General features: G+C 70.8%; 45 protein-coding genes, 3 tRNA genes and 1 pseudogene (1 of these 49 cut by a window edge). 29 read left to right on the top strand and 20 right to left on the bottom strand.

What is annotated here, in order from left to right:
• The 3 genes in view from ACZ7L9_RS05230 to ACZ7L9_RS05240 are tightly spaced (each overlapping or abutting the next) and all read left to right on the top strand, a layout consistent with a single transcriptional unit that may run on beyond the window.
• Positions 1-491, top strand: the final stretch of a protein-coding gene (locus ACZ7L9_RS05230) for a lysine N(6)-hydroxylase/L-ornithine N(5)-oxygenase family protein (protein ID WP_471412612.1). 805 nt of this gene lie to the left of the window's left edge; the window shows 491 of its 1296 coding nt (coding positions 806-1296); its start codon lies beyond the left edge, outside the window; the stop codon is at positions 489-491.
• Positions 488-1072 carry a GNAT family N-acetyltransferase gene (locus ACZ7L9_RS05235; protein ID WP_471412613.1) on the top strand — a complete coding sequence of 195 codons (585 nt, stop codon included), beginning with the start codon at positions 488-490 and terminating at the stop codon, positions 1070-1072. The genes ACZ7L9_RS05230 and ACZ7L9_RS05235 overlap by 4 nt, the downstream gene beginning before the upstream one ends.
• Positions 1072-2853 carry an IucA/IucC family protein gene (locus tag ACZ7L9_RS05240; RefSeq protein WP_471412614.1) on the top strand — a complete coding sequence of 594 codons (1782 nt, stop codon included), beginning with the start codon at positions 1072-1074 and terminating at the stop codon, positions 2851-2853. The genes ACZ7L9_RS05235 and ACZ7L9_RS05240 overlap by 1 nt, the downstream gene beginning before the upstream one ends.
• Positions 2854-2956: 103 nt before the next feature.
• On the opposite strand, the gene ACZ7L9_RS05245 is transcribed toward ACZ7L9_RS05240, so the two are convergent.
• From ACZ7L9_RS05245 to ACZ7L9_RS05255, 3 genes are all read right to left on the bottom strand, one after another.
• A complete protein-coding gene (locus tag ACZ7L9_RS05245) occupies positions 2957-4630 on the bottom strand; it encodes an FAD-binding dehydrogenase (RefSeq protein WP_471412616.1) in 1674 nt (557 codons plus the stop codon).
• Between the two features lie 102 nt (positions 4631-4732).
• Positions 4733-7210 carry a glycoside hydrolase family 3 protein gene (locus ACZ7L9_RS05250; RefSeq protein ID WP_471412617.1) on the bottom strand — a complete coding sequence of 826 codons (2478 nt, stop codon included), beginning with the start codon at positions 7208-7210 and terminating at the stop codon, positions 4733-4735.
• A 65-nt stretch (positions 7211-7275) separates the two neighbouring features.
• Entirely contained in the window at positions 7276-9045 is a 1770-nt protein-coding gene (locus ACZ7L9_RS05255) for a sulfatase (protein ID WP_471412619.1), read from the bottom strand.
• A 117-nt stretch (positions 9046-9162) separates the two neighbouring features.
• Here ACZ7L9_RS05255 and ACZ7L9_RS05260 point away from each other — a divergent pair, with 117 nt between their 5' ends.
• The 4 genes from ACZ7L9_RS05260 to ACZ7L9_RS05275 all read left to right on the top strand — a co-directional run bounded on the left by ACZ7L9_RS05260 (position 9163) and on the right by ACZ7L9_RS05275 (position 13833).
• On the top strand, positions 9163-10119 hold the full coding sequence (locus ACZ7L9_RS05260; RefSeq protein ID WP_471412620.1) for a formylglycine-generating enzyme family protein: 957 nt from the start codon (positions 9163-9165) through the stop codon (positions 10117-10119).
• A gap of 73 nt (positions 10120-10192) precedes the next feature.
• A complete protein-coding gene (locus ACZ7L9_RS05265) occupies positions 10193-10759 on the top strand; it encodes a PadR family transcriptional regulator (protein ID WP_471412622.1) in 567 nt (188 codons plus the stop codon).
• 204 nt (positions 10760-10963) lie between these two features.
• Positions 10964-12328 carry an MFS transporter gene (locus ACZ7L9_RS05270; RefSeq protein WP_471412624.1) on the top strand — a complete coding sequence of 455 codons (1365 nt, stop codon included), beginning with the start codon at positions 10964-10966 and terminating at the stop codon, positions 12326-12328.
• Between the two features lie 59 nt (positions 12329-12387).
• A complete protein-coding gene (locus ACZ7L9_RS05275) occupies positions 12388-13833 on the top strand; it encodes a sulfatase-like hydrolase/transferase (RefSeq protein WP_471412625.1) in 1446 nt (481 codons plus the stop codon).
• A 57-nt stretch (positions 13834-13890) separates the two neighbouring features.
• Here ACZ7L9_RS05275 and ACZ7L9_RS05280 read toward each other — a convergent pair whose 3' ends face one another.
• Positions 13891-15528, bottom strand: coding sequence for a beta-N-acetylhexosaminidase (locus ACZ7L9_RS05280; RefSeq protein ID WP_471412627.1), 1638 nt, complete (start codon positions 15526-15528; stop codon positions 13891-13893).
• A 316-nt stretch (positions 15529-15844) separates the two neighbouring features.
• Here ACZ7L9_RS05280 and ACZ7L9_RS05285 point away from each other — a divergent pair, with 316 nt between their 5' ends.
• Both ACZ7L9_RS05285 and glmS read left to right on the top strand, forming a co-directional pair.
• Positions 15845-16120, top strand: a complete 276-nt coding sequence (locus ACZ7L9_RS05285; protein WP_072489218.1) for a hypothetical protein — start codon at positions 15845-15847, stop codon at positions 16118-16120.
• 43 nt (positions 16121-16163) lie between these two features.
• A complete protein-coding gene (gene glmS / locus ACZ7L9_RS05290; RefSeq protein WP_471412628.1) occupies positions 16164-17993 on the top strand; it encodes a glutamine--fructose-6-phosphate transaminase (isomerizing) in 1830 nt (609 codons plus the stop codon).
• A 116-nt stretch (positions 17994-18109) separates the two neighbouring features.
• Here the strand turns inward: glmS and ACZ7L9_RS05295 are convergent, their stop codons facing one another.
• The gene (locus tag ACZ7L9_RS05295; protein WP_471412630.1) at positions 18110-18682 is read right to left on the bottom strand and encodes an acetate uptake transporter; all 573 of its coding nucleotides are present in this window, start codon (positions 18680-18682) and stop codon (positions 18110-18112) included.
• Between the two features lie 186 nt (positions 18683-18868).
• Positions 18869-19390, bottom strand: a complete 522-nt coding sequence (locus ACZ7L9_RS05300) for a universal stress protein (protein ID WP_093900388.1) — start codon at positions 19388-19390, stop codon at positions 18869-18871.
• A 932-nt stretch (positions 19391-20322) separates the two neighbouring features.
• On the opposite strand from ACZ7L9_RS05300, the gene ACZ7L9_RS05305 reads away from it, so the two are divergent.
• The 3 genes from ACZ7L9_RS05305 (at position 20323) to ACZ7L9_RS05315 (ending at position 22370) form a co-directional block, all read left to right on the top strand.
• Entirely contained in the window at positions 20323-21558 is a 1236-nt protein-coding gene (locus ACZ7L9_RS05305) for a helix-turn-helix domain-containing protein (RefSeq protein ID WP_471412631.1), read from the top strand.
• A gap of 10 nt (positions 21559-21568) precedes the next feature.
• Positions 21569-22171 carry an oligoribonuclease gene (gene orn, locus ACZ7L9_RS05310; RefSeq protein ID WP_471412632.1) on the top strand — a complete coding sequence of 201 codons (603 nt, stop codon included), beginning with the start codon at positions 21569-21571 and terminating at the stop codon, positions 22169-22171.
• 126 nt (positions 22172-22297) lie between these two features.
• A tRNA-His gene (locus ACZ7L9_RS05315) sits at positions 22298-22370 on the top strand.
• Positions 22371-22450: 80 nt separating this feature from the next.
• On the opposite strand, the gene ACZ7L9_RS05320 is transcribed toward ACZ7L9_RS05315, so the two are convergent.
• From ACZ7L9_RS05320 to ACZ7L9_RS05350, 7 genes are all read right to left on the bottom strand, one after another.
• Positions 22451-23482: a LacI family DNA-binding transcriptional regulator gene (locus tag ACZ7L9_RS05320; RefSeq protein WP_471412633.1), complete on the bottom strand. Its 1032-nt coding sequence runs from the start codon at positions 23480-23482 to the stop codon at positions 22451-22453.
• Positions 23483-23741: 259 nt separating this feature from the next.
• Positions 23742-25205, bottom strand: a complete 1464-nt coding sequence (locus tag ACZ7L9_RS05325) for a GH1 family beta-glucosidase (RefSeq protein WP_471412634.1) — start codon at positions 25203-25205, stop codon at positions 23742-23744.
• Between the two features lie 124 nt (positions 25206-25329).
• Complete coding sequence (locus ACZ7L9_RS05330; RefSeq protein WP_471412635.1) at positions 25330-26247, bottom strand: carbohydrate ABC transporter permease; 918 nt, start codon at positions 26245-26247, stop codon at positions 25330-25332.
• A 15-nt stretch (positions 26248-26262) separates the two neighbouring features.
• The gene (locus ACZ7L9_RS05335; protein ID WP_471412636.1) at positions 26263-27261 is read right to left on the bottom strand and encodes a carbohydrate ABC transporter permease; all 999 of its coding nucleotides are present in this window, start codon (positions 27259-27261) and stop codon (positions 26263-26265) included.
• A 139-nt stretch (positions 27262-27400) separates the two neighbouring features.
• Positions 27401-28732 carry an ABC transporter substrate-binding protein gene (locus tag ACZ7L9_RS05340; RefSeq protein ID WP_471412637.1) on the bottom strand — a complete coding sequence of 444 codons (1332 nt, stop codon included), beginning with the start codon at positions 28730-28732 and terminating at the stop codon, positions 27401-27403.
• 694 nt (positions 28733-29426) lie between these two features.
• Positions 29427-30368: a spermidine synthase gene (locus tag ACZ7L9_RS05345; protein ID WP_471412797.1), complete on the bottom strand. Its 942-nt coding sequence runs from the start codon at positions 30366-30368 to the stop codon at positions 29427-29429.
• Between the two features lie 110 nt (positions 30369-30478).
• Positions 30479-30931 carry a hypothetical protein gene (locus ACZ7L9_RS05350; protein ID WP_471412639.1) on the bottom strand — a complete coding sequence of 151 codons (453 nt, stop codon included), beginning with the start codon at positions 30929-30931 and terminating at the stop codon, positions 30479-30481.
• A gap of 436 nt (positions 30932-31367) precedes the next feature.
• Here ACZ7L9_RS05350 and ACZ7L9_RS05355 point away from each other — a divergent pair, with 436 nt between their 5' ends.
• The gene (locus ACZ7L9_RS05355) at positions 31368-32717 is read left to right on the top strand and encodes a tetratricopeptide repeat protein (protein ID WP_471412640.1); all 1350 of its coding nucleotides are present in this window, start codon (positions 31368-31370) and stop codon (positions 32715-32717) included.
• A gap of 76 nt (positions 32718-32793) precedes the next feature.
• Here the strand turns inward: ACZ7L9_RS05355 and ACZ7L9_RS05360 are convergent, their stop codons facing one another.
• A complete protein-coding gene (locus tag ACZ7L9_RS05360; protein ID WP_471412642.1) occupies positions 32794-33390 on the bottom strand; it encodes a histidine phosphatase family protein in 597 nt (198 codons plus the stop codon).
• Between the two features lie 255 nt (positions 33391-33645).
• Between ACZ7L9_RS05360 and ACZ7L9_RS05365 the strand changes: the two genes are divergently transcribed.
• The 7 genes from ACZ7L9_RS05365 to ACZ7L9_RS05395 all read left to right on the top strand — a co-directional run bounded on the left by ACZ7L9_RS05365 (position 33646) and on the right by ACZ7L9_RS05395 (position 40040).
• On the top strand, positions 33646-34638 hold the full coding sequence (locus ACZ7L9_RS05365) for a phosphatase PAP2 family protein (protein WP_471412643.1): 993 nt from the start codon (positions 33646-33648) through the stop codon (positions 34636-34638).
• A complete protein-coding gene (locus ACZ7L9_RS05370; RefSeq protein WP_471412645.1) occupies positions 34523-35710 on the top strand; it encodes a hypothetical protein in 1188 nt (395 codons plus the stop codon). Before ACZ7L9_RS05365 ends, ACZ7L9_RS05370 begins: the two co-directional genes overlap by 116 nt.
• A complete protein-coding gene (locus ACZ7L9_RS05375; protein WP_471412646.1) occupies positions 35701-37314 on the top strand; it encodes a hypothetical protein in 1614 nt (537 codons plus the stop codon). Before ACZ7L9_RS05370 ends, ACZ7L9_RS05375 begins: the two co-directional genes overlap by 10 nt.
• Positions 37311-38645 (top strand): AAA domain-containing protein, encoded by a 1335-nt coding sequence (locus ACZ7L9_RS05380; RefSeq protein ID WP_471412648.1) that lies wholly within the window; start codon positions 37311-37313, stop codon positions 38643-38645. The genes ACZ7L9_RS05375 and ACZ7L9_RS05380 overlap by 4 nt, the downstream gene beginning before the upstream one ends.
• A gap of 92 nt (positions 38646-38737) precedes the next feature.
• Positions 38738-39079 carry a hypothetical protein gene (locus tag ACZ7L9_RS05385; RefSeq protein ID WP_471412649.1) on the top strand — a complete coding sequence of 114 codons (342 nt, stop codon included), beginning with the start codon at positions 38738-38740 and terminating at the stop codon, positions 39077-39079.
• 189 nt (positions 39080-39268) lie between these two features.
• On the top strand, positions 39269-39976 hold the full coding sequence (locus ACZ7L9_RS05390; protein WP_471412651.1) for a bifunctional DNA primase/polymerase: 708 nt from the start codon (positions 39269-39271) through the stop codon (positions 39974-39976).
• Positions 39967-40040: transfer RNA gene (locus ACZ7L9_RS05395), tRNA-Lys, on the top strand. Before ACZ7L9_RS05390 ends, ACZ7L9_RS05395 begins: the two co-directional genes overlap by 10 nt.
• Positions 40041-40122: 82 nt before the next feature.
• On the opposite strand, the gene ACZ7L9_RS05400 is transcribed toward ACZ7L9_RS05395, so the two are convergent.
• Positions 40123-41313 carry a M6 family metalloprotease domain-containing protein gene (locus ACZ7L9_RS05400; protein WP_471412653.1) on the bottom strand — a complete coding sequence of 397 codons (1191 nt, stop codon included), beginning with the start codon at positions 41311-41313 and terminating at the stop codon, positions 40123-40125.
• A 433-nt stretch (positions 41314-41746) separates the two neighbouring features.
• Here ACZ7L9_RS05400 and ACZ7L9_RS05405 point away from each other — a divergent pair, with 433 nt between their 5' ends.
• Positions 41747-43624: a putative bifunctional diguanylate cyclase/phosphodiesterase gene (locus ACZ7L9_RS05405; protein WP_471412655.1), complete on the top strand. Its 1878-nt coding sequence runs from the start codon at positions 41747-41749 to the stop codon at positions 43622-43624.
• Positions 43625-43666: 42 nt separating this feature from the next.
• Here ACZ7L9_RS05405 and ACZ7L9_RS05410 read toward each other — a convergent pair whose 3' ends face one another.
• Together ACZ7L9_RS05410 and ACZ7L9_RS05415 are read right to left on the bottom strand one after the other, a co-directional pair.
• The gene (locus tag ACZ7L9_RS05410; protein WP_471412798.1) at positions 43667-44818 is read right to left on the bottom strand and encodes an LLM class flavin-dependent oxidoreductase; all 1152 of its coding nucleotides are present in this window, start codon (positions 44816-44818) and stop codon (positions 43667-43669) included.
• Positions 44819-44897: 79 nt separating this feature from the next.
• Positions 44898-45701 (bottom strand): maleate cis-trans isomerase family protein, encoded by an 804-nt coding sequence (locus ACZ7L9_RS05415; RefSeq protein ID WP_471412657.1) that lies wholly within the window; start codon positions 45699-45701, stop codon positions 44898-44900.
• Between the two features lie 159 nt (positions 45702-45860).
• Here ACZ7L9_RS05415 and ACZ7L9_RS05420 point away from each other — a divergent pair, with 159 nt between their 5' ends.
• From ACZ7L9_RS05420 to ACZ7L9_RS05455, 8 genes are all read left to right on the top strand, one after another.
• On the top strand, positions 45861-46820 hold the full coding sequence (locus tag ACZ7L9_RS05420; protein WP_471412659.1) for a D-2-hydroxyacid dehydrogenase: 960 nt from the start codon (positions 45861-45863) through the stop codon (positions 46818-46820).
• A gap of 267 nt (positions 46821-47087) precedes the next feature.
• A complete protein-coding gene (gene ehuB, locus ACZ7L9_RS05425; protein ID WP_471412660.1) occupies positions 47088-47990 on the top strand; it encodes an ectoine/hydroxyectoine ABC transporter substrate-binding protein EhuB in 903 nt (300 codons plus the stop codon).
• Positions 47991-48009: 19 nt separating this feature from the next.
• On the top strand, positions 48010-48753 hold the full coding sequence (ehuC, locus tag ACZ7L9_RS05430; RefSeq protein WP_471412661.1) for an ectoine/hydroxyectoine ABC transporter permease subunit EhuC: 744 nt from the start codon (positions 48010-48012) through the stop codon (positions 48751-48753).
• Positions 48750-49391 carry an ectoine/hydroxyectoine ABC transporter permease subunit EhuD gene (gene ehuD, locus ACZ7L9_RS05435; RefSeq protein WP_471412663.1) on the top strand — a complete coding sequence of 214 codons (642 nt, stop codon included), beginning with the start codon at positions 48750-48752 and terminating at the stop codon, positions 49389-49391. Before ehuC ends, ehuD begins: the two co-directional genes overlap by 4 nt.
• The gene (gene ehuA / locus ACZ7L9_RS05440; protein ID WP_471412664.1) at positions 49381-50229 is read left to right on the top strand and encodes an ectoine/hydroxyectoine ABC transporter ATP-binding protein EhuA; all 849 of its coding nucleotides are present in this window, start codon (positions 49381-49383) and stop codon (positions 50227-50229) included. The genes ehuD and ehuA overlap by 11 nt, the downstream gene beginning before the upstream one ends.
• 166 nt (positions 50230-50395) lie before the next feature.
• Positions 50396-51154 carry an IclR family transcriptional regulator gene (locus ACZ7L9_RS05445; RefSeq protein ID WP_471412666.1) on the top strand — a complete coding sequence of 253 codons (759 nt, stop codon included), beginning with the start codon at positions 50396-50398 and terminating at the stop codon, positions 51152-51154.
• Positions 51155-51308: 154 nt separating this feature from the next.
• Positions 51309-51382 (top strand) — tRNA-Lys (locus ACZ7L9_RS05450).
• Positions 51383-51526: 144 nt separating this feature from the next.
• Positions 51527-53074, top strand: a complete 1548-nt coding sequence (locus tag ACZ7L9_RS05455) for an MFS transporter (RefSeq protein WP_471412667.1) — start codon at positions 51527-51529, stop codon at positions 53072-53074.
• Between the two features lie 34 nt (positions 53075-53108).
• On the opposite strand, the gene ACZ7L9_RS05460 is transcribed toward ACZ7L9_RS05455, so the two are convergent.
• The 3 genes and pseudogenes from ACZ7L9_RS05460 to ACZ7L9_RS05470 all read right to left on the bottom strand — a co-directional run bounded on the left by ACZ7L9_RS05460 (position 53109) and on the right by ACZ7L9_RS05470 (position 56814).
• Entirely contained in the window at positions 53109-53699 is a 591-nt protein-coding gene (locus tag ACZ7L9_RS05460; protein WP_471412668.1) for a lytic polysaccharide monooxygenase auxiliary activity family 9 protein, read from the bottom strand.
• A 158-nt stretch (positions 53700-53857) separates the two neighbouring features.
• Positions 53858-55333: pseudogene (locus ACZ7L9_RS05465) on the bottom strand (SPFH domain-containing protein); the annotation flags it as partial.
• 53 nt (positions 55334-55386) lie between these two features.
• Positions 55387-56814, bottom strand: coding sequence for a peptidoglycan-binding protein (locus ACZ7L9_RS05470; RefSeq protein ID WP_471412670.1), 1428 nt, complete (start codon positions 56812-56814; stop codon positions 55387-55389).
• Positions 56815-56938: the final 124 nt, after the last annotated feature.

Consider the following 56938-nt stretch of genomic DNA (forward strand, 5'->3'; position numbering starts at 1 on the left):
GCCTCTTCAAGGGCATCGACGGCGCACTGATCGACGCGATCTACGACCTGCTCTACCGGAAGAACCTGCCCGGCCCCGTACCGACCCGGCTCCTCACCAACTCCTCGCTGACCAGCGCCCGTTACGAGGAGAGCAGTGGTACGTACACGCTGGGGCTGCGCCAGGACGAACAGGGCGAGGACTACAGCCTCACCACCGAGGGCCTGATCCTCGCCACCGGTTACCGGTACACCGCGCCCGCCTTTCTGGAGCCGATCGCTGACCGGCTGCGCCACGACGGCCGGGGACGCTTCGACGTGGCCCGCAACTACTCCATCGACACCACCGGGCACGGCGTCTTCCTGCAGAACGCGGGCACGCACACCCACTCGGTCACCTCGCCCGACCTCGGCATGGGTGCCTACCGCAACGCGTACATCATCGGCGAGCTGCTCGGCCGTGAGTACTACCCCGTCGAGAAGTCCATCGCCTTCCAGGAGTTCGCCGTATGACCGCCGCCCTCGGCACCTTCACCATCCGTCCGCTGGACCCTTCCCCAAGCTCTCGACTCCGTTCGAGCAGGGGAGGCCCCATTTCCGACGCCGAGCTGGTGCACGGCTGGGTCACCCACCCCAGGGCCGCCTTCTGGCTGATGGGCGACGCGGAACTCCAGGACGTCGAGCGGGAGTACCTGGCGATCGCCGCCCACCCGCACCACGACGCCTTCATCGGACTGCACGACGGGGAGCCGGCCTTCCTGATGGAGCGGTACGAACCCGCCGAGGTCGAGCTCAAGGGGCTGTACGAGGCCGAGCCCGGCGACATCGGGATGCATTTCCTGGTCGCCCCGGCCGACACCCCGCTGCACGGCTTCACGCTCGCCGTGATCACCACCGTGCTGGAGGCACTGTTCGCCGACCCGTCCGTACGCCGGGTCGTCGTCGAACCCGATGTGCGCAACACCGCGGTGCACGCGCTCAACAAGGCGGTCGGCTTCGAGGTGCTGGGCGAGATATCCAAACCGGAGAAGAACGCCCTGCTCAGCGCCTGCACACGAGAACAGTTCGCCGCAGCGACCGGGGGGAGTGCCTGATGTCCGCCACCATCGACAGCGCCGCCCACCTCACCCCCGAGCACTGGGCCACCGCCAACCGGCTGCTGATCCGCAAGGCGCTCGCCGAGTTCAGCCACGAGCGGCTCCTGGCCCCGGTGCCGCTCGGCGACGACCGCTACTCGGTACGCGGCGACGACGCGTCGACCGAATACCGCTTCACCGCACGGCTCTTCGCCCTCGACCACTGGCAGGTCGAGGCCGACACGATCACCCGCCACCGGAACGGCTGCGAACTCCCGCTGGACGCAGCCGAGCTCTTCGTCGAAATGCGCTCCGCGCTGGGCCTCTCGGCGGAGATCCTGCCCGTCTACCTGGAGGAGATCTCCGCCACGCTGGCCGGTACCGCGTTCAAGCTGACCAAGCCGCCCGTCACCTCCGCCGAGCTGGTCCGGGCCGGGTTCCAGGCGATCGAGACCGGCATGACCGAGGGCCACCCCTGCTTCGTCGCCAACAACGGGCGGCTCGGCTTCGGCATGGACGAGTACCGGGCGTACGCCCCGGAGGCCGCGGTCGGCATCCGGCTGGTCTGGCTCGCCGCCCGCCGCGACCGCGCCACCTTCACCGCGGGCGCCGGGCTCGACTACGAGACCTTGATGGACGGCGAGTTGGCCGAGGAGACCCGGGCCCGGTTCGCGGCCACGATGAGCGGACTCGGGCTCGACCTCGACGACTACCTGTTGATCCCCGTCCACCCCTGGCAGTGGTGGAACAAGCTGGCCGTCACCTTCGCCGGGGAGCTCGCGCGGCGGCATCTGGTCTGTCTCGGCGAGGGCGAGGACACGTACCTCGCGCAGCAGTCCATCCGTACGTTCTTCAACACCAGTGCCCCGGACCGGCATTACGTCAAGACGGCACTGTCCGTCCTCAACATGGGTTTCATGCGCGGGCTCTCCGCCGCGTACATGGAGGCCACGCCCGCGATCAACGACTGGCTGGCCGGGCTGATCGAGCGCGACGAGGTGCTGCGCACGGCCCGCTTCTCGATCATCCGGGAGCGGGCGGCCGTCGGCTACCACCACCGGACGTACGAGGCGGCCACCGCCAAGGGCTCCCCGTACCTGAAGATGCTCGCGGCGCTGTGGCGGGAGAGCCCCGTCCCGGGCCTGGCTCCCGGCGAGCGGGTCGCGACCATGGCCTCGCTGCTCCACACCGACCACGAGGGCGGCTCCGTCGCCGCGGCGCTGATCGCCGAGTCGGGGCTGGCTCCCGCGGTGTGGCTGCGCCACTACCTGGACGCGTACCTGGTGCCGGTGCTGCACAGCTTCTACGCGTACGACCTGGTGTTCATGCCGCACGGCGAGAACGTCATCCTGGTCGTCGAGGACGGGGTCGTACGCCGCGCCGTCTTCAAGGACATCGCCGAGGAGATCGCGGTCATGGACCCGGACGCGGTGCTGCCGCCGCAGGTCGAGCGGATCCGGGCCGAGGTCCCCGAGGACATGAAGCTGCTCTCGGTCCTCACCGATGTCTTCGACTGCTTCCTGCGCTTCCTGGGCGCCGGTCTGGCGAGCGAGGGCGTCCTCGACGAGGAGACGTTCTGGCGGACCGTCGCGGACTGTGTCACCGGGTACCAGGACTCGGTGCCGTACCTCTCCGGGAAGTTCAAGGAGTACGACATGTTCACGGAGGAGTTCGCGCTGTCCTGCCTGAACCGGCTGCAGCTGCGGAACAACGAGCAGATGGTCGATCTCACCGATCCGTCGGGGGCGCTGCAGCTGGTCGGCAGGCTGAAGAACCCGATCGCACGGTTCTACCAGTAGTGCTTGGTCAGGTGTGGGTGAGTGCTGGTATGCCGCTGTGGCGGTGGGGCGGGCGCCGGTCCAGGCCGATGCGTACATCCTGTCATCCATGGGTGAGCAGACGTCACGCCGTGCACTGTGCGGCGGCGCGCCCGGCCTGTCGGCCGCTGAAGAGACAGCCGCCGAGGAAGGTGCCTTCCAGGGCGTTGTAGCCATGGACTCCGCCGCCGCCGAAGCCGGCGACCTCTCCGGCGGCGTACAGGCCGTCGATGGGTCGCCCGTCGTGGCCGAGGGCGCGGGAGTCGAGGTCGGTCTGGATACCGCCGAGTGTCTTGCGGGTGAGGGTGTGGAGTCTGACGGCGATGAGCGGGCCGCTTGCCGGGTCGAGGATGCGGTGCGGAGCTGCCGTGCGGCCGAGCCGGTCGCCCAGGTAGCGGCGCGCGTTGCGGATGCCCTGGACCTGGGAGTCCTTGCTGAAGGGGTTGGCGATCTGCCGGTCGCGGGCCTCGACCTGGTGGCGGATGGCGGAGGCGTCGAGCAGGGGCTTGTCGGTGAGCCGGTTCATCCCGGTGACGAGCTCGTCGAGGGTGGCGGCGACGACGAAGTCCTCGCCGCGCCGCTGGAAGGCGTCGACCGGCAAAGGAGCCCCCGTGCCGAACAGCCGGGTACGGAGGAACGCGGCACGTTCCTTGCTGGTGATGTCCGGGTTCTGCTCGGAGCCGGAGAGCGCGAACTCCTTCTCGATGATCTTCTGGGTGAGGAGGAACCAGGAGTGGTCGTAGGCGGCGATGTCCGGTGTGGTGCGCAGGTGCCGGAGTGTGGCGAGGGTGTCGTAGCCGGGAAGGCAGGGGTCGGGCAGGCGGCGGCCGAGAGCGTCGAACCACATGGGGGAGGGACCGGACAGGATACGGATGCCGTGGCCGGGCCAGATCGGGTCCCAGTTGGTCAGGCCCTCGGTGTAGTGCCACATGCGGTCGCGGTTGACGAGACGCACTCCGGCCGCGGCGCTGATGTCGAGCATCCGGCCGTCGACGTAGGCGGGTACACCGGTGACCATGTGCGACGGCGGGGTGCCCAAGCGCTGGGGCCAGTGCCGGCGGACGAGGCCGTGGTTGGCGCCGATACCGCCGGTGGTGACGATGACGGCCTGCGCGGTGAGCGCGAACTCACCGGTGCTCTCCCGGCTGGTGGCGACCCCGCGGGGGGAGGGATCCTCGGCCAGCACGACGCCGCGTACGCCCTGGACCGCGCCGGACTCGACGATCAGTTCGTCCACCCGGTGGCGGTGATGGAAGGTGAGGAGGCCGGCGGCGGCTGCCTGCCGGGCATGGCGTACGAAGGGCTCGACGACGCCCGGCCCGGTGCCCCAGGTGACATGAAAGCGGGGTACGGAGTTGCCGTGCCCGTCCGCACGCATGCCCCCGCGCTCGGCCCAGCCCACCGTGGGCAGGAAGGAGAGCCCGTGGCCCGCCAGCCACGCCCGTTTCTCTCCGGCGGCGAACTCGACGTAGGCGCGGGCCCACCGCACCGCCCAGGAGTCCTCGTCGTCGAGACGGTCGAACTGGGCGCTGCCCTGCCAGTCGCTCCAGGCCAGCTCGAAGGAGTCCTTGACGCGCATGCGGCGTTGTTCGGGCGAGTCGATGAGGAAGAGCCCGCCGAAGGACCAGTACGCCTGCCCGCCGAGATCGGCCGGGCCCTCCTGGTCGACGAGGGCGACGCGCCGGCCGCGTGAGGTCAGCTCGTGCGCGGCGACGAGCCCGGAAAGCCCTGCTCCGACGACAACGGCATCGGCGTCCATGGTTCACGTCTCTTTCCTGTAGCCGCCATGGGGCGGGCGGGGTGGGGTGCGGGAGGATCAGGTGTCAGGTTCCGATCCCCCCGCAGTCGGGGACCGGAGTGGTCAGCCGGTGATGTGCAACTCGGTGCCGAGCGTGGGCGACATGGCGTGGTGCGCGGCCTGGATCACGTACCGGCCAGGTCGCGTGACCCAGGTGCCCGCAGCGGTGTCCCAGGTCTGGAAGGCGCGCTCCGGCAGGGCGATGTCGGTCTCGATGCTCCGGCCGGGGGCCGCCGTGACGGAGGCGAAGCCGGCCAGCCGGGGCTGTGGGTGGTCTGCCGGGGAGATGTACACCTGGACGACGTCGCGGCCGGGGCGGTCGCCGGTGTTGCGTGTGCGGACGCGGACCGTGCGAGCGCCGACGAGCGCGAGGTGCTCGTGCTCCCAGGTGGTGTAGCCGAGCCCGTACCCGAACGGGTGGGCGGGTGCGGCGTCGTGGCCTTGCCAGGCGCGGTATCCGATGCGGGCGTCCTCGTCGTAACGCAGCACGCCGCCTCGCGGGGCGACCTCGCGGACAGGGGCGTCTGCCAGGCACGCGGGCCAGGACGTGGGGAGCCGGCCGCCCGGTTCGGCGTGGCCGAGCAGGACGTCGGCGAGGGCGGCGCCGCCCTGTTCCCCGGGGAACCAGGTCAGCAGGACCGCCGCGACGTCCTCGCGCCATGGCATCTCGACCGGTGCGCCCGAGTTGACCACGACGATCGTGCGGGGGTTGGCGGCGGCGACACGGGCGACCAGCTCGTCCTGGCGTCCCGGCAGGCGCAGGCCGGTGCGGTCGAAGCCTTCGCTCTCCACTGTCTCGGTGGTGGCCACGACCACGATCGCGGTGTCGGCGGTGCCGGCGGCGGCGACGGCCTCCTCGATCAACTGGTCCTCCGCACCGACGGGTTCGCGGTGGGCGAGTCCGAAGGTGACGCCCCGCAGGGAGCCGTAGCTCATCCTGGGCGTTCCGGCCAGCAGACTGACCTCGACCGGGCGTCCGGCCACCAGGTCCACGGCACCGCGCGGCACCGGCCGTCCGGTGATGGCTTCGAGCGGGTCGGCGTCGGCGGGCTGGTGGACGCCGTCGAAGAGGGTGGTGCCGTCCACGGTGAGCCGGAAGGCGCCGAGGCCGCGGGTGCCGAACTCGTGCGGGCCGCCGGTGCGCGGGGTGAAGGTGCCGGCCAGTTCGACGGAGTCCAGGGCTTCGAAGTCCACGCCGCCGGGCAGGGTCTCGGCCATCCATCGGATCCGCCCGTCGGGCAGCGGTGCCTCGGCCAGCAGGGTTCCTCGGGCGTCGCGGAGGACGGCGCGCAGCGCGAAGCCGTCGGCAGCGGGGCCGAGGCCCTCGCTGAGGTCGGCGCCCCGGGCCCAGGTGAGGGGGGTGGCGGCGGGCAGGGCGTCGCGCAGCCCGTCGAGGGGGGAGACGACGGGGCCGGGGAAGACGGTCGCGGAGCCGCCGCCGAGGATGCGGGCGTGGCGGGCGGCGTGCCCGATGAGCGCGATGCCCCCGGTCCCGATGCGCTCGGCATTCAGCGGAAGGATCTGTTCCTCGTTGCGGAGCAGGACGAAGGAGCGGGCGGCGGTCTCGCGGGCGACCGATGGCCCGTCCAGCGGGGCGGGCCGCCGGTCGGCGGGGACCGCCGGTTCGGCCCCGTCGAGGAGTCCCAGGCGGGCGGCGAGCAGCAGGACGTGACGGACGGCGTTGTCCACGGCCGCTTCGGCCACCTTGCCCTCGCGGACGGCGTCGGCCAGTGCCGGTCCGAAGACGGTCTGTGGTCCGGGCATGGCCACATCCAGTCCTCCGTCGAGCGCACCCACGGTGTCGCGGGCCGCGAGCCAGTCGGAGACGACGACCCCGTCGAAGCCCCACTCGTCGCGCAGCACGCCGACCTGGAGCGCGCGGTGCTCGGTCATGGTGGTGCCGTTGACCGAGTTGTACGCGGACATGATCAGCCAGGGCCGTGCGGTGGCGATGATCTCCTCGAACGGGGTCAGGTACAGCTCGCGCAGCGCACGCTCGGACACGTGGTTGTCGACGGTGAAGCGCTCGGTCTCGGCGTCGTTGGCGACGAAGTGCTTGGGGGTCGCGGCGATGCCGCTCTCCTGCACCCCGGTGACGAATCCGGCACCGATCCGCGCGGTGAGCAGCGGATCCTCGGAGTATGCCTCGAAGTGCCGCCCGCTCAGGGGGGAGCGGTGCAGATTGACGGTCGGGGCGAGCAGGACGTGCACGCCCTTGCGGTGGGCCTCCTGGGCCAGCACCCGGCCCGCCCGCCGCGCCAGCGCGGGGTCCCAGGACGCGGCGAGCGCGGTGGGGCTGGGCAGCGTCAGGGACGGGTCGCCCGGGCTCCAGGAGGAGCCGCGTACGCCGACCGGCCCGTCGGACATGACCAGCGAGGCGAGCCCGATCTCGGGCAGGGCGGGCAGCGACCACAGGTCCTGGCCGGACAGGAGGCGGGTCTTGGCGTCCAGGTCGAGGCGGGCGAGCGCCGACTCGATCAGACCGTGGTAGGCGGTGTCGTCCTCGTATGCGTCTGCGGGTGAATCGACGCGGGATGCCATGGCGGTGAACTTCCTGTTCGATGCGGTGGGTCGAGGTGAAGGGCTGTGGGCGCCACGGGACCGGCTCACGGGTTGTCGCCGGCGGCGGCGAGTTCCGCGGCGACCTGGTGCAGCACGTCGCCCGGCAGCACGCCGACGGCGGCGGCCGCGATCTGGAGGAGGGACAGGTCGGCGGCCACGCGGGCGAAGGGGCTGTCGAGCAGTGTGGCGAAGTGCCGGCGCAGGACCGCTTCCGCTTCGGGGTGGGCGAGCAGCTCGCGCAGCGGTACGTGCACGCTGAGCGGGCCGGACGGGAAGTCCTGTGCGCGCGGCGGCGGTTGGGCGGCTGCTTCGGCCTGCGGCCGTTGGACGCGGACCAGCAGGTGCTCGTCGGTCACGGGGCCGATGGCGGGCAGCCCGAGGCGCTCGTACTGCCCGGGCGGCGCGTCGGCCAGGCGCAGGTGCTCGGTCAGCAGGGTCGCCATGCGCAGTTCGAGGACGTCGTCGATGAGCGGGTGCTCCTGGTCCGGGTCCGCGTCGAGGTCGAAGAGGAGGGTGCCGAAGGCGTACGGGTTGGACATCGCGTGGCCCGGCACCTTCAGCAGCGGCACCTCCTTGGTGAACGGGAACGGTTCCACCAGCTCGGCACCCTTGAGTTCGGCGGGGCTGAAGAGGCCGCGCATGTGCGTGGGCATGAGGGTGTGTTCGTGCAGGGGCTGATTGGACCGGTCCGCGCAGGCCCGCATGTACACGTAGCGGCCATCGGTGACGCTGACGTGGCCGCCGAACGCGCCGAACAGTCCCGCCTCGCGTACGGGAGTGTCGTCGGCGATGGTCTGCCGCAGCGGTCTGCCCTGCATGTCCGGGGTGCGGTCGACGCCGAAGTACTCCAGGAGCGTGGGCCCGAAGTCGATGGTCTGCACGAGAGACGCGCGCCGCTCGTCCTGGACGCGGCTGCGCGGGTCCCAGACGAACAGCGGGGTGTGGATGGTCTCGTCGTACCAGGGCTGAACGCTCTTGCCCCACCAGCCGTGCTCGCCGAGCAGCAGCCCGTGGTCGGTGCACACGATCAGCATCGTGTCGTCCCACAGGGCGAGTTCGTCCATGGTGTCGAGCACCCGTCCCAGCGAGCGGTCGCACATGGTCAGCAGTGCCGCGTACTCGTAGCGGGCGTGGGCGATCTCGTCGTCCGACTCGATGACCTGCTGGTAGTCGGGCCAGTCGAAGTGCGGGCCGCTGTAGGTGTGGGGGTAGTGCTGCTTGTGCCGGGCGTAGCTGAAGAAGGGCTCGTGCGGGTCGAAGGTCTCGATCTGCAGGAACCAGTTGTCCTCGGCGTGGTTGGTGTGCAGAAACTCCAGGCCCGCCTCGAAGGTGCGGGTCTGCGGATGGTCCGCCTCATCGGCCAGGTACTGCCGGTTGACCCAGTCCTGGCGCCAGGTCTCGCCGCGCCGGGACCGGAGGGCATCGGGGATGCGGGGGTCGGCGACGTGGCCCTTCCACGCGTCGCCCTCCTGGCCGCGGAAGAACTCGAAGGTGCGGTAGCGGCTGTGGTAGGTGGCGCCGCCGTCCTCCCAGTAGTGCTGGTGGTCGGTGACCAGGTGGGTGTACACCCCGTGTTCCGTGAGCAGTTGTGGCATGGAGTCGTCGAACGGCTCCAGGGGGCCCCAGCCGCGGTGCAGGAAGTTGTGGCGGCCGGTGTGGAGTTCGCGGCGGGCCGGCATGCACGGCATCGAGCCCGCGTAGCAGGTGTCGAAGGTCGCCGTACGCCGCGCGAGGCGGGTGAAGTTGGGGGCATGCGTCCAGTCCGCTCCGTACGGCGGCAGGAGGCGGCGGTTGAGTGTGTCGAACATGACCATGACGGCCTTCATAGGGCCCCTCGTACTCGGTCCACTGGCGGATGGCTATGTACGTTAGAACATAGGGGCGGGAGTGCGACAGCCCCTGCCCGAGGAGAAGGAGGAGGAGTGAACGCCATGAGTGACCCCACCGCGCCCGCGCGTTGCTGCATGCCCGGGGCCGGCAGCAGCGCTCTCGCGCGTACCGAGCTCTCACCCGCGCCGTCCGGGCGCGCGGCATCCCTGGAGGGGATGGTGCGGCTGCCCGGCGGCGAGTTCCTGATGGGCACCGAGGACGCGGAGGGGCTGCCGGGCGACGGGGAGGGGCCGGTGCGCGCCGTCCGGCTCGATCCGTTCCGTATCGACGCCTGCGCGGTGACCAATGACCGGTTCGCCGCGTTCGTCGCCGACACCGGGTACCGCACCGACGCCGAGCGCCTCGGCTGGTCGTACGTGTTCGCCGGCTTCCTGCCCGCCGCGCTGCGGCGTGGCGCCCCCCGGCCGCAGCGCGCTCCCTGGTGGTGCGGGGTCGAGGGCGCCACCTGGGACCGGCCCGAGGGGTACGGGAGCTCGGTCGTCGGACGGGGCGGCCACCCGGTGGTCCACGTGTCCTGGAACGACGCGGCCGCCTATGCGAGGTGGGCGGGCATGCGGCTGCCGACCGAAGCCGAATGGGAGTACGCGGCACGCGGCGGCCTGGAGCAGAAGCGCTACCCATGGGGCGACGCGCTGAACCCCGGCGGTGACTACCGCTGCAACATCTGGCGCGGCACCTTCCCCGCCAAGAACACCGCCGCCGACGGCTACCGGGGCACGGCCCCCGTCGACGCCTTCGAACCCAACGGCTTCGGCCTGTACAACATGTCCGGCAACGTCTGGGAATGGTGTGCCGACTGGTGGACCACCGACCACGGAACGGCCCGCCGGCGCACCAACCCGAAGGGCCCTGCCACCGGTACGGACAAGGTGATCCGTGGCGGGTCGCACATGTGCCATGCCTCGTACTGCAACCGCTACCGGGTCGCCGCCCGCACCGCCAATGGTCCTGACAGCTCCAGCGGCCACGCGGGTTTCCGATGTGTCGCGGACGTGTGAAGAGTCTTGACACGCTGCGGACGGGGGGTGAATCTGAGCAGGCATAGATTCCTTAGAACATAGGTAGGCGCGGATGCAGCTCGACTACGTGATCCTGGGCGCGCTGGCCCTGCGGCGGCTGTCCGGCTACGACCTGCGCCGCTGGATGGACGGACCGGGCCGGTACGTCGGCTACGGCGTGCAACTGCCGCAGATCTACCGGCGGCTGGGCAAACTGGTGGAGCGCGGCTGGGTCAGCTTCGACGTCGATCCGCGGGAAGGGCGCCCCGATGCCAAGGTGTACGAGCTGACCGAGGCGGGGCGTGCGGCGCTCCTGGAGTGGGCGCACTCGCCCTTCGAGCCGTCGTCGCGTCCGCTGGAAGCGGACTTCAAGCTGCGCCTGTTCTTCGCCGGCCAGCTCTCCCCGCAGATCGCGCTCGACATCGTCAGCACGGAGCTGGAGTACCGGCTCAAGCACCGCGCCCAGGAGCCCGTCCTGCCTCTTCCTGACCCCTACGAACCGCAGATCCCCGAGCTGGACGCCGACTGGGCCCGCGAGATCCACACCATGGCCCACGAACACGGTTACGCGTCCACGGCCGCGTTCATCGCCTGGCTCGAGCTGACCAAGGCCCGCCTGGAGGCGAGGCTCGGCCGCTGAAGCGGCGCCGCTACCCCAGACGCTCCCGCACGCCGGACCGCCCTGCGGCGACCGGCTGCCGAGTGCCCCCTGTCCTTTTCCCGGCCCGCCTTCAGGCGCCCCCTTGGCCTGCAGTCGCGCCCTGCCCTGGATTCCCGTACGCGCATCAGCGACGTCGACGTCGGCGTCGCTGATGGGCTACGCGCCGCCAAAAGGAGTCGCACCATGCCGGTAGAAACCGGGCCGCAGCCGCCCGCCGCGCAACCCCCCACAGCCGACGTGGCTCCCGCCGGCTCGCGAGCCGGGGCCGGCCGCTGGCGCCAGCTGGGGCTCTACGGCAGCCTGATGAGTGTCGACAACAGCGAGTCGAGCGTCATCTCTGTGCTGTTCCCCGCTCTGCGCAGCGCCTTCGGCCTGCCGCTGTCCGCACTGGGCGTCCTGTCCGCCGTCGGCAAGCTGACCGGCGGGGCGATGGGATCCGTCTGGGTGCTGGTCGCTCAGCGCTATTCCCGCAAGACCGTCCTTGCGGTGTGCTGCGGCTTGTGGGGCGTCTGGTCCCTCGGCGCGGGATGCGCCCAGAACTACGTTCAGCTCCTGATCCTTTATGCCATTGCCTCCGCCGGGGTCGCCGGTGGCGCACCGCTGATCAACGGCATACTCGCCGACCTCTTCGACGACTCGGAACGTGGCCGCGCGACCGGCCTGCTCTACGGCCTCGCGGCGATCGTCATGGGGGTGGCCGGCCCGCTGCTCGGGCTGGTGTCGGACGTGGAGGACGGCTGGCGGTACGGCTTCTTCGCGGTCGGCGGCCTCCAGATCGCCTTGGGCGTCCTGGTGCTGTTGTTCGGCCAGGACCCCGGGATCGGTGCGTCCGAACCCCAGTCCAACGGTCGGGGCACCCCCTCCCCGGCGGCACCCGGGCTCACCTGGTCGAAGGTGCGCGAACTCCTGGGAAACCGCACCCTCGTCCTGATCTGCCTGCAACGCCTGGTCAACAGCCAGCACGTGCTGATCGGCTTCGGGGTGACGTTCCTCGTCGACGTCCGCGGATTCAGCAACGCCCGCGCCGCCCTGGTGACCCTGCCGGTCGCCGTCTGCTACTTCCTCGGCACCGTCGTCGGCGGCATGGTCACCGACCGGATCCACCGCCGTCACCCCCGCGCGGGCCGCGTCGCCATGATGCAGACCGCCGTCGTCGGCTACGCCCTGGTCACCTACGCGGCCACCCAGATCGCCTGGACACCGCTCGCCGCGTACGCCGTGCTCTTCTCGGTGCTCGGCGCGCTCCAGGGATTCAACCCCGGCATCAACCGGCCCATCGTCATGTCGGCCACCGCGCCGGAACTGCGCAGCGCGGCATTCGCGCTGATGCTGGCCGCGGAGTCGGCCGGGTGGGCGGGCGTGACGCTGCTGGTCGGCTTCCTCGGCGACGCCGTCGGCCTCCAGGAGTCGTTCCTGTGGCTGGTCGTGGTCCTGATGCTGGTCAACGGCGCCCTGATCACCTTCCTCTACCGCAGCTATCCCCGTGACGTCGCGGCACTTCAGGCGGAACTGGACCGCCGCGCTTCGAGCCGAGCGGAGCGCCTGTGAACCGTCGTACGACCGAGGCCGTCAGTCCACCCGGATCCGAAAGGGACAGAGAACCGCACATGACCTCCCGCCCCAACTTCGTCGTCTTCATCCCCGACCAGCTGCGCGCCGACGCCGTCGGAGCGTTCGGCAACCCGCATGTCAGCACCCCGCACATGGACGCGCTCGCGGCCCGCGGAACCCGCTTCACCAACGCCTTCGTCCAGCACCCGGTGTGCTCGCCCAGCCGCGCCTCGATCCTCACCGGCTGGTACCCGCACACCGCTGGACACCGGACTCTGACCAACCTGCTCAAACCGCACGAGCCGAATCTGCTGCGGCTCCTCAAGGACGCCGGATACCACGTCACCTGGGCGGGCGCCCGTGGCGACACCTTCGCGCCCGGGGTCACCGAGGAGAGCGTGCACGAGTACGGCTTCTCGACCATGCCGACCATCGGGTACGGCGGGGACTATCCGGACGGCGTCTGGTCCCGCCTGTTCTACCGGGGCCGCGTGCCCGACGACGGCCGGATCGACCCTGACGAGGCCGCGGTCCGCACCGCCGAGCAGTGGCTCGTCGATCCGCCCGAACGTCCCTGGGTGCTGTTCGTGCCGCTGGTGGCGCCGCACTGCCCGTTCCAGGTCGAGGAACCCTGGTTCTCCCGGTTCGACCGCGCCGCCGTACCCGACCCCGCCGCCCCCGGCGACCCTTCCGCCGAACCGCGTTACATGCAGGCCATTCGTGAGCGCTACGGCCTCGGCCGGGTCACACCGCAACAGTGGCGCGAGGTCGTGGCCACCTACTACGGCATGGTCGCCCGCCTCGACGACCACCTGGGCCGGGTGATGCGGGCGGTCGCCGACACGGGCGCCGGGGACGACACGGTGACCCTGTTCTTCGCCGATCACGGTGAATACCTCGGTGACTACGGTCTGATCGAGAAGTGGCCCTCAGGGATGCACGACTGCATCACCCGCGACCCCCTGATCATCAGCGGTGGCGGATTCGGCGGGGGTCAGGTCTGCGACGAGATGGTGGAGATGATCGACATCCTGCCGACCGTCCTGGAAATGGCCGGAGTCGAAGCCCCCCACCGCCACTTCGGGCGCAGCCTGGTGCCGCTGCTGAGCGACCCGGACACCGGGCACCGGACGTACGCCTTCACCGAAGGCGGATTCACCGTGGAGGAGGAACCGCAGATGGAGCGCCCCGGCTTCCCCTACGATCTGAAAGCGGGGCTCCAGCACGAGGACCCCGCACTGGTCGGCAAGGCCGTCGCGGTACGGGACAAGGACTGGACGTACGTATGGCGGCTGTACGAGCAGCCCGAGCTGTACGACCGGACGAAAGGCCCCCACGAGCAGACCAATCTCGCGGGCCGTCCCGAATACGCCGAAGTCGAGCGGCGTATGCACGACGCTGTGCTGCGGTGGATGGTGGAGACCGCCGACATCATCCCCGCCGGACCCGACCCACGCCTCCCGCAGGTGGCGCTGCCGGCGCCCGCCTCTGGGGCCGCCTGAGAACCGGACCCGTCCGGCGACCGCGAACACACCGGTCGCCGGACGGCCCCGGTCAGCTCACTGCGCGGCCCAGGGAACCTGCGGCGCGCGGTAGTAGTTGATGCCGAGTGCGGAGAACCTCGGCCCCTGTGCGCCGAGTCGCACCTTGTACGCGTCCCAGTCGTGCGTGGCCGCGGGCGACCACCCGAGCTCCGCCACACCCGGCAGCCTCGGGAACGTCATCTGTTCGATCTCGTCGCTGTTGGTCAGGGTCTCCGACCAGAGCGGCGCCTCGACGCCGAGGATCGAACTCTCCGGGGAACCGTCCAGGTACGTCGCCGGGTTCCAGTCGTAACTGCGCTGGACGGAGACGTAACCGGCCCAGGCCAGGCCCAGCTTGGTGTCCTTGTCGTACTTCATGTCGAGGTAGGTCCGGTCCGCCGGGGACAGCACCAGCTTCGTGCCGTTCACGGCGGCGTCCGCCACCTGCTTGCGCTCGGCCGCGCCCGTCCGGTCATAACCCCAGTACTGGGCGACCGCGCCCTTGACCGGCGTACCCCCGGTCAGCTGGTGCCAGCCGATCACGGTCTTGCCGTACTTGCCGACGATGGCCTGTGCCTTGTCCATGAAGGCCACGTAGTCGTCGTGGCTGGTGGAGTGCGCCTCGTCGCCGCCGATGTGGAGGTACTTGCCGGGGGTGAGCGCGGCCAGCTCACGCACCACGTCGTCCACGAAGTCGTACGTGACGGCCTTCGGGACGCAGAGCGAGCTGAAGCCGACGTTCGTGCCGGTGTAGAGCGGCGGCGCGACGCCGTCGCAGTTCAGCTCCGCGTACGAGGCGAGAGCCGCGTTGGTGTGGCCGGGCAGGTCGATCTCCGGTACGACCTCCAGATAGCGGGAGGAGGCGTAGCGGACGATCTCCCTGTAGTCGCTCTTCGTGTAGTAGCCGCCGACGCCCCCGCCGACCTCCGTCTGCCCGCCGTATGTGGCGAGCCTCGGCCAGGAGTCGATGGCGATGCGCCAGCCCTGGTCGTCGGAGAGATGCAGATGGAGCTTGTTCATCTTGTAGAGGGCGAGCTGGTCGATGTAGCGCTTGACCTCGGCGACGGAGAAGAAGTGCCGGGAGACGTCCAGCATCGCGCTCCGGTACGCATAGCGCGGCGCGTCCTTGACCGTGCCGCCCGCGACCTTCCACGGGCCCGTCTGGCGGCTGTTCTGCTCCACATCCGCCGGAAGCAGCTGACGCAGCGTCTGGACGCCGTGGAAGAGACCTGCCGGGCCGCGCGCGGTGATGGTGACGGAGCCGGGGCTCGACTTCAGGGTGTAGCCCTCGGCGCCCGAACCTCTGTCGTGGGGGTCGAGCCGGAGCCGGATGCCGTCGCCGCCGCGGCCGGTGACCGGCAGGGCGTATCCGGTGGACGGGCGCAGCACGCCCGCCAGGTAGTCGCCGATCTTCCGGACCTCGCGGGAGTCGTCCTCGACACGGATCCTGGTGTTCGCGGTGATGGTGTACGGCGATCCGCCGGGCTTCACCTCGGCGGGGGCGGGCACCAGCTGCCCGAGCGGACGGGGTGAGGAGGAGGCGGCGGCCGGGTCGCTGCCCGCCGCCTGACTCGCCGACGCCGCGCCGACGCCGGAGATGCCGGCCGCTGTGACGAGCAGCAGCGAGCCGAGAAGACGGGGAAGGGCGGTGCGCTGTGTCCTGTGCAGTCTCACAAGCCGGGTCCCTTTCAACGGGTTCACACCTGTGGATCTCCTGACCGAACCTCACCATGCGTATCGTCTGCCCCACGCATGGTCAAGGTGTAGACCACTTCCCCGATATACGGCTGAGAGAATCTGCCTGCAGAAACCGGGTGATCACGTCGTCCCGCTCCGACCACGATGTGCTGCTGCGCGAGCTCGGCGAGCTTCGCCCGAAGCGTGCTCCGGAACACCCTCCGGGCCCACCTGAGAGCGCAATCACACTCACCCCTGCCCGATATCGGGCAGAATTGTTGCGTAAGCGCCCCGCCCACCGCAATATCAACGAGTGCTCGAACGCCGCCCGTCGCATGACGACCTCATCGATCACCTGGTGCGCAGCACCGCGCTCCAGCGCGGTGAAGCCGCCCGGGTGATTCTCGACGTGCTGGCGTACTTCGATGAGACGACCGACGACTTCGTCCGCCGCCGCCACCGTGAACTGCAGTCCGGCGGCCTGGTGAACGCGGAGATCTTCGAACGGATCGCGGCCGAGCTGCCGCACCGGGCGGTCGCGCCGCCGGAGCTCTCGCTCCGCCAGCTGCGCCGCATCGTCTACGGCTGAACAACGGGCACCACAGGTACGTCGATGGAGGGGCAGAGACTTTATGTGCGGAATCGTCGGATATATCGGAAAGCGTGATGTGGCTCCGCTGCTGCTGGAAGGGCTGCAGCGGCTGGAGTACCGGGGTTACGACTCCGCGGGCATCGTCATCACCGGCAAGGCGTCTGCCGGGAAGCCCGCCGCCTTGAAGATGGTCAAGGCGAAGGGCCGGGTCCGCGAACTGGAGGCCCGCATCCCCAAGCGCTTCGCCGGCACCACCGGTATCGCCCACACCCGCTGGGCCACCCACGGCGCCCCGAGCGACGAGAACGCGCACCCGCACCTGGACGCCGAGAACAAGGTCGCCGTCGTCCACAACGGCATCATCGACAACGCCTCCGAGCTCCGTGCGAAGCTCGTCGCCGACGGTGTCGTCTTCCTCTCCGAGACCGACACCGAGGTACTGGTCCACCTGATCGCCCGCGCCCAGGCCGAGACCCTGGAGGAGAAGGTCCGCGAGGCGCTGCGCTCGGTCGAGGGCACGTACGGCATCGCCGTCATGCACGCCGACTTCAATGACCGCATCGTGGTCGCCCGCAACGGCTCGCCGGTCGTGCTCGGCATCGGCGAGAAGGAGATGTTCGTCGCCTCCGACGTCGCCGCGCTGGTCGCCCACACCCGCCAGGTCGTCACCCTCGACGACGGCGAGATGGCCACCCTCAAGGCCGACGACTTCCGTACGTACACGACGGAGGGCTCGTCCACGACGGCCACGCCGACCACCGTGGAGTGGGAGGCCGAGTCGTACGACATGGGCGGCCACGACACGTACATGCACAAGGAGATCTCCGAGCAGGCCGACGCCGTCGACCGGGTGCTGCGCGGCCGCATCGACGACCGGTTCTCCACCGTGCACCTGGGCGGTCTCAACCTGGACGCCCGTGAGGCGCGTGGGGTCCGCCGGATCAAGATCCTGGGCTGCGGCACCTCGTACCACGCGGGCCAGATCGGCGCCCAGCTCATCGAGGAGCTGGCCCGCATCCCCGCGGACGCCGAGCCCGCCTCCGAGTTCCGCTACCGCAACCCGGTCGTCGACCCCGACACCCTGTACGTCGCGGTCTCCCAGTCCGGTGAGACGTACGACGTGCTGGCCGCGGTCCAGGAGCTCAAGCGCAAGGGCGCACGGGTCCTCGGTGTGGTCAACGTGGTCGGCTCGGCGATCGCCCGGGAGGCCGACGGCGGTACGTATGTGCACGCCGGCCCCGAGGTCTGTGTCGTCTCCACCAAGTGCTTCACGAACACGGTCGTCGCGTTCGCGCTGCTCGCCCTGCACCTGGGCCGGATCCGGGATCTGTCGGTCGCCGACGGCAAGCGGATCATCGAGGGCCTGCGCAGGCTGCCCGCCCAGATCGCCGAGATCCTCGAGAACGAGGACGAGATCAAGAAGCTGGCAGCGGAGTACGCGGACGCCAAGTCGATGATGTTCATCGGCCGGGTGCGCGGCTACCCCGTCGCCCGGGAGGCCTCGCTCAAGCTCAAGGAGGTCTCCTACATCCACGCGGAGGCCTACCCCGCCTCCGAGCTGAAGCACGGGCCGCTGGCGCTGATCGAACCCGCGATGCCGACGGTCGCGATCGTGCCGGACGACGACCTGCTGGAGAAGAACCGCGCCGCGATGGAGGAGATCAAGGCCCGCAGCGGCCGGATCCTCGCGGTCGCGCACCAGGTCCAGGAGAAGGCCGACCACACCATCGTCGTGCCGAAGAACGAGAACGAGCTGGACCCGATCCTGATGGGCATCCCGCTCCAGCTCTTCGCGTACCACACGGCACTGGCCATGGGCCGTGACATCGACAAGCCGCGCAACCTGGCGAAGTCCGTCACCGTCGAGTAGGCATCCCCGCCGGGCTGTGCCCGGCAGAGTGGCCCCGCACCCACCGCCACCGCGGGTACGGGGCCACTCCCGTTCGGGCCGGTACGTCCCCTTGCCCCACCGGCCCGGTCGCTGCCTCAGCCGGTGGCCGTCACCCGTCGGCCGGCAGCACGGCCCGGCAGCGCCGTGGGCCAGTTGGCCAGCGCCGCCGTCGCCCCGTACCAGGCGGCGAGACCGGACACCGCGGCGAGCCAGCCGCCCGCCTTGGCCAGGCTCCCGCTGTCCGCGAACTGCCCGACGCCCAGGAGCACAAGCGCCAGGAACAGCAGCGCGTACGTTCCCCGGTCGAGCAGACCGCCACCGGCCGCGCCGAGGGTCAGGCTGAGCGCGAACAGGGCCCAGAGCAGCAGGAACAGCCCTGCCGCATGGCTGGAGACATGCGCGTCGGCGCCGGTGCCCCAGGTGAACCAGAAGGCGCCCAGTCCAGCGAAGGCCGTGCCGGTGAAGCCGCTTCGCGCGCGGAACTCCAGGAGACCGGCGACGAACAGGGCGATACCGCCGACGTACAGCGCGAGCGAAACGGCGTCGGCCGCCGTCACGCCGTCCACGACGCCGGTGTGACCGATGCCGAACGCCAACAGGGTGAGTCCCAGGGCGAGATGGCCGAGGGTAGCGGTGCTGGTGCTTCCCGCAGAGACGTCATTGTCCACGGCGGGCTCCCTTCACATGCAGTGGTCCTGCTTCCCAGTGACCCTTATGTACCCTTCACAAGCGCACAATCCACCTCTGCGCCTCGATGGATTGCCGGTTTCCACAGGCGAGTTGACGCCACGTCGGCCGCAGAGACCAAAGCCGGTGACGGAGGTGACGGCTGGGGCGTTCGGGACGGGGAACGTTCAGGGAATGACGACGACCGGGCGCTGTGCGCGCCGCGCGAGGCGCCCCGCCACCGAGCCGAAGATGCGGCCGACGATGCCGTGCGTGGAGCCGACGACGATGGCGTCGGCCGAGTACTCCCGGCCGACCTCCTCCAGTTCGTGGCAGATGTCCCCGCCGCGCTCGACGAGCACCCAGGGAACCTCGGAGAGATAGTCCGCGCAGGCGAGCTCCAGGCCGAGCACCTCGGTGCGGTGATCGGGCACATCGACGAAGACGGGCGGCTCACAGCCCGCCCAGACCGTGGTCGGCAGCCGATTGGCGACATGGACGATGATCAGGCCGGAACCTGATCTTCGGGCCATGCCGATGGCGTATGCGAGGGCGCGCTCACTGGAGGTCGAGCCGTCGAAGCCGACCACCACCCCATGCCGGAAGGCGGGGTCGCAGGAATGACGTGTTTCTTCGACCGCCTGCGGGTCCGACATGTGGTCGGCTACCTGCTTGCGGTCGGCGGGTTCGGGGATTTCGTGACCGGCCATCGGTGTCTCGGCGAAGAGAGTCCTCGTGAGGAGAGCGACGTGGGGAAGGTGCTTCTGCGGGCGGTGTTGCGGTGTCCGGGAATCATCTTCCCAACCCCTTACCCCCAAGGGTACGGCGCCACTCCTCCACTGCCCAGACCCGCGCAGAGCGCGTGCGACGTTTCACGGAGCATGCCCGAGGCGAACCCGTATGGCAATGCCGGTTGCGCTGTACATCGACGCCGCCGGAACGGGACGGCTCCGACGAGTGACCGACCGGTCCGTATCCGTAACCTCCTCCGCACGGCCGGGAACCGCCGCACCCCCGGAGGGATCACCGCTCCACCACCGACCGTCGGCCCGGCGTCCGCTCCCCGGGGAGGGCGCGTCGCGTCCATCCCGCCCCGTCCACCCCGTCCGGGCGCCTTCGCCGGCCAACGGACCGATACCGGCCCGCCGGTCGGGATCCGGCTGCCGTCGCGGGCGCCGCGCCATTCCGTACGATCGGCCGTCCGACCTGCTCGGGGCGCAAAGAAGCGGCCGCCCATCGGGGGTGTGCGCCGGTTCACTGACTGAATCACGTATGCACAACCATCTATTTTCAGCCAACTTCACACCCCTGTCGCTTCCTTGCCGAATTGGCCGATCAACCCCCTTGCCACCAGGCAGGAAGAGACCGCGCGGTACGCTTCCACCCGGCGGGGACGGGCCATCAAGGCGAGACGCCCTTCCCTGCACGGCCGCTGAGTGAAACCCTTCGTGATCGAATGCTTCCCGCCAAGTTGCCTTGTCGACATAACGCCGGTTGGTGAACTTGTCACGCCGGCACCACGGGACGCAGTAGATTCGATCTTGGGTAGACGGGGGTCTCGTGCAGGACCGAGGGGAAACGTGCAGGAGCGACAGGCCCGTAAGGACCAGGGAGACGTGAACACCGAGGGGGGCTTAGCGTCATGAGCCAGGACTCCGCCGCCGCAACGGAGGCTGTACGGAAGCTCAGTGGACGACGACGACGCGAAGTCGTCGCCGTGCTGCTGTTCAGCGGCGGCCCCATCTTCGAGAGCTCGATCCCGCTCTCCGTGTTCGGAATCGACCGTCAGGACGCGGGAGTTCCGCGCTACCGACTCCTCGTCTGCGGCGGGGAAGAGGGGCCGCTGCGGACCACCGGGGGACTCGAACTCACCGCACCCTACGGGCTGGAGGCGATCAGCAGGGCCGGCACCGTCGTGGTGCCCGCCTGGCGTTCGATCACCTCCCCGCCGCCCGCGGAGGCACTGGACGCGCTGCGCCGCGCCCACGAAGAGGGGGCCCGCATCGTCGGGCTGTGCACCGGGGCGTTCGTACTCGCCGCCGCCGGTCTGCTGGACGGCCGCCCGGCGACCACGCACTGGATGTACGCACCGACGCTGGCCAAGCGCTATCCGTCGGTCCACGTCGATCCGCGCGAGCTCTTCGTCGACGACGGCGATGTGCTCACCTCCGCCGGGACAGCGGCCGGGATCGACCTCTGTCTGCACATAGTCCGCACGGACCACGGCACGGAGGCCGCCGGGGCACTGGCCCGGCGGCTCGTCGTGCCGCAGCGGCGCAGTGGCGGTCAGGAGCGCTACCTCGACAGGTCTTTACCAGAGGAGATCGGCTCCGACCCGCTCGCCGAGGTCGTGGCCTGGGCGCTGGAGCATCTCCACGAGCAGTTCGACGTGGAGACGCTGGCCGCGCGCGCCTACATGAGCAGGCGGACCTTCGACCGCAGGTTCCGCTCACTCACCGGCAGCGCACCGCTCCAGTGGCTGATCACCCAGCGTGTGCTGCAGGCGCAGCGGCTGCTGGAGACGTCCGAGTACTCGGTCGACGAGGTCGCGGGCCGCTGCGGCTTCCGCTCGCCGGTCGCGCTGCGCGGGCACTTCCGGCGCCAGCTGGGCTCCTCCCCCGCCGCGTACCGGGCCGCCTACCGGGCCCGTCGCCCGCAGAGCGGCGGCACGGAGGTCCTCGCGCCGGCGAACGAGCCGATCGTGCCCGCTCAGGGCACCTCGGCGACCCTGCGGGCCACGCCCGCGGCCGCCCAGCCGGGTCCGCACGCCGTCACGTCGGCGACGGTCGGGGCGGGACAGCCGGAGGACGGGAAACCGGGCCCCGACGCGTACGCCGCCGGGCGCCCGACCCTGCCGGGTCAACGGAGTGCCCCGTAGGCTGGGGGCCATGAACGACCGCATGGTGTGGATCGACTGCGAGATGACCGGGCTCTCGTTGACGGAAGACGCACTCATCGAGGTGGCCGCACTGGTCACCGACTCGGAGTTGAACGTGCTCGGCGAAGGGGTGGACATCGTGATCCGCCCGCCGGACGCGGCCCTGGAGACGATGCCCGAGGTGGTGCGCCAGATGCACACCGCCTCGGGCCTCCTCGACGAGCTCGCCGGTGGCACCACTCTGGCCGACGCCGAGGCCCAGGTGCTGGCCTACGTCCGCGAGCACGTGAAGGAGCCCGGCAAGGCCCCGCTCTGCGGAAACTCGGTCTCCACCGACCGCGGCTTCCTGGCGCGGGACATGTCGGCCCTGGAGACCTACCTCCACTACCGGATCGTCGACGTGTCGTCGATCAAGGAGCTGGCGCGCCGCTGGTACCCGAAGGCCTACTTCAACAGTCCGGCCAAGAACGGCAACCACCGGGCGCTCGCGGACATCCGTGACTCCATCACGGAGCTGCGCTACTACCGCGAGGCGATCTTCGTGCCGCAGCCCGGGCCGGACTCGGAGCACGCCAGGACGATCGCGGCACGGGTCGCGCCGCCCGCGCCGTAGGAGTCTGTGAAGCCGCTGGTCATAGGCCTTTCGGGGGCCAGGATCAGCGGCTGAACAACCAGGGCGCGAGCACCCGCTCGGACCCTGTACACTTTTTCTCGGCCGGTCAGAAAAAGACCGGGCATGGTGGGTATAGCTCAGATGGTAGAGCACCTGGTTGTGGTCCAGGATGTCGCGGGTTCGAGTCCCGTTACTCACCCTGATGGGAAGGGCCCCGGTCGATGACCGGGGCCCTTCCCATGTCTGATCCTCCCTCACCGAGCGGCTGTGTGACGGCCGTCACGAGGAGTCGCGGACGATCAGTTCCGTGGGGAGCACGATCTGCGGACGCTCCCGGTTCTCGCCCGCGATCTCCTGGAGCAGCACGCGGGCCATCGTGCGGCCCATCTCCTCGATCGGCTGGCGCACGCTGGTGAGCGGCGGGTCCATGTGCCGGGCCACGGCCGAGTCGTCGAAGCCGATGAGGGCCACATCGTCCGGGACGCGCCGGCCCGCCTCACGGAGCACCTGGCGGGCGCCGGCGGCCATGACGTCGGAGGCGGCGAAGACCGCGTCGACATCGGGGCGGCGGGCGAGCAGATCACGCATGGCCTGCCCGCCGCCCTCCTCGGTGAAGTCGGCGCGGGCGATCAGCTGCTCGTCCGGTACCAGGCCGGCCGCGGAGACCGCCTCGCGGTAGCCGTCGAGGCGGCGCCGGGCCCCGTAGACGTCGAGGCGCCCGGTGATCGTCGCGATGGAGCGGCGACCCCGGGAGATCAGGTGGTCGACGGCGGCCCGGGCACCCTCGAAGTTGTCGGAGTCGACCGCGGCGAGCGGTTCGGAGGCGGACCTGCGGCCGCTCATCACGGCCGGCATTCCGAGCTGCTCCAGCAGGTCGGGCAGCGGATCGTCGGCGTGGACGGAGACCAGCAGCACGCCGTCGACGCGGTGCGCGGTCAGATACTGCGCCAGCCGCCGGCGCTCGCGGTCGCTGCCGACGAGGGTCAGCAGCAGCTGCATGTCGGTGTCGGCGAGCGCCGCGCCGACACCCCGGACTATGTCCGAGAAGTACGGCTCGGCGAAGAAACGGGTCTCCGGCTCGGGCACGACCAGGGCTATGGCGTCGGTACGGTTCCCGGCGAGCGCGCGGGCCGCGCGATTGGGCACGTACCCCAGTTCGGCGACGGCCGCCTCCACCGCCTCGCGGGTGTGCGCGCTGACCCGCGGGGATCCGTTGATGACCCGCGAGGCCGTGCCACGCCCCACCCCCGCCCGTGCCGCGACCTCTTCGAGCGTGGGCCGCCCCCCGCTCCGTACTCGCGCTGCCGTCATGGCTGCCTCCCGTTCGCGGTCAATTTCTCATAGTCGGATAACCGAACCAAGTCCCGGTCGGGGAATCCCTTGCCGCTCGTCCGGGACCGGCGGTCTCGGCACTTCCGTAACATGGGAGCGCTCCCATACTACGCGGGTGCCGGTCCGGGGTTCCGTGGGCCGGGGGCGGGCGGAAATGACGGAGACCCGGCCGTCGGCGGCCGGGTCTCGGGGGGGGCGTGCGGGTCGGGCGGGGTGGTACGGGAGTTCTGTTACGGGTTCAGGCGAGGTCGGTGGCCGGGGGCAGTGCGTGGCGGCGGATGACGTCGGCGTACCAGTGGGCGCTCGCCTTGGGAATGCGGCGCTGGGTGGCGTAGTCGACGTAGACGGCGCCGAACCGCTTCGAGTACCCGTAAGCCCACTCGAAGTTGTCCATCAGGGACCACAGGAAGTAGCCGCGGACGTCCGCGCCGCCGGCCACGGCCCGCTGCACGGCGTCGAGGTGGCCACGCAGGTACTCGATCCGCTCGGGGTCCTCCACCAGGCCCTCGGGTGAGACGTGGTCGTCGAAGGCCGCGCCGTTCTCGGTGACCATCAGCGGCAGGCCCGGGTGGTCCCGGGAGACGTCGATGAGCAGGTCGTACAGCCCGTCGGGGTCGATCGCCCAGTTCATCGCGGTGCGCTTCTTGCCCTCGGCGAGGTGGAAGGCGACGTGCTCGGAGCCGGGCCACGGGGAGTGGTCGCTGTTGCCGTGGCCGTCGTCGCGCGAGTCGCCGGAACCGTCCGCGGGCGTGGAGACCAGCGTCGGCGTGTAGTAGTTGACGCCCAGGACGTCGATCGGACGGGAGATGGCGGCCAGGTCGCCGTCCTGGACCAGCTTCGCCCAGTCCACCAGGTGCGAGGTGTCGGCGATCAGGTCCTCGGGGTACGCGCCGCGCAGCATCGGGCCGGTGAAGACCCGGTTGCCCACCGCGTCGATCCGGCGGGCGGCGTCCGCGTCGGCCGCGCTGCCGGTCAGCGGGCGGACCTGGTGGAGATTGAGGGTGACCGAGGTCTGCGCGGCAGCGGGGAGTCGGTTGCGCAGAACCTCGATCGCCCGGCCATGGGCGAGGTTGAGGTGGTGGGCGGCCCGCAGCGCGGCGGCCGGCTCGGTGCGGCCGGGGGCGTGCACGCCGGAGCCGTAACCGAGGAAGGCCGAGCACCACGGCTCGTTGAAGGTCGTCCAGGTGCTGACACGGTCGCCGAGGGCGTCGGCCATGATGGCGGCGTAGTCGGCGAAGCGCTCGGCGGTCACCCGCTGGGGCCAGCCGCCGGCGTCCTCCAGTTCCTGGGGCAGGTCCCAGTGGTAGAGGGTGGCGACGGGCCTGATGCCCGCTTCGAGGAGTTCGTCGACGAGCTTGCGGTAGAAGTCCAGTCCGCGTTCGATGGCGGGGCCGCGGCCGGTGGGCTGCACCCGGGACCAGGAGACGGAGAAGCGGTAGGCCGTCAGCCCGAGTTGCTTCATCAGTGCCACGTCGTCGCGGTAGCGGTGGTAGTGGTCGGCGGCGATGTCTCCGGTGTCACCGTTGCGGACCTTGCCCGGAGTGCGGCTGAAGGTGTCCCAGATGGAAGGGGTCCGGCCGTCCTCGGCCGCGGCGCCCTCGACCTGGTAGGCGGCGGTGGCCGCCCCCCAGACGAAACCGGCCGGAAAGTCCGCTGCCGCGGGCGCCTGCTTCGGGGCGATGTCGGGTCGTACAGCAGTCATGCGGGAGCGCTCCCAGGGATGGACGAACAGGGGCAGGTAAAGGGGTGGGGCTCCGGGGCCCGTACGGCCCGCGGTCAGGGAAACAGGCCGTACGGGTGCCCGGGGAACGGCGGGTGACGCGGAGTCACCCCTTGACGGCGCCGGACATGATCCCGCCGACGATCTGCTTGCCGAAGATCACGAAGACCACGAGCAGCGGCAGGGTGCTGATCAGCGCACCGGCCATCACGATGCTCTGGTCGGGGGTGTAGGAGGCACTCAGCTGGCCGAGGGCCACCTGGAGCGTGGGGTTCTGCTGATTGAGGGCGAGGTAGGGCCAGAAGAAGTCGTTCCAGGCCTGTACGAAGGTCAGCATCCCCAGCACCATCATCGCGGGGCGGGCCACCGGGAGCACCACGCTCCGCACGATGCGGAAGTTGTTCGCGCCGTCGATCTTGGCGGCCTCGATGAGTTCGTAGGGCAGCGCCTGGGTGAGGTACTGCCGCATGAAGAACACCCCGAACGCGCTGACCAGGGTCGGGAAGATCACCGACTCCAGCTTTCCGCCCCAGCCGATGTCGGACATCATCATGAACAGCGGGACGACGCTGAGCTGCGGCGGGATCGTGAGCGTGGCGATGACGGCGGTCATCAGCGCGCCCCGGCCGGTGAAGCGCATCTTGGCGAAGGCGTAGCCGGCCAGGGTGCAGAAGAAGAGCGTCGCCGCCGTGATGCAGCAGGAGACGATGACGCTGTTGACGATCGCCTTGCCGAGGTGTGCCTGGTTCCAGGCCGCGTCGAGGTTGTGCAGCAGTCGCCCGCCGGGCAGGAACGGCGGTGTGGTGGCGAGCACTTCGTCCTGGGTATGGGACGCGGCCACCAGGGTCCAGTAGAGCGGCAGGAGCGAGCCGATGCCGACGACGGTCAGGGCGATGTAGGCGAACGGGCCGCCCTGCAACTGCTTGCCCGCGCCCGGCCTGAAGCGGGAGGGGCGCCGCGCCGCCCGGCGGGCCGTGCTCGGGAGGCCGGGTTCCGGGGCTTTGGTGGTGCTGGTCATGGTCATGGAATTCGCTCCCGGTCAGACCGCGGATGTGCGTACGAAGCGGCCGATGAGCCAGTTGACCGCGGCGATGATCAGCAGGAGGGCGAGCATCGCCCAGGCCACTGCGGCGGCCGGACCGAGGTGCCCCAGATTCCAGCCGTAGTTGTAGAGGTAGACGCTGAGCGTCTCGTACTGATTCTCGTTGCCGCCCGTCGCTCCGAGCCTGCCGCCCTCCAGCAGCAGGGGCTCACCGAACAGCTGCATGGAACCGATGGTCGAGATGACGATCGTGAAGAGGATCGTGGGCCGCAGCGAGGGGATGGTCACCTTGCGGAACTGCTGCCAGCGCGATGCGCCGTCCAGCGACGCGGCCTCGTACAGATCGGTCGGTACCGCCTGCATGGCGGCCAGGTAGATCAGGGTGTTGTACCCCGTCCAGCGCCAGATCACGATGACGGAGATGGCGATTTTCGACGTCCAGTGGCCGTTGGCCCAGTTGGTGTCGCCGAAACCGACGCAGTGCAGCGCCCAGTTCAGCAGGCCGCCGTCGGCCCGGAAGACCAGGGCGAAGACGAGGGCCGCGGAGGCCACGGAGGTGGCGTACGGGGTGAGGACGACGGTCCGCCAGAAGGTGCTGGCGCGCAGCCGGTAGTTCAGCAGGTGGGCCAGGCCGAGCGCGACCAGCAGTTGCGGGACGGTCGACATGACCCCGATCAGGAAAGTGTTGCTGAGGGCCGTCCAGAACTCGGAGTCGTGCAGGATCTTGTCGAAGTTGTCCCAGCCGACCCACTCCATCCGGTCCAGGCCGGTCATCTCCACCCGGTGCAGGGCGATCCACCCGGTGTACACCAGCGGATAGAGCCCGAAGGCACCGAAGACGAGGAAGAACGGGACTATGTAGGCGTACGGCGATGCCTTGTCGTCGAACCGCCACAGCCGGCTCCGCCAGGTCTGCCGACGGGACCGGGCCGGCGTCTGCGGGGAACCGCCGGGTGGCGGGGCGTATGCGTCCCGGGCGGGAGTCGAGGTGGCCACGGGCGGGAGTCCTTCCCTGAGTTGCTGAGTTGCCCTGTACGAGGGGGTGCGCGGGTACGGCGCCCAGGACAGGGCCTGAGTGGTCGTCCGCGCACTGCCGGTGCGGGCGGCTCCTGGGGGCCGCCCGCACCGGCGACGGTCAGCCGATCGCCTTGTCGATCGCGTTGGTCGCCGCCTTCCACGCGTCGTCAGGGCTCGTGCCGCGCTGTTCCATGTTGGTGATCTGGGTGGAGATGGTGTCCTTGATGACGCCGTCCTTCGCGCCGAGGACCGCCTCGGGGATGGACTTGGCCTCGTCGGCGTAGATCTGGCCGATCGGCGCGTCGTTGAAGTACGGGAGCTTCGCGTTCTTCACGTCCGGCAGGTCGTACGCGCCCTTGTTGGACGGGAAGACACCGATCGCCTTGAACACCGCGGCCTGCTGCTCGGGCGCGGTCAGCCACTTCACCAGCCTGCTGGCTTCCTCGACGTTCTTGCCCGACTTGGGCACGGCGAGGAAGGAGCCGCCCCAGTTGGCGGCGGTCGAACCGGGCGCGGTGGTGATGTCCCACTTGCCCTTGTTGCCCTCACCGGCGTTGGTCGAGATCTGACCGGCCATCCACGCGGGGCAGACCACGGTGGCGATGGTGCCCTTGCGCAGCGCGGGAACCCAGGTGTTGGTGTCGAACTGGGCGAGGCCCTGGGAGAGCTTCTTGGACGCGACCTCGGCGGCGAGGTTCCAGCCCTGCTGGACGCTGGGGCTGTCCTTGTAGATCGGCTTGCCGCTCTCGTCGTAGTACTGCTTGGCGTTCGAGCTCACGACGGCGTTGAACATGGCGCTGGCGGAGTCCATGAAGTACGTGCCCTTCGGCGCGTTCTTCTTGTACTCCTCACCGAGCTTGATGTAGTCCTCCCAGCCGCCCGCGATCTTCTTCGCGACCTCCGCGCGGTCGGTGGGCAGGCCGGCCTTCTTGAACAGGTCGGTGTTGTAGCAGAGGGACATCGGGCCGATGTCGGTGCCCGCGCCGATCACCTGGCCGCCGGACGTGGTGGCCTGCTTCTCCTTCCAGGACACCCACTCGTTGACGTCGATCACCTTGCTGAGGTTGGCGAACTGGTCCGCCTTGGTGTCGACGATCTCCTTGATCCGGCCGACCTCGATGCCCTGGACGTCCGCCAGACCGCTGCCCGAGTTCAGCTGCTGGAGCAGCTTGGGGTAGTAGATCTTCTCGTCCGCGGTGGTGTCTTCCTTGACCGTGATGTTCGGGTGCAATTCGTGGTACTTGGCGAAGAGGCCGGCTTCCTTGTAGCCGAACTGCCCGAAGTCGGCAACGGTCAGCGTGATCTTCCCGTTCGCGTCGGAGCCCGTGCTGTCCGATGAGTCCGAGTCGCTGCTGCAGCCGGTCAGCAACAGGGCCGAGGCTGTCAGGCCCGTGGTGGCCAGAACCACGGCCCTGCGGCTCCGGCCGGCGACGGTGCGGGTGATGCGCATTCCACTACTCCTTGTTCCAGGGTGGGACCGGCGTTCTGACTGCGCGACGTACGCGCTGGTGAGTCCGGGTGCCGGGGGTTCAGGGGGGAGGACACGGGCAGTGCCGTTCGAGCGGGAAGCCCGCACAATGTGGGAGCGCTCCCATGCGTCGATGTCGGAAGGTTCCTGCCTTTGAGGGGTGGGTGTCAAGAGTTGAAGGCGCTTCCGTATCCCGAGTGTGTCCTGCAAGTCACGAGACCGTGTCCCGCCGAAGTCTTGCCATAGCCCGCGAGCGTCGACCGGCGAATCGCCCGCAGGGGCAGGCCATTTCGAGAACGCACAGGTCAAGGACGTGTCGAACGAGAATTACCGGGGCGGCCTTTCGGAACCGCTGCGGCGGGTCCGCATTTCCGCCCGCCTCCGGGCGCGGGGCGCGTGATCCCCGGTTCACGCCCGGCCGCCCGCCGGAAGGTGAACGGGGTGCCGTGCGGTGGGGGTGGCCGGGGGCGCAACCGCGTTCTTTCCCCGAACCCTGACCCGAACCCGAACCCGAACCCGAACTCCAACCCGGACCCGACCTGCTGTCAGGGGTACGCAGAGGAGGCGGGGGCGGGAGGAAGTTGCGAGAACTGAGCCGGAGCCCTGCCCCCTGGGCCCCGACCGCAACCGCCCGTCACGGGTTCGGGTGATGGCCCGTCGGCTTCGTACCGGCGGCTCACCCGAAGGTCGACGGCGGTGGCGCCGGGGACGGTCTGGCGTCCGCGTCGCTCACCGGGGTCGCGCCACCGGTGAAGTCGGCGAGGGCGCGCCCGTGTTCGACGCGTCCGGGGTGCGGGTCGGTCGCGACCCGGCGGGTCAGTTCCGCGACCTTCAGCGGCAGGTCCGAGGCGAGCAGCACCGCGTTGCCGAAGCGGCGGCCGCGCCACACGGTCGGGTCGGCGGCGAGGGCCAGTTCGGGGAAGACCGTGGCTGCGGTGGCGATCTGGCCGCGGAGGTGGGTCAGCGGCGGCCCGTCCGCGAGATTGGCCACGTAACTCCCGCCGGGCTTCAGGACCCGGCGGACCTCGGCGAGGAACTCGGTGCTGGTGAGGTGTGCGGGGGTACGGGCCCCGCTGAAGACATCGGCGATGACGAGGTCCGCCCAGCCGTCCTGGATCCTCCCGAGCCCGGCGCGGGCATCGGTGGCGCGGACCCGGATCCTGGCCTGCGGGTCCAACGGCAGTTCGCGGCGGACCAGTTGGACGAGCGCGGCGTCCGCCTCGACGATCTGCTGGGTGGAGCGGGGCCGGGTCGCGGCGATGTAGCGGGCGAGGGTGAACGCGCCGCCGCCCAGGTGGACCACGTGCAGGGGTTGCCCAGCGGGGGCGACGAGGTCGGCGATGTGGCCGATCCTGCGCTGGTACTCGAAGGACAGATACGTGGGGTCGTCGAGGTCCACATGGGACTGGGGGGCGCCGTCGAGCGTCAGCGTCCAGGCATGCGGGCGTTCCCGGTCGGGCACCAGTTCGGCGAGGCCGCCGTCCACCTGTTCGGCGAGGGGCTCCGCCCGGCGCCCGGATCCGCCGCGCCCGGCCCCTCGTTCGGCCCTTCCGTCGGTCTTGCGGTCGGACCGCTTACGGGCGCCCGCACCTGAGCCCGACGTTCCTCGACGTGCCACTGCTGCTCGTGCCTGCTCACTGCTCATCGCTCCGGACCGGTACGGAACCGGCCGCGCCGGGGAATCCCGGCCACCGGCCCATTATGGGCGCGCGGGCGAGGGGGCCGCGGTCAGCGGCAGTTGTCGGCCGCCTCGATCAGCCGGGCCGCCTGGTCGAGAGCGGCCCGCAGCACGGCCGGGTCGGTGACCGGGGCGTCGCCCTCGGGCGGCAGCAGCCAGCCGCTGCCGGTGACGGGCGGCTCGGCGGGGATGCGGAGCCCGCGGCCGGCGGTCCGCGTGCAGGCGCTGCCCGGCACGTCCCAGGCCTCGGCGGTCCCCGGGGGCACCAGGAAACCGAGGGTGTCGCAGGCGCCGTCGTGCAGGACCGGGCCGACGGCCTCCTGGTCGGCGCCGCGGCGCAGGATGTCCACGGCCTCCAGTCCCTGGCGGGCCGGGACGGTCACCAGGTCGCAGGGTTCGGCGCCGTGGTCCGCCGGGGGCCCGGTGGGCGCCGGGGCGCCCGTCGCGGCCGGGGTCGTCGCAGTCGTCGTCCGCGAGCCGGTCTCCGTGCCGAGATGCAACAAGGGACCTCTCCTCTCATCGCCGGGCGGAGCCGGATTCCGTCTCCGCATGGACCAACGCGCCGACTGCGTCAACGGCTACGGTGCCACGCCGCCGCAAAGGATGGCAGTTCATGGCAGATCGCGGGCGAGATGCCCCCTTTTATTGGGAAACGCTGTGTGTGCGACCGGTCACAGCAGGTAGGTTCTTCCTCCGCCGGGACACCGGAAGCAGGAACCCCGGCTGCAGAAGAGAGGGCCAGGCCCTCTCTTTCGGATCAGGCCGGATCAGGGAGCGGGGTCCGGTGCGTGCAGATGCAAGGCGGAGGAGGGAGACAACGCGGAGCGTTGGTGACCGACGACAACGCCGCAGGGGGTCCCCCCTGGCCCTTAAGGCCTTGGGGGAGTGCGTGCCAGACCCCGCGAGCCCGGCGTGATCCGAAAGAGAGGGCCCTATCCCATGGTGTCGACAGGGGCAGTTCCCAACCTCGCCTTCCGGCGGCTGCGCGGACCGCGCTCCGCCGGGGAGTTCGCTGCCGCGGTGCGCAGATCCGCCCGCGAGATCGGCGAGCAGGTCGCGTGCGACGCCCGGTACATCGGACGCGTGGAGTCCGGCGAGATCCGCTGCCCCAACTACGCGTACGAGCGGGTCTTCCTGCACATGTTCCCCGGGACGACCCTGGCGGACCTGGGCTTCTCGCCGCGCGAAACCGTACGCGGCCGGGCGGCGCGGACCACTGCCGAAACTCCACCGCCCCCTGTGCTCCACAGCGACACCCACGAGGAGAGCGACGTGCTGCGTCGCGTATTCATGACGAGCGGCACCACCGCGATGGCAGCCGCGACCCTGGGGCTCGGCCTCGGCGGCACATCCGCCGCTGCCGCCACCCGGCCCGACCCGCGCAGGGTCGGCGATGCCGAGGTGAGCGCCGTCGAGAAGGCGGTGCGGCAGATCCGGCTGCTCGACGACCGGCACGGCGGTGACGGCCTGTACCGCAGGGCGTCCCAGCCGCTGCGGGCGGCATACGCGCTGCTCGACTCCGGGGCCGCCACCAAGCGCTCCACCGCCGACCGGCTGCATGCCGGGGCCGGCGAACTGGCCATCTCGGTGGGCTGGCTGGCCCATGACTCGGGCCGGTTCGAGGACGCCCGCTCGCACTACGCGGAGGCGCTCGCCACGGCGCGCGTGGCGGGTGACGCGGGGCTGGAGGCGCACGCGTTCTGCAATACGTCGTTCCTGGCCAGGGACGCGGGGCGGCCCCGCGAGTCGGTACGCGCGGCCGAGGCCGGGCAGCGGGCGGCGCAGCCACTGGGTTCGCCGCGGCTGCTGGCGCTGCTCGCGCTGCGGGAGGCCGGGGGCCGGGCGGGGCTCGGGGACCGTACGGGCTGCGAACGGGCGATCGGCCGGGCGCACACCGCGTTCGGGTGCGGTCCGTCCGATGCCGACCCGGAGTGGATGACGTTCTTCCGGGAGGCGGAGTTGGAGATGCTGGAGGCGCAGTGCTGGTCGGCGCTGGGCGACTGGTCGCGGGCGGCCCGCCACGCGCTGCGGGCGACGCGGCTCCAGGATCCGCACTTCACCCGGAATCTGGCGCTGTACCGGGCCGAGCTGACCTGGGACCTCGCCCGGGCGGGCCGGGCCCCGGAGGCGGCGGCGGCGGGCCATCAGGTCCTGGACCTGCTGGACCAGGTCCAGTCGTCCCGCATCCGGTCCATGCTGGCGGGCGCGGCCGGGGTACTGGCACCGCGGAACGGCGCCCAGGAGGTGCGTGGATTCCTGGAGCGGTACGCGGAGGTCTCAAAGGCGTAGAGGTCCGTCACCGGGCACCCCGAATCCCCGTACCGGATGACCGGTTCCGGCCCCCCGCTGACGGGGCCGGCTCGGCCTACCGGTCCAGGTGGCCCGTGTCGTTCCAGCGTTCCATCGCAGGCGCCCCGTACGCCCACCCCAGCACCGACAGCGACGTCGGGTCGAGCCGGATGCGCGCGGCGAACGACACGTGCTCACCGAGCCACCGCGCGCCCAGCGCCCGCAGGATGTGGCCGTGGGCGAAGACCAGGACGTCGCGGTCGGCCGAGCGGGCCCAGTCGACGATCTCGTCGGCGCGGGCGGACAACTCGGCCAGGGTCTCCCCGTGAGGCACCCCGTCACGCCAGATGAACCAGTCGGGGCGGATCGCCTTGACCTCGGCCGGAGTCATCCCCTCGTACGCCCCGTAGTCCCACTCCAGCAGCGCGTCCCACGGCTCGGCCCGGTCCGCGAATCCCGCGATGTCGCAGGTCTCCTTGGCCCGCAGCAGCGGACTGGTGCGGACTTCGAGGCCCGGCAGGTCCGCCCACGGCTTGCGGTGCAGCCGCTCACCGAGGAGCTTGGCGCCCGCCCGGCCGGTGTCGAGCAGTGGGATGTCCGTCCTGCCGGTGTGATTGCCCTTGACGGACCATTCCGTCTGGCCGTGCCGGGCGAGCAGGATACGCGGTGCCATGACGGCTCTCCCTGAACTGAGATCTGAGGACCGGAGACCGAAACAGGAAACGGATCGATCGTCCGGTTTTCCCATCATCGCGCACGGGTCCTGGAGGCAACCTCCGGGGCCGGACCGGCGTCCCTCCCTGCGCGGAGAAATCCGTACACACACAGGGGATCCGACCGGGACCCCCGGGGGGAATCACGGCCGACCTGCACCGTACGGTTGAACGCCCGCCGTCGGTCGCATTAACACATGATGGAGAGCTTCCGGATGCAGCATGCCAGCACCGCGCCCGTGGCGCGCCCGCGGCCCCGTTGGTGGACCGAGCTGCCGCTGCTGGCGCTGGTGTACGCAGCCTACTCGGCGGGCCGGCTGGTCGTGCGCGGCGACGTGTCAGCGGCCGTCGACCACGGTCTGAGCATCCTGCACCTGGAGAAGACGCTCCACATCAACTTCGAGCACCCGCTCAACCGGCTGCTGACCGCCCACCCCTCGATAGGCATACCCGCCGACTTCATATATGCGTCCCTGCACTATCTGGTCACCCCGGCCGTGCTGGTCTGGCTCTTCCGCCGCCGCCAGGCCCTGTATCGCAGGGCCCGCACCTGGCTGATGACCTCCACGCTGCTCGGCCTGATCGGCTTCGCGCTGATACCGACCTGCCCGCCCCGGCTGCTGCACGCCAGTCACGGCTTCGTCGACACGATGGCGCAGTACAGCTCGTACGGGTGGTGGGGCGCCGAGGCGAGTGCCCCGCGCGGCATGGGCGGAATGACGAACCAGTACGCGGCGATGCCGAGCCTGCACGTCGGCTGGGCGCTCTGGTGCGGAATCCTGCTGTGGCGGCACGCCCGGCACCCGCTCGTCCGGGCCGCGGGCATCGCATACCCCCTGGTCACCACGTTCGTGGTGATGGGCACGGCGAACCACTACTTCCTCGACGCGGTCGCGGGCGCCGCCGTGATGGGCGTCGGCGCCCTGCTCACCCGACCGGTGCTGCGTCTCACCGACCAGGTCAGGGACCGGCTCGGAGCCCGCTTCCCGCGGTTCGCCGCAGGTGCGAAGTCCCCCGTTGTCAGTGCCGGATGCAAGACTTCGGCGGGTGAGCGAATCCCTGGCCAGCGGACCACCTCCGCAGACCCCACCGATGCCCCGGCACCGGCCGACGCAGACGCCTCGGCCGGCCGCGCACCCCTGGCCGACGCCGCTGCCTCCGCAAGAGCGGGCGGAGCGGGGGACGACGCTCCGGCAGCGGCTCGCTGAGCTGCGCGGCCCGGCCCTCGCCCCGCGTCCGCTCGACGCCCGCGCGCTGGCCGCCCTCGCCGCCAACCCGGGCTGCCGGCGCCGCGCCCTGCTGGACGGCGCCGGGGTGGACAAGGCCGCGCTGGCCACGGCGCTCGGCTCGCCCGCCCCGTTCGGCCAGTCGCAGTTCGCTCTCGTCCGGGGCAACGCCTTCGAGGCCAAGGTCAAGGCAGACGGCGGTACGGAGCTGATGCGGCTGCTGTACGAGCACCTCGGCGGTGGGGCCGGGGCACCGGGCGAGGTCCTGGTGCCCGATCTGACGGCGGCCGGTCCCGAGGGCCGCGCCGCGCGCACGGCGCTCGCACTGCGGGAGGCGACCGAGGCGGGCGGCTGGGCGCTGCTGGACCACCCGATGCTGGCCCTGGAGGTGGCGGGCTCCCCCGCTTATCTGGAACCGGACGCGGTGGCGGTGCACCCCGACGGCACGTGGACGGTCGTCGAGATCAAGTCCTTCCCCATGATCGACGGTTCGGCCGACGCGGCGAAGGTCGGTGCGGCGGCCAGGCAGTCCGCCGTCTACGTACTGGCACTGGAGCGGATCGCGGAGCTGACGGAGGGTGCGGAGGTCGGACACCGGGTGCTGCTGGTCTGCCCGAAGGACTTCTCCAATCTGCCCGCCGCCTCGGTCGTGGACGTACGGAAGCAGCGTGCGGTCACCCGGCGCCAGCTGACCAGGCTGGCCCGGGTCGAAGACATCGCGGCGGCGCTGCCCGAGGGCACCACCTTCGATCCGGAGTGCCCCCGGGAGCGGCTCGACGCCGCGGTCGAATCGGTCGGTGCGGCGTACGCCCCGGAGTGCCTGGCCGCGTGCGAGCTGGCCTTCCACTGCCGGGCGAAGGCCCGTGCGGCGGGTGCGGTGGAGGCGTTGGGGCGGAGTGTGCGCGGTGAGCTCGGCGGGCTGACGACCGTGGGTGCGGTGCTGGCCGCCGCCGCGGGCAAGGAGGGCGACCCCGCGGATCCGACGGTCGCGGCCCTGCGACGGGCGGCGGCGCTGCGGGCCGAGGCGCTGGCGGGCGGTGCGGCATGTCGCTGATCAGCACCCTGGCCCGGCTGGAGGCCGTGGAGAGCGGCCGGGCACAGCCAATGGCGACGGTCCTGCACCGCCATCTCACCGACCGGCCGCTCGTCCTGGTTCCGCTGACCACCGCCGGTGAAGCGGGCGCGCCACTGGGGGCGCTCGTCGGGACGGACCGGGCGGCACCCCGGCTGCTGGCGGTGTCACAGCCGCGCGACCGGGATCTGCGGTTCGCGTTCCTCGCGGAACTGGCCGAGGCGGTGCTGCCGCACATCGAGGCGTACGAGGATGTCGTCGAGCCCGCCGAGCGCAACGAAACCGATCCGGCGACCGGCAAGAAGGTCAAGGTCGAGGTCGAACTGTGCGCGGACGCACCGCAGTTGATCGTGCCGAGCCGGGCGGGCATCGACTTCGTACGGCTGCTCGGCCGGTCCATGCGGTTCCGTCGCACCGCGGAGGACGATCCCGACACCCCGTACCCCGCCCCGGCCCGCGTCCCGCTGCTGGGCCGCTGGCTGACGCACTACGGGGAGCGGGCCAGGGTGCCGGGCTCCTCGCTGCTGCTCGCCGCGACGGATCTGCTGAACCGGCACTGGGCGACCGGGCAGAGCAGCCTGGAGGATCAGCATCTGGGCGCGCTGCTGGCCTGGATCGACGCCCCGGCGGGCGGATCCGGGGCGTCGGCGGCGCTCCGCGCGGAGCTGGACCGGGACGGCGCGGGCCAGCTGTTGTGCCCACCGGCCGGTCCGGCGACCGACCCGGCGTTCGACAACCGGCTGCTGGCGCCCGCCATCGAGAAGTACGACCGGGCACGTACCTCGCTCGCGGCGGCACAGGACGGCCCGGCGGCCGATGCCCGGCTTGCCGAACTGACCGGCGCCGAGCGGGAGATCAGGGCGCTGCTGGCCGCCGTGACCCGGCCGACCTGGGACGCGGTGTGGCGGGGGCTCGATCTGCTGAGGGAGCTGCCCGAGGGGTCCCGGGCCGAGGACCGGTGGACCAGGGACCGCTGGTCGTTCACCGGTCACCGGGACCGGGTGCGCTCCGGTGAGCCGCCGCAACCGCGCCGGGACGACGCGGTGACGGCAGCGCAGAAGCTGGCCTCGCGCGAGACGGCGCAGGCGCAGTTGGAGGCACAGGAGGCGTTGGACGATCCGCTGGTGCTGGCCGGGCGGCGGCTGGCCGGTGAGGCGTTCGTCGGCGAGGTGACGGAGGTGGTGATGGCGTACAGCGAGTCCAAGCGGCCGTCCCCGCGCCCGCTGGTCACCGTCCGCACGGACGAGCGCCCGCATCTCGGCGAACGCATCAAGGTGTACCGCTCGCTGGACGGCAGGCCGCAGACCGCCGAGTTCGTGTCGTACGTCGAGGAGCCGGCGGACGACGGCGCGTTCGCGCTGATGCTGCGGATCACCGACCGGATGGGCCGGAGCAAGGAGCCGGCCCCGGGTTCGGTGCCGGAGCCGGGTGACCGGATCTCCTGGACCCTGTTCGAGCACGATCAGCGCGGCGGCCCGAAACTGCCGGACCCGGAGGAGACGCCGTGGACCCATGGCGGACCGCCGGGCACGGCCGGTGAGCGCGCCGAGCATCCCGATCCCGTGACCGCGGAGGACCTCCTGTGACGGCCGTATTCGACCCGGCCACCCAGGCCGCGCGGGCGACCGACGCGATCCTCGCCGACACCCTGAGCGGTACGTCGCGCGGCATCGTGGTGGACTCCCCGCCGGGCGCGGGCAAGTCGACGCTCGTGGTGCGCGCGGCGCTCGAACTCGCGTCGGCCGGGCACCCGTTGATGGTGGTCGCGCAGACCAACGCCCAGGTCGACGACCTGGTGGTGCGGCTGGCCGAGAAGGACCCGGGGCTGCCCGTCGGGCGCTTGCACAGCAATGACTCCGACCCGTACGACAAGGTGCTGGACGGCCTGGCCAACGTACGGAAGTCGGCCAAGGCGCCGGATCTCGCCGGCCTCGACGTCGTCATCTCGACGGCCGCGAAATGGGCGCACGTGAAGAACGTCGAGCCGTGGGGCCACGCGATCGTCGACGAGGCGTACCAGATGCGTTCGGACGCGTTGCTGGCCGTCGCGGGCCTCTTCGAGCGGGCGTTGTTCGTCGGTGATCCGGGCCAGTTGGACCCGTTCTCGATCGTCGGTGCGGACCAGTGGGCGGGGCTGTCGTACGACCCGTCCGCGAGCGCGGTCTCCACGCTGCTCGCGCACAATCCCGGGCTGCCGCAGCACCGGCTGCCGGTGTCGTGGCGACTGCCCGCGTCGGCCGCGCCGCTCGTCTCGGACGCGTTCTATCCGTACACCCCGTTCCGCAGCGGTACCGACCACGGCGACCGGCGGCTGTCGTTCGGCGTCGCGTCCGACGGCTCGGCGCCGGACCGGGTGCTGGACGAAGCCGCGGAGTCCGGCTGGGGCCTGCTGGAACTCCCGGCCCGGCACACCCCGCGCACCGACCCGGAGGCGGTGCGGGCGGTGGCCCTGGTCGTCCGTCGGCTCCTTGACCGGGGCGGCGCGGCGACGAGCGAGCGCTCCCCCGATCCGGTCCCGGTGACGGCGGACCGGGTCGCGGTCGGCACCGCCCATCGCGACCAGGCGGCGGCGGTGCGGGCGGCGCTCGCGGAGCTGGGTGTGACGGGCGTGGCGGTGGACACGGCGAACCGGCTCCAGGGCCGCGAGTTCGATGTGACGGTGGTCCTGCACCCGTTGTCCGGCCGCCCGGACGCCACGGCGTTCCATCTGGAGACGGGCCGGCTGTGCGTACTGGCCTCGCGCCACCGGCACGCGTGCATCGTGGTGTGCCGGGCGGGCGTCGTGGAGCTGCTGGACGAGCACCCGTCGACGGAACCGGTGCAGCTGGGGGTCACGGTGAAGTTCCCGGACGGCTGGGAGGCGAACCACGCGGTGCTGGCACATCTGGCCGAGCACCGGGTGCGGTGGAAAGCGTGACGGCGCCCGCTCGCGGAACGCCGGACAGCCCCCTTGCGCGGCGTTGGACAATGAAGGGTGGCCGTCGGGCCCACCGAAGGAGGAATCATCACATGGCACAACCCGAGCGGAACGAGCGGCAGCGGCTGCGCCCCGCGCCCCTGCTCTTCGAGCCGTCGGAGGCAGTCGCCGATCCCGAGCACTTCTTCGACCTGGAGTCGATGGAAGATCCGAAGGAGTTGCTGGCCCGCGCCACCGAGCTGACCCTGGCGTTCCGTGCCGCGACGGACCGTGCGGTCGAATTCCAGGCCATCGCGGCCGCCCAGCTCGCCGATCCGCGCCGGTTCGACCGGCTGACGACAGCGGACATCGCGCAGCGTGCGGAGTGGACCGAGGACTACGCCATGAAGATGGTCGAGTACGGCCGGAGTCTGCTGGGCGGGTCCGCGCCCTGACTGCCGTACCGGGCTCAATACGACCGCCGTGCCGGCCTCCGGCGTAGCCGCCGTAAGGTCCGCTGTCCCGCCTTCGGGTACCACCGGGTGGCATATGCCCGGGCGCAAGATACTCCTCCCCACCCCTGACTGTCCCGATTTCCGGCAACTCTCAGAATCCGCATGATCACTCCCGGTAGACATGGGCGCATGAGCGCATGGCTGCCAGACGAAACGAAGCTGCATCACGGCGACGACCCCCACCACGGCGCCGACCTCTTCGCTCTCCTGCGGGACCGGGCCGCGAACCGGACGGCTCAGGTCACGGCGGCCGGTGCCGCCTGGCTCGCCCGCGCCACGGCCTATCCGCGCAGCACGCTGGCGCAGTGGGAGGCCCATCCCTCCTCGCCCGGGGTGCTGCCGTGCGGTTCGGCCTTCGACGTGGTGAACGTGCCCACCCTCTTCGGCCGCCGGATGCTGGAACACCTGTGGGCCGACGGCCCCGGCTCCGGCCCCGTCGCCACGCACCGCGGGCGGATGATGCTCTTCGCCTCCCCGGGCACCGCCCAGCGGCTGCCGTCGCTGCTCGACTGGGAGGAGTGGGGCGGCGGCCTCGAACCGCGGGCCGGCACGGACCCGCGGGGACGGGACGGCGACTGCGCGAAGGTTCCGCCGCTGCTCTGCCACGGCACCGGGGACGCGGTGACCGTCCCCCCGCTGACCTGCACGTCCACCACCCCTGGCCCCCGCTGGGTGGTGGCGCCCGACACCCGTAGCCCCTGGCTGCCGGGCCCGGACGTACTGCTCTGGGCCTGTGTGCGGGTGACCAGGTCGGTGCCCTCGCCGGCGGTCCGGAATTCGATTTTTCCTCCCGCCGATCAGGGTGCTAATGTCTACGACGTCAGCAGGCGCCGCTAGCTCAGTTGGTTAGAGCAGCTGACTCTTAATCAGCGGGTCCGGGGTTCGAGTCCCTGGCGGCGCACAGACGGAAGAAGCCCCCTCGCGGAAGCGAGGGGGCTTTTTCGTGGCCGCGTCGTCGCGTCCTGGTCGCGGAAGCTCGCGTTCTACGTTCCGGTGGTGATCCGGACCGTCCAGGCACCGGACGGCGTCCGGTCGGCGACCTCGACCCTGGTGTGCGCGCCGGGGATGCTGAACGTCTCGCCGACCCGCATCGGGGCGTCCGCGAGCGGTGCGTACACGGACCGGTCCCAGCAGGCGTCGGTGCGGGGGTGGGTGTCGATGACCTGGACGGGGCCGCCGCCGGACGGGGTTCCGTTGCGTACCCGGTAGAGCAGGACGCCCTCGGTGCAGGTCGTCCGGTCGTTGCCGGTGGCGCTGCGGGCCTCGATGGCCACGGCGCTGCCATCGCCGGTCCTGATCACCGCGAGCCGGGTGCCGATGGATGCGCCGGGCGCGGGCACGGCGGCCATCGGCTCCAGGGTGATGTCCCGGCTGCGCTGGACACAGACCACCTGCCTGCGGTCCAGCCAGCCCAGCTTCCACTTGTTCCAGCCGAAGAAGTCCGGCGCGAGACCGAACTGGCTGCCCATCACGTCCCAGTCGCCGACGTAGGTGTCCCAGTCACCCTTGCCGTCGGGCGGCCGGTGATAGAGGTCCGGCAGGTCGAAGACGTGCCCGGTCTCGTGGGCCAGCACGTTCTGGTCCGGCGGGTGCTGCTCGAAGACGGTGACGACGCGCCGGACGTCCGTGCCGTCGACGCGCAGCGGACGGTCGAAGTTGACGACCTTGGTGGCGTCGGAGTCGACCCCCGGGGCGTCCGGGTCGGCGACAAGGTAGATGATGTCGAACCGGGAGAAATCGACCTTCGGGTCGGCCACGGCGATGGCGTCACGCAGATAGGCGCTGCGCCGCTTGTTGTTCCAGTCCCGCTGTATTCCGTACCAGGCAGAGGCCTTGGGCATCTGGATCCACTGCCGCAGCGGGTGCGGGCGCAGGGTGAATTTTCCGTATGAGGCGCGCTGGAAGAACCGGGTGGTGGCGGGGAAGTAGTCGGCGGTGAGCTGCTTGGGGGTGGCGCCGGGGCGGTGGTCCGGGAAGGAGAGGAAGATCATGGCCGCGTCGAGGAAGTGGACGGGGCGGGGGTAGGTGTCGTTCCACTCCCCCACCCCGAGCGAGTGGTGGACCTCGGTACGGGGCAGCGCGCACGGGCCCGCTTCGCCGGTGGCGGCCACGGCAGGCCCGGTGACGAGAGAGGTGGCGGCGAGTGCCATCAGCGAGGTCGTCGCCGCGGCCATCCTGCGCAGGCTCGGCCTCCCGGCCCCCCCGGTCCTGTGCTGACGCGGCACATCTACCTCCGGGTACGAGCTGCGGTCACCCACTCACCCTGTGATGATTCGAGGCTTGCGTCCTGTTGAGCTGCCCCAGTCGAGTCAGCGGCCCTCCGATGCGTTCACCCTCACAGACAGTCACAATCAACCACGTGAAGATCGCGAGAGAACGGGAACGCTCAGAATCGATCAGTCGCGGACAAAGCGGATCGGCGCGCGACTGGCCCATGCGGGGCGAACGCGGGGCGCGGAGGGGTCGGGCGCTGGAACGCCCGACGCACCAACCTCTATGCTTCACCAGGCTTTCCCGCGTGGTTTCCGCCTCCCACAGCGGCGCTCCGCGCGGCGGGCCAGTCCGGCCACACCTGTTCAGGACAGAACTGCACGGCGGGAGCGAACGGTGAGCGGAACCTCCGAAGGGCCGAGGCCCGCGGCGGTCACATCCCCCCACTCCGCAGGACCGTCGGCCACGGAGTGTCACCCTCCATGGCCCGCTGCCGGGGCCCGGGGATCCGAGCCGCACGGCTATCGGGCCGCCTTCCGGGCCGCCACGCTCCCGATGGCCGTCGTCGACCACGAGGGACTGGTCCTCGCCGCCAACGACGCGCTCGGCGGGCTCCTCGGCTTCTCCGCCGCCGCACTGACCACGCAGTCGGCGGCCGATCTGCTCGACCTCGCGGCGGACGGCCGCACCTGGCACGCGTACCGCGAGGTGCTGCACGGCCGGCGCTCACGGTTCCGCTGCACCCGCAGGCTCAAGCACCCCGACGGGCGCGCACTGTGGGCCGAGATCACCGTCGTGCCGATGCCCGAACCGGAGGCAGGCCGGGCCGACGCACCGCGGCCCGGTCCCGGCCGGGTGCTGCTCTCCGTCGCGGACGTCAGCGACCGGCGTGAGCTGCAGAAGCGGCTGCGCCACCTCCAGATGCACGATCCGGTGACCCGGCTGCCCAACCGGGCGCTGTTCTTCGAACGCCTCGCGGCCGCCCTGGAGACCCCGCCGTACCAGGACGGCGGTGTCACCGGACAGGGCCGGATCGGGCTCTGCTATCTCGATCTCGACGGTTTCAAGGCCGTCAACGACACGATGGGCCACCGGATCGGCGACCGGCTGCTCGCCGCGGTCGCGGCACGGCTCACCGACTGCGCGGCCCAGGACCGCCCGCACCGTCCCGGCGCCCATCTCGTGGCGCGCCTGGGCGGCGACGAGTTCGCGATCCTGGTCGAGGACTCCGCCGGTACGCAAGCGCTCACCGACCTCGCGCGCACGGTCCTCGCCGCGCTGCAGAAGCCCTTCGACCTGGACGGGCAGCGACTCTCCGTCTCGGCTTCGATCGGGGTGGTGGAACGGGCCGTGGCCGACACCTCGGCGACCGGTCTGATGCAGGCCGCCGACACCACGCTGTACTGGGCGAAGGCGGACGGCAAGGCCCGCTGGACGGTCTTCGACCCGGAGCGCAATGCCCACCGGATGACCCGGCAGACGCTCTCCTCCCATCTGCGGCCCGCCGTCGAACGCGGCGAGTTCACCATCGAGTACCAGCCGCTGGTCGGCATGGCCGACGGAGTCGTACGCGGGGTGGAGGCCCTGGTCCGCTGGAACCACCCGCAGTTCGGCCTGCTCTCGCCGAATCGGTTCGTCGCGATCGCCGAGGAGGACGGCTCGATCGTCCAGCTCGGCCGGTGGGTGCTGCGGTCCGCGTGCCGCCAGGCCCGGCGCTGGCAGCTCGACCACCCGGCCGAGCCGCCGCTGTTCATCAGCGTCAATGTCGCCGTACGGCAGGTCTGGGACTCCGACCTGGTCACCGACGTCGCGGAGATCCTCGCCGAGACCGGCCTCGATCCCGCCCTGCTGCAGCTGGAGCTGACCGAGTCGGCGGTGATGGGCTCGGCGGGCCGCCCGCTCCAAGCCCTCCAGTCGCTCAGCGACATGGGCGTACGGATCGCCATCGACGACTTCGGGACCGGCTACTCGAACCTCGCCTATCTCAGCCGGCTGCCCGTCTCCGTACTGAAGCTGGACGGCTCGTTCGTACGCGGCTTCCGTTACGACGACGGCGACCGCCCGAGCCCCGCCGACGAGACGATCGTCGAGGCGATGGTGCACCTGGCGCACCGGCTGGGTCTGACCGTCACCGCGGAGTGCGTGGAGACGGCGGGCCAGGCCGAACGGCTGCGCAGGATCGGCTGCGACACCGGGCAGGGCTGGCTGTACTCACGCGCGGTGGCCCCGGAGCGGATCGCCGAACTGATCGGCAGCCGGAAGCTGAACGTCTGACCCCGGGATTCCCGGCCCCGGGGTCGGAAGGCCGGGCCGGTGTCAGACCGTCGGCAGCCCGTACGCGTCGGCGATCAGCTCGTAGCTGCGCAGCCGGGCCTCGCCGCCGTGGGCGTTGGCGGTGATCATCAGTTCGTCGGCGCCGGTGCGCTTGGCCAGGTCGTCGAGGCCTGTACGGACCTCGTCCGCGGTGCCGTGGACGATGTTGACCAGCCAGCTGTCGACGAACTCGCGCTCCATGGGGCTGAAGGCATACGCCTCCGCCTCCTCGGGTGTCGGGACCAGGCCGGGCCGGCCGGTGCGCAGGCGGACCATGGACAGGGCGCCGGAGAGCACCTGGCGGCGGGCCTCGCGCTCGTCGTCGGCGGCCAGGGCCGAGACGCCGATCAGGGCGTACGGCGCGTCGAGCACCGCGGACGGCCGGAACGACTCCCGGTACAGGTCGAGGGCCGGCACGGTGTTCTGGGCCGAGAAGTGGTGCGCGAAGGCGAACGGCAGGCCGAGTACGCCGGCCAGCCGGGCACTGAAGCCGGAGGAGCCGAGCAGCCAGATCGGCGGGCGGGCCGCCGACTGGACGCCGCCCTCGGCGGTGGCCTGGACCGGGCCGGGGACCGCGTGGATACGGGCGTAGGGGTGGCCGTCGGGGAAGTCGTCGTCCAGGAACCGGGTCAGCTCGGCGAGCTGCTGCGGGAAGTCTTCCCCAAGCTCTCGGCTGCGCTCGAGCAGGGGAGACCCCATTGCGCCTTCGCCCGGCCGGTCCGTGCGGCGCAGGGCGGCCGCCGTCGCGCCGTCGGTGCCGGGGGCGCGCCCGAGGCCGAGGTCGATGCGGCCGGGGGCCATGGCCTCAAGGGTGCCGAACTGTTCGGCGATGACGAGCGGTGCGTGGTTGGGCAGCATCACGCCGCCGGAGCCGAGCCGGATGCGCTCGGTGTGCGCGGCGAGGTGGGCCAGGATCACGGCCGGTGAGGAGGAGGCGACGCCCGGCATGGAGTGGTGTTCGGCGACCCAGTACCGGTGGAATCCGCGGCGCTCGGCGAGCCGTGCGATGTCCACGCTCGTGCTCAGCGCCTGGGTGGCGGTGCGGCCCTGGCCCACGGTCACCAGGTCCAGCACGGAGAGCGGAACGGTGGCTGTCCCCTCCGCCCTGCCTCGGATCTCGTCGCCACGGATCTCGTCGGCTCGAATCTCGTCCACGTCCTGGCCCTCTCCGGTGATGCGCATGCGTGCGGCTCGTGCGTCCGTCCGGAACAGCTGAACAGGAGGTGGTCTCCGGTTATTCCCACCAGCCGGGTCGTCCCTTCTTTCCGCTCCGTGCCCACGCCCGGCCCTCGCCCCATCGAGCCACCGGGGCCGGCGGCGCCTCGCGCTCGGCGAAGATCTTGCCGAGCCTCGGGGACCAGGCCCGGCGGTCCGCCAGCCGCAGCCCTTCCCGGACCGTCACCTGGTTTCCGGTGAGGACCGGCTTGCCGAGGAGCTCCTCCAGCTCCGCCAGGTGCGAGACGGTGTGCAGGGCCGTGTCGGGCAGCAGCATCACCTCCGCCTCCGGGCGGTCCGCGGCCCGGACCAGTTCCTGCACCTTGTCCGGGCCCCAGGCGGCGGCCTCGGCGGCGGAGCCCAGGTGGGCGGCGTGGGTGGCGACCACCTCGATCCCCGCGGAGTGCAGGAAGGCGGTGAACAGTTGGGCGATGTCCTCGGGATAGGTCGCGGCGACCGCGACGCGGGTGGCGTCCAGCTCCCGCACCGCGTGGACGAAGCCGAACGAGGTGCTGGATGCGGGCACTCCGGCCGCCCTGGCCAGGGCGGCGGTCTGTTCGTGGGCACCCTTCCACCCGTACAGGAAGCCGCCGCTGCCGCTCGCCCAGACGACGGACTCGACACCGGCGCGCTGGAGCTCCGGCACCCCGGCGGCCAGCCGTTCGGGCACACCGGTGCGCGTCAGCGCGTCGATCTCGTAGACGTCCTCGTCGATGGCGGTGTGGTTCACGACCAGCCTGACGGCGTCGAGCAGGGTCTCCATCCGCGGGAAGTCGTCCTCCGCGAAGTGGTGGCCCGGGTAGAGAAAGCCGAGGGTCGTCATGTCCACCCTTCCTGTTTCCACGGATGCCCGTTTCACCCCGTACCTCCCCAGTATTCCCCCATACGTCGCCGCCTCCACGGCGACCTGTTGACGAAGGCGGGCGTGGGTGCGAGCGTGGTCGGGCCGCACATCTCAGACGCAGCGGAGCGCCCGCCTCTCATGCCAGAGCCCACCCTGCTCGTCCTGGACACCGACCCGTCGCCGCGCCTCGGCAGGCTGACCGGCCGGGCCACCGTGCGGTACACCGACGAGGCCGGACTCGCCGCGCGGCTCCCCGAAGCCGACGTGCTGCTGGTGTGGGACTTCACCTCCGACGCGGTACGGGCCGCCTGGCCCGGTGCCGGGCCGCGCCCGGCGTGGGTGCATACGGCGAGCGCGGGCGTGGACCGGCTGCTCTGCCCGGAGCTGGCGGCCTCCGACACGGTGGTGACCAACGCGCGGGGCATCTTCGAGCGGCCGATCGCCGAGTACGTGACGGGGCTGGTGCTGGCGTTCGCCAAGGATCTCCCCGGCACTCTGGAGCTCCAGCACCGGCGGCTGTGGCGCCACCGGGAGAGCACTCAGGTGGCGGGCAGCCGCGCGGTGGTCGTCGGCGCGGGCCCGATCGGGCGGGAGATCACCCGGCTGCTGATCGCCCTCGGTGTCGAAGTGGCGCTCGTGGGACGCAGGGCGCGGCGCACGGTCCACGGCGTGGCGGATCTGGACCGGCTGGCCGCCATGGCCGACTGGGTGATCTGCGCGGCGCCGCTGACGGAGTCGACCCGTTCCATGTTCGACGCGCGGTTCTTCGGGCTGATGCAGCCGTCGGCCCGCTTCATCAATGTGGGGCGCGGTCCGCTGGTCGTCGAGGACGATCTGGTCGCCGCACTGCGCAAGCGCTGGATCGCGGGCGCGGCACTCGATGTCTTCGAGCAGGAGCCACTGGGGCCGCAGAGCCCGCTCTGGGACGTACCGGATCTGATCGTGTCCCCGCACATGAGCGGCGACACGGCGGGCTGGCGGGACCGGCTGGGCGAGCAGTTCGTGGAGATGTTCGAACTCTGGGCGGCCGGGGCACCGTTGCCGAACGTGGTGGACAAACAGCGCGGCCATGCCCCCGTCCGGGAGCCCGGCGAATGACCTCAACCATGCCCTGTCCTGCCGCGAACGACGGTCACTTCATCCCTTCATGACGGGCATGTCCGCATGACGGACCGTCATGAACCGTCCTGCGCCGCGGAATACGCTCTGCGCACCCGCCGTCGCACTCCGCCCGCAATCGGACACGGGAAGGTCACCGTCCGGCCACCGTTCGATCACGGCGGGCCGCTTCCTGCATAGACGTACGGGATCGGGCAGGCGCACCCCCTGTCCGGACTGTTCGATCCCTCCAGGAGATTGCGAACCATGGCTGACTTCCCGAACCTGTCCCGCCGGGGCTTTCTCAACCGATCGGCGGCCGTGGGTGGCCTGCTCGTCGTTCCCGGGCTGCTCGCCGCGTGCAGCAAGACCGACGCCGGTTCCACGGACGGTGCGGGGGCGCTCGACAAGCTCCGCAAGCAGGGCTTCGTCCGGGTCGCGTACGCCAACGAGGCCCCGTACGGCTATCTGGAGGGCAAGCAGCTCAAGGGCGAGGCGCCCACGCTGCACCGGGAGATCTTCAAGGCGCTCGGCGTCGACGAGCTGAAGCCCACACTCTCCGAGTGGGACGGCCTGATCCCCGGACTGCAGGCCGGGAAGTACGACGTGGTCAGCGCCGGCATGGCCATCACGCCGGAGCGCTGCGCCAACGCCATCTTCTCCGAGCCCGAGTTCATCTCGCCCACCGCGCTGATGGTGAAGAAGGGCAACCCGAAGAAGGTCACCGACCTGGCGTCCGCGAAGGCCGCCGGGATCACCGTCGGCGTGATGTCGGGCGCCGTCGAAGGCAAGTACGCCGAGGGCGCGGGCATCCCCAAGGACAAGATCAAGACACTGCAGAAGCCGCAGGACGGCGCCGACGCGGTCAAGGGCGGCCGGGTCGACGCGTTCCTGCTCACCGGTATCTCGCTGCGCTGGCTCGCGAAGACGAACCCCGAAACCGAGGTCACCGAGGCCTTCCTGCCGGAGCTCGACGGCGCGAAGCAGTACAGCCCCGGCGGCGCCGTCTTCCGCGAGGGCAACGAGGACCTGCGGGACGCCTTCAACCGCGAGCTGAAGAAGATCGTCTCGGACAAGTCACGCTATGTGGGCCTGCTCCAGGAGTACGGCTTCGGGGCCACCGAGCTCCCGCCGGCCACCCTGAAGACGGCCGACCTGTGCAAGGGCTGACGGGGACGGAACGCACCGCATGAGTGATTTCCTCTCCGCCTTCTTCGACGATCTGCCGCAATTGCGCGCGGGGCTGTGGGTGACCCTCCAGGCCACCGTCCTCGGCGCGCTGCTCGCCCTGCTCCTGTCGTTCGTCCTCGGCCTGATGTCGGTCAGCCGGCTGCTGGTGGCGCGCGGCGTGTCCCGCGTGGTCGTGGAGTTCTTCCGCGGCACCTCGCTCTACATCCAGTTGTTCTGGCTCTACTACGCGATGCCGCCGCTGACCGGGTACGAACTGACGCCGCTGCTCTGCGGTGTCGTCGCCTTCGGTCTCAACTACGGTGCGTACGGTGCCGAGGTGGTGCGCGGCGCGATCAACTCCGTACCGCGCGCCCAGTACGAGGCGGCCGTCGCGCTGAACATGACGCCGGTGCACCGGATGCGGAAGGTGATCCTTCCGCAGGCCTGGGTGCAGATGATCCCGTCCTTCACCAATCTGCTGATCCAGCTGCTGAAGTGCACCCCGCTGCTGTGGCTGATCTCCGCGGCCGACCTGATGACCGTGATCCAGCAACTGCGTGACCGTACCGGCGAGACGCTCACCGCCTACGTGACCCTGCTGGTCCTCTACTTCGTCCTGGCCTACGCGCTGACCCTGCTGATGAATCTGCTGGAGCGCGGCGCCAAGCGGCGGCTCGGCCTGGCGACCGGTGCGGGCTCGCTGCTGCGCAGCCGCAGCGCCACGGAAGCCGTCGCGTCGACGGCCGGAGGTGGTGTCCGGTGAACGGCTTCGACTGGAACGCCGCCGGGGACGTGCTGCCCCTGGTGCTCAAGGGTTTCGAGGTCACGCTGCTCGCGACCGTGCTCGGCACGCTCCTCGCCGCGGTGCTCGGGCTCGCCGTCGCGGTCGCCGGGCGGGCCCCGAGCAGGTTCGTCACGGTGCCGGTGCGGGCCGTGACGGAGTTCATCCGGTCCACCCCGTTGCTCGTCCAACTGGTCGGCGCGGCGGCCCTGTTCACCTCGGTCGAGCCGCTGACGATCGGCATCGTGGTACTGGGCATCCACTACGCCGCATACACCTCCGAGGTGTACCGCGCCGGGATCGACGGTGTACCGAAGGGCCAGTGGGAGGCCTGCCGGGCGCTGTCGCTCACCCCGCGGCGGACCTGGCAGGCCGTGATCCTGCCGCAGGCGGTGCGCAATGTGCTGCCCGCCCTCGGCAACTACGCGATCTCGATGTTCAAGGAGACCCCCTTCCTCGCCGTGATCACGGTGCAGGAGATGGTCTTCGAGGCCCGGCAGTACGGCGCCGCCCACTTCGCGTACACCGAGGCATTCACGCTCGCCGGGCTGGTCTTCCTGGTCGCGAGCTACCCCACCTCGCTGCTGATGAGAAAGCTGGAGAAGCGTCTTGGCCACTGAACCCCTCCCCCTGCAGAAGACCGCGCCGACGGCTCCCGAGGACGCCGTGCCGGCCGTCGTCGCGGCGACCGGCCATCCGCTGGTCCGCTTCGACGACGTCGTGAAGCGGTACGGCGACCACGTCGTCCTCGACCGGCTGGACTTCTCCGTACGACGCGGCGAGCACGTCACCCTGATCGGGCCCAGCGGCTCGGGCAAGACCACCATCCTGCGGCTGCTGATGACCCTCGAACGGGTCAGCGACGGGGTCATCTGGGTGGACGGCGACCCGCTGTCCCACACCAGGGCGCCCGACGGCTCGCTGAGGCCGGCGACCGAGAAGCATCTGCGCGAGGCCCGGAAGAAGATCGGCATGGTCTTCCAGCAGTTCAACCTCTTCCCCAACATGAAGGTGCTGCAGAACATCACCGAGGCCCCGGTCAACGTGCTGGGCATGGACCGCGACGAGGCGGAGAGCCGCGCCCGCGAGCTGCTCGACCTGGTCGGACTCTCGGGGAAGATCGACGCGCATCCCTCCCAGCTCTCCGGCGGCCAGCAGCAGCGGGTGGCGATCGCCCGCGCGCTGGCGATGCGGCCGGAGATCCTGCTGCTGGACGAGGTGACGTCGGCGCTCGACCCGGAACTGGTGGCGGGCGTGCTGGAGCTGCTGAGCGACATCGCCAGGAACACCGACATCACCATGCTCTGCGTGACCCACGAGATGAACTTCGCCCGCGACGTCTCGGAGACTGTACTGATGTTCGATGCCGGACGGGTGGTCGAGTACGGTTCGCCGGAAAAAATCTTCACCGATCCTGACCACGAACGTACGCGCGAATTCCTCACCGCGGTGCTGTGACCTCGAAACTCGTCGTAACCCAGTGACCCTGGCATATGCCGAACGGATGCGCCCCAGCTGACGGAGCCGGGGCGCTCCACATTCTCTTCAACAGCCTCCCCCGGCAGGGGTCTTGGCGGCTATCGTGAGGGCAGAGCTTGCGGTCACAACCTGGTAGGGGGAAACCGTGGCATTGAAGCCCGAACCGACCGCGCCGTTCCACTCGGTGCAGCACGCCCTCCGCGTCCTCGAAACGGTCTCCGAACACGGCAACGGCGTGACGGACGCCCAGATCTCCCGGGAGACGGGACTGCCCGTCGCGCATCTCACCTCCCTGTTGCTGATGCTGCGCCGCGAGGGATACGTCGAGCAGATCACCGACGGTGCGTATGTCATCGGCTCCTCGCTGCTGCTCCTCGGCTCCGGGGCGGCCCGCAGGCAGGCCCTGGAGACCAAGCTCCAGCAGTCGCTGGCACAGTTGCGCGATTCGGTCGGCGCGGCGGTCTACATCAGCCGGTACGTCGACGGCGAGATCCGGGTCACGCAGTACGCCGACGGCCCTCGCACCCCCGCGGTCAACGAGTGGGTGGACTTCCGGTCCTCCGCACACGCCTCGGCGGTCGGCAAGTGCCTGCTGGCCCAGCTCGACCAGAACGGCCGCCGCGACCACCTCTCCCGCCACAAGACGGCCCGGCTCACCTCGCGGACGATCACCAACGAGAAGGTCCTCTTCTCCAAGCTGGACAGCCAGCCGGCGACGGTTCCGGTGCTCGACCTCCAGGAGTACGCGGTCGGCACGGTGTGCGCGGCGGTGCCACTGACCGCCGGGGCGTCGGCCGGGTGCCTGGCACTGTCCCTGCCGATCGAGGACGCCCATCGCCTGCGTACCGCGGCGGACACGCTGAACCGGCGGGCGGCGCCCGTGCTCTTGTCGCTGGCGCTCTAGGCCGTCCTGGGCGGGGGTCGGTGAGGCCCACCGGGGTGCCCCCGGGACGGTTTTGTCCTCAATCGCCGGACGGGCTCAATGAAGCCCGATATGCCCCGTTTGTCCGACTGTCATCAGCACCCCTCGGGAGCGGGTATTATTTTCGAGTCAGCAGGCGCCGCTAGCTCAGTTGGTTAGAGCAGCTGACTCTTAATCAGCGGGTCCGGGGTTCGAGTCCCTGGCGGCGCACAGACAACGCACTGGGCGGTTCACGTACACACGTGAACCGCCCAGTGCGTTTTTTGCTGCGTTTTTCCGCCGTCCAGCGTGACGTACAAGCGTTTTACACATCCGTACTAGACAAGCGTTTTAAACGCTCGTACATTTCCAGGCATGACGAACACTACGAGCACCACCGCCGAGCGCGGCCCCCTCGCCGGTCGCCGGGAATGGACCGCCTTCGTGGTTCTTCTGCTTCCCCTCCTCCTCGTCTCGATGGACGTCTCCGTCCTCTTCTTCGCGATCCCGGCCATCGACCGGGACCTCGCCCCCAGCGCCACCCAGCAGCTCTGGATCTTCGACGTGTACGCCTTCGCCCTGGCCGGCCTGCTCATCACGATGGGCTCGCTCGGCGACCGGATCGGTCGCCGCAAGCTGCTGCTCCTCGGCGCGTTCGCGTTCAGTGCCGCGTCGGTCGCCGCCGCGTACTCCACCAGCCCCGAGATGCTGATCGCGGCCCGCGCCCTGCTCGGGATCGGCGGTGCGACGCTGATGCCGTCGACGATGGGGCTCGTACGCAACATGTTCCGCGACGAGCGACAGCGCGGCCGGGCGATCGGCATCTGGTCGGGTGCCATGGCCGGCGGGATCGCGCTCGGCTCGGTGCTCAGCGGGGTCATGCTGGAGCACTTCTGGTGGGGCTCGGTCTTTCTGATCAATGTGCCGGCCATGGTGCTGCTGCTGGTCCTGGTGCCGGTGCTGGTCCCGGAGTTCAAGGACCCGAACCCCGGCCGGTTCGACTTCCTGAGCGTGCCGCTGTCGATGGGGGCCGTGCTGCCCGTCGTCTACGGGGTCAAGGAGAGCGCCGCGCACGGGCTCGATGTGCGAAACGCGCTGATCATCGCCGCCGGGCTCGTCGTCGGCTGGTTCTTCGTCCGCCGCCAGCGCATGCACGGCGACGCGATGATCAGCCGGGAGCTCTTCCGCAACGGCGGCTTCGCGGCCGGGATCGGGCTGAACGCGCTGGCCGCGTTCGCCATGATGGGGTCCTCGTTCTTCACCACGCAGTATCTGCAGTCGGTACTCGGCATGGGCACGATGGAGGCCGCGCTGTGGAGCCTGGCCCCGTCCCTGACGGTGGGTGCCGCCGCCCCGACGGCCACGGCGATCGCCCAGCGGACCGACCGTACGCGCGTCATCGGCGCCGGTTTCGTCATCGCCGCCGCCGGTTTCGCCGTCCTCGCCCTGACCGGTACGGACTCGCTGTGGCTGCTGCTCGGCGGCTGCGCCGTGATGAGCTGCGGCATCGTCACCGTGATGGCGCTCGTCTCGGACCTGGCGCTGTCCACCGCCCCGCCGGAGAAGGCGAGTTCGGCGGCCTCACTGCTGGAGACCGGGCAGGAGTTCGGCGGTGCGATGGGGATGGCCCTGCTCGGTGCGGTGGCCACGGCCGTCTACACCGCCGACATGCCGGGCTCCGCGCCGGAGGACGCGCGTAAGACGCTGGCGGGTGCGGTGGCCACGGGGGACGGTTCGCTGATCTCGATCGGGCGGGAGGCCTTCGTGCACAGCATGCGGTACGCCTCGGGGGCGGGGGCCGCGCTGTTGCTGGCGGGCGCGGTGCTGGCCGTGACGCTGCTGCGGCGGCGGACCGGGTTCAAATCGATGCCGGGGACGGCGGCCCCGGCCGGGGCCGCCGTCGCTCAACCGGAGTGCACGTGAGGGGCACCGGCTGACCGCATGTCAGGCCTGCACGTCAGAACTGCACGTCGGAGCAGGCATAGAAGGCGTTCGCCGTGTCCGCGATGTTCCAGACGCTCAGGATGATGTGCTTCCCGGTCTTCTGGGTGGGGATGGTGCCCTGCTGGGTCAGGGTCGCCGGGGGCTGCAGGCCGCCGTACGGCACCGTCATGAAGGGCTGCGGCTCCAGGTCGGCCCTGGTGAGCGGCTTGGCGGGATCCCAGCCTTCCTTGGTGATGTAGTAGCGGAAGTCGGTCGTCGCGTGACGGGCGGTGAACTGCCAGCGGAAGCCGAAGCCCTGACCGGCTGTCACCTTGGTGGCCGGCCAGTTTCCGCCGCGCGGGTCGTCGAGCTGGGCGAACTCGCCGTGCCCGCCGGAGCAGATCTTCCCGTCGGCCGGACCCGCCGCAGGGAAGCCCTTCGGGCCCTCGACGCTCTGCGGCTCCCACTGGATGTTGCCGCAGTTCGTCACCGTGCCGTTGGCACAGAGCTTCTGGCGGCTGATGGGGTTGTCGGTGTAGCCGTGGCTGCCGGCACTGTCCGTCGCGAACATCGAGGCGCCCGCTATCACCAGGCCGACTACGGCCGCGCTTGCCCTTTTACGCATTGCTGTCGCTCCTCAAGAACGTGGGGGAGGATCCATGAGCCCTGCTGCGCACGCGTCTTGCGGTCTAGACCAAGCCTTAGATTATTGACGGGTCATGAACATGTCCAGACCAATGGGAGTTGGATTCCGCTTCGCCGCCGCAGCACCCCTGCGGGCCGTCAGGCGCCTTCCCCGCCACTGCGCCCGGTGTAGAAGGCCACCGTCAAGTCCTTGACCAGCGCCTTCCGTTCGTAGTCGTCCAGTTCCACGAGCCCCCTGGCGGTCAGCCGGTTCACGGTGTCGTCCACCGCGTCAACCACCGAAGTCAGGACGCTGTCGCGGTGTTTGGCGTCGATGGCGGCGATCCGGCGGCGCTGCATGGCCGCGGCGACCTCCGGCGCGTACTCGATTCCGGTCGGCTGCGCCGAATACACCTCGATGCCGACGGGTTCGCAGTCCGCCTTCAGCATCCGGGTCAGCGCGTCACCGACCGCCTCCGCGTTGCGCAGGGTGTGCGCGTCCTCGTGGAAGGCGTCGGCAGGCAGTTGCGAGAGGACCCGCGCCATCGCGGCCTCGACCTGCTCGCGCAGATACGCCTCGTGGTCCGCGACCCCGAGCGTCGCCCGTACGGTGTCCTTGATCCGCCACACGACGAGGACGACGACGCGCAGCGCCGTACCGTTGGCATCCACGGCGCGAAGCGGTTCGCTGCGCCAGTGCCGCAGGCGTACGTCGACCCGGCGGCGGAGCAACAGCGGGCTGATCCACATCAGTCCGGTGCGCCGCACACTCCCCCGGTACTCGCCGAAGAGCGTCAGCACCCAGGCGTACCCGACCCGTCCGCGGCTCAGGCCGCCGAGCGCGAGGAGCACCGCCGCCACCAGCACGGCGAGCGCCGCCCAGGCGCCGAAACCGATCCCGTCGTACGGACGCGAGCCGATCCCGAGCCAGGTGAGCGGGGCGGTGGGCAGCGCGCCGACCGACCAGAGGACGACGCCACCGGCGGCGATCCCGGCCAGCCCGGCGAGCAGCGCCACCCAGCCGGGCAGCGCCGGCCCCGACCGCTCGGCAAGCCGTGGATCACCGACGGGCGCCGGCCGCGTCGAAGGCCGCACCTGCGGCCCCCTCGGCGCCGGCGGCCGCCGCAGCCCCGCGACCTGCTGGTGCCCACCGGCCCCGCGCCGCAGCACACCAGCGGGGAGCACGGCGTCGGTGGGCTCGGGCTCCTCGCGGAAGAGCAGGGGTACGGGGATGGACGCGGTCCGCTCATTGGCGATGACCGCGCGCCGCCGCCGCCCGGCCCCCGGTGCGGCAGGGGCGGTGGCCGACGCCATGGCCGGAACGGCGGCGGCGCCCAGGGCGGGGACCGATACCGAGGCCGAGGTCGCGCCGAGGACGGAAACCTCGTCCTCACCGGGGACCAGGTCCAGCACGAGGTCCACCACGGAGTCCGGTCCGCCACCCGACCCCGCGCCCGGGGCGCAGTCCCGCCCCGCGTCCGACCCCGACCCCGCGCCCGGGGCGCAGTCCCGCCCCGCGTCCGACCCCGGACCCGGACCCGGAGCCGAAGCCGGACCGGAAGCCGTCCGCTCGCCCGAGCCCCCTTCCCCTTCCCGCGCGCTCCCGTTGTCCGGGGTTCCGGAACTGTCCGGCACCGTGGATCCCATTCCCGCCTCCGATTCCCGCCTCCGTCATGCATTCCGTCTTGTCACGCGAAGAGCCGCCGCCAGGTCTCCGGACCGGGGTAGCCGTCAGCCGCTCCGCCCCGCCAGCCCTGGGACCGCTGGAAGGCCTCGACATTGCGCCGGTCCGCCTCGGTCCACCGGGGGCCCGCTCCCGAGAGGTAGTACTTGCCGTATCCCTTCTTCACCAACTGCTTGCCGAGCTTGTCGACATGGCTGTTGGACTGACCGGGCCGGAAATAACCACGGCCCGGGAACTTCGAGCCCGGGTTCGAATCGCCCTGGCCGCCCCCCTTCCCGGGGGCGGGGATGTCGCGACCGGCCCCGCCGGCCAGGAGCCGCCAGGTGCCGGGGCCGGGGATGCCGTCGGCCTCCTTGCCCTTCCAGCCCTGGGCCTTCTGGAACGCCTGGGTCGCGCGCCGGTCGGCGTCGCCCCAGCCCGGCCCGGGACCGACCTTGTAGAAGCGCTTGCCACCGCGCCCCACGAGCATCCGCCCGAGCTGGGTGACGTGCGCGTTGCTGGTTCCGGCGCCGAACTTCAAGGCACCCGGGAACGTCGTCGACGAGCTGCTTTTACCGCTTCCGCTACTGAGGCCCTTGTAGCGGTACGCGACGTAGCTGCCGGAGTGGGTCCAGTACGCCATGGGCGTCGTCTGCCTGCGGGTGTGCGGCTTCGTCTGCTCGTACGCGGTGTAGTGGGTGTGCGTGTAGTCGGTCCAGCCGCCGAAGATCGTGACGTGCGAGCCCTTCGAGGGGTCGGCCGGGTTGTGGAAGAGCAGGATGTCGCCGGGCTGCAGCTCTTTCCGCGCGATCCGCGTCCCGAACTCGGGGAGGCTCCCGGTCCACTCGTTGGCGGGCAGGCCCCAGGCCATCGAGACATAGCCGGAGCAGTCCTGCCGGTAACCGTCGGACCAGTATTTGCTCATGCTGTACGGGACCTGCGCGGACAGCCACTTCTTCGCTCGGTTGATGATGGCGGCCCGGCTGGTCTTGCGCAGCGTGGCCGGGGTCCCGGACGAGGGCGGGCCCGAGGCCCCCGTGCTCCGCACCGGCCCCGGGGGGCCCTGCGGACTGTCCGGACCCGCGTCGGTCCGGTCAAGGGGTTCAGCGTCGTCGGCGGGGTCCGGGCCCACTGCACCGGCCGGGTCCACCACATCGGCCACCTCCGCCGGAGTCGGGGACGGCGTCGGCGGCGCGTCCGCCCTGGGCGCTCCGGCAGCTCCGGCCGCTTCCGCCGCCCGGTCGCCCGGCGCGCTCGCCGCCTCCGCCACGCCGGTGCTCAGCACCACTCCGGCCGCGGTGGCCAGCACCAGCGCACGGCGCGCGCCGTGTGCGGCCGGATGGCCTCCGTACCGCGTGGGCAAGGCACTCGCGGCGGCTCGCCGTTGCTCGGCGCACCCCGCGCAGGTGCAGTCGATGGCGGGTACGTACTCCTCGAAAGCCGGCACAGTCATGCGATTCCCCTCCGCACTCGTCAAGATCTTTGGGCGCATCTGCACGGGCGTCAGTGTCTCAACTCTCCTGACATATCGCATTTTGACGGACAGACCAGAAAAAACGACCATCCGACAGGCCGTG

The sequence above is a fragment of the Streptomyces sp. NPDC111516 genome, from assembly GCF_055635345.1.

Excerpts from the sequence above, each read along its gene's own strand:
- ACZ7L9_RS05235 (WP_471412613.1), top strand. The coding sequence starts at position 488 with ATGACCGCCGCCCTCGGCACCTTCACCATCCGTCCGCTGGACCCTTCC.
- ACZ7L9_RS05240 (WP_471412614.1), top strand. The coding sequence starts at position 1,072 with ATGTCCGCCACCATCGACAGCGCCGCCCACCTCACCCCCGAGCACTGG.
- ACZ7L9_RS05245 (WP_471412616.1), bottom strand. The coding sequence starts at position 4,630 with ATGGACGCCGATGCCGTTGTCGTCGGAGCAGGGCTTTCCGGGCTCGTC.
- ACZ7L9_RS05250 (WP_471412617.1), bottom strand. The coding sequence starts at position 7,210 with ATGGCATCCCGCGTCGATTCACCCGCAGACGCATACGAGGACGACACC.
- ACZ7L9_RS05255 (WP_471412619.1), bottom strand. The coding sequence starts at position 9,045 with ATGGTCATGTTCGACACACTCAACCGCCGCCTCCTGCCGCCGTACGGA.
- ACZ7L9_RS05260 (WP_471412620.1), top strand. The coding sequence starts at position 9,163 with ATGAGTGACCCCACCGCGCCCGCGCGTTGCTGCATGCCCGGGGCCGGC.
- ACZ7L9_RS05265 (WP_471412622.1), top strand. The coding sequence starts at position 10,193 with ATGCAGCTCGACTACGTGATCCTGGGCGCGCTGGCCCTGCGGCGGCTG.
- ACZ7L9_RS05270 (WP_471412624.1), top strand. The coding sequence starts at position 10,964 with ATGCCGGTAGAAACCGGGCCGCAGCCGCCCGCCGCGCAACCCCCCACA.
- ACZ7L9_RS05275 (WP_471412625.1), top strand. The coding sequence starts at position 12,388 with ATGACCTCCCGCCCCAACTTCGTCGTCTTCATCCCCGACCAGCTGCGC.
- glmS (WP_471412628.1), top strand. The coding sequence starts at position 16,164 with ATGTGCGGAATCGTCGGATATATCGGAAAGCGTGATGTGGCTCCGCTG.
- ACZ7L9_RS05300 (WP_093900388.1), bottom strand. The coding sequence starts at position 19,390 with ATGGCCGGTCACGAAATCCCCGAACCCGCCGACCGCAAGCAGGTAGCC.
- ACZ7L9_RS05305 (WP_471412631.1), top strand. The coding sequence starts at position 20,323 with ATGAGCCAGGACTCCGCCGCCGCAACGGAGGCTGTACGGAAGCTCAGT.
- orn (WP_471412632.1), top strand. The coding sequence starts at position 21,569 with ATGAACGACCGCATGGTGTGGATCGACTGCGAGATGACCGGGCTCTCG.
- ACZ7L9_RS05320 (WP_471412633.1), bottom strand. The coding sequence starts at position 23,482 with ATGACGGCAGCGCGAGTACGGAGCGGGGGGCGGCCCACGCTCGAAGAG.
- ACZ7L9_RS05325 (WP_471412634.1), bottom strand. The coding sequence starts at position 25,205 with ATGACTGCTGTACGACCCGACATCGCCCCGAAGCAGGCGCCCGCGGCA.
- ACZ7L9_RS05330 (WP_471412635.1), bottom strand. The coding sequence starts at position 26,247 with ATGACCATGACCAGCACCACCAAAGCCCCGGAACCCGGCCTCCCGAGC.
- ACZ7L9_RS05340 (WP_471412637.1), bottom strand. The coding sequence starts at position 28,732 with ATGCGCATCACCCGCACCGTCGCCGGCCGGAGCCGCAGGGCCGTGGTT.
- ACZ7L9_RS05355 (WP_471412640.1), top strand. The coding sequence starts at position 31,368 with ATGGTGTCGACAGGGGCAGTTCCCAACCTCGCCTTCCGGCGGCTGCGC.
- ACZ7L9_RS05360 (WP_471412642.1), bottom strand. The coding sequence starts at position 33,390 with ATGGCACCGCGTATCCTGCTCGCCCGGCACGGCCAGACGGAATGGTCC.
- ACZ7L9_RS05365 (WP_471412643.1), top strand. The coding sequence starts at position 33,646 with ATGCAGCATGCCAGCACCGCGCCCGTGGCGCGCCCGCGGCCCCGTTGG.
- ACZ7L9_RS05370 (WP_471412645.1), top strand. The coding sequence starts at position 34,523 with ATGCCCCGGCACCGGCCGACGCAGACGCCTCGGCCGGCCGCGCACCCC.
- ACZ7L9_RS05375 (WP_471412646.1), top strand. The coding sequence starts at position 35,701 with ATGTCGCTGATCAGCACCCTGGCCCGGCTGGAGGCCGTGGAGAGCGGC.
- ACZ7L9_RS05385 (WP_471412649.1), top strand. The coding sequence starts at position 38,738 with ATGGCACAACCCGAGCGGAACGAGCGGCAGCGGCTGCGCCCCGCGCCC.
- ACZ7L9_RS05390 (WP_471412651.1), top strand. The coding sequence starts at position 39,269 with ATGAGCGCATGGCTGCCAGACGAAACGAAGCTGCATCACGGCGACGAC.
- ACZ7L9_RS05400 (WP_471412653.1), bottom strand. The coding sequence starts at position 41,313 with ATGGCCGCGGCGACGACCTCGCTGATGGCACTCGCCGCCACCTCTCTC.
- ACZ7L9_RS05415 (WP_471412657.1), bottom strand. The coding sequence starts at position 45,701 with ATGACGACCCTCGGCTTTCTCTACCCGGGCCACCACTTCGCGGAGGAC.
- ACZ7L9_RS05420 (WP_471412659.1), top strand. The coding sequence starts at position 45,861 with ATGCCAGAGCCCACCCTGCTCGTCCTGGACACCGACCCGTCGCCGCGC.
- ehuB (WP_471412660.1), top strand. The coding sequence starts at position 47,088 with ATGGCTGACTTCCCGAACCTGTCCCGCCGGGGCTTTCTCAACCGATCG.
- ehuC (WP_471412661.1), top strand. The coding sequence starts at position 48,010 with ATGAGTGATTTCCTCTCCGCCTTCTTCGACGATCTGCCGCAATTGCGC.
- ACZ7L9_RS05455 (WP_471412667.1), top strand. The coding sequence starts at position 51,527 with ATGACGAACACTACGAGCACCACCGCCGAGCGCGGCCCCCTCGCCGGT.
- ACZ7L9_RS05460 (WP_471412668.1), bottom strand. The coding sequence starts at position 53,699 with ATGCGTAAAAGGGCAAGCGCGGCCGTAGTCGGCCTGGTGATAGCGGGC.
- ACZ7L9_RS05470 (WP_471412670.1), bottom strand. The coding sequence starts at position 56,814 with ATGACTGTGCCGGCTTTCGAGGAGTACGTACCCGCCATCGACTGCACC.